The following is a 57,671-nucleotide window of genomic DNA, read 5'->3' as shown; positions in this document are numbered from 1 at the left end:
AGATAACGGGCCAGTTCAAGCAGCTCATCGAGAACAACAACCTTTCACATCTTCTGTGGGACGGGAGCAAGCCTCGGTCCGAGAAGTCGGCGCAGCTGGTTTATTTCGGCGTTGCTGATTCTTACTGCAAGGCGAACAACCTGGATATCTCGCCTGAGGTGCATTCCGGAGGTGGTCCCGTCGATTTCAAATTCTCGACCGGATACGCCTTCCGTGTTCTGGTCGAAATCAAGCTCTCCACTGGAACCGTCGTCCACGGCTATGAGACGCAGCTTGAGATCTACAAGGCGGCCTCTCAAACGGACGAGGGCTTGTTTCTGATCATCAACGTCGGCGGCATGGGCAGTAAGTTGTCTCGCGTGCAAATGATTCAGCAAGATCGGATTAAGGCTGGCAAGAAGGCAAGCCCCATTGTAGTCGTGGACGCGACCAGGAAGGCGTCCGCAAGCAAGCGGTAAGGGGCGTTAGTCTATGGCGCTCCCATCATTGTCGATGTGGGAGTTGGAGCTGAAGAAGCTCGACGCACCCGGGTTGACCTGTCCTTGATGGAATGCACCGGTCAGGGCGCCCACGACAATTACGGCGCCTGCAATGAATGCTACCATTTCTCTATCTTCTCGTTGGTTTATGTCCGATCTTTCGACGTGCGCGCATGATGACGCAATTGTGGATTGCTGTGAAGCCGGTCGAAGTAACTGAAGTAAACCAGAACTGCTTGTCATGATGAGGCGAATATGGATGAGTTTGGTGATTTCCCGGAATCGGATGAGGAGTGGAATGAGGAGATGTTTAGAGCCATCGGCTCATTCATCTACTCGTTCTCTCAGCTGGAGATAACCATCCGCCTCAGGCTGTCCGATGCGCTGCAACTTCGCGAAGGGCTCTTTGAAGTTGTCGTCGGCCCTTATGACTTCGCTACTCTTTGCAACGTGACCCGCGAGGTGTTGGCGCGGACGAGGTCGGACCTGGACGCTGGTGTCATCAAGACATTGTTCAATCGCTGCCTGGCTTTGAACCAGAAAGCGCGCATCGTCGTCGCTCATGGGACCTGGTATCCGGAGGGTGGAGGGGCCAGTCATCTCAGCAAGAACACGTTCCAGAGCACGAATCACTTCAAGGACTTATCTGAGCTTCACAAGTTCGTCGCTGAGGCGAAGCACCTGATGTTGCACGTCATCGCCTCGACGGGCTGGAAGCATAAGCTCCCGGAAGGGATGCCGGTTCGGCCGCTGTAGGTGTTGCCAACAGAATCGCAGCTGTGTGCGCATAATGGGGCGTGGCCAGCCAACTGTCGTGCAGGTAGTTTGGCGGGAACAGCCTGGCATTGCTTCGGCTGGCGCGTGGCCTGCAATGCGCAGGTGATCAAGGACATGGCGTGCAGACTGATCGCGGATCGTCCCATCTCAAATCGCCGGTCGACAGGGTCTCACTAGCTCCTCAGAAACGACCTGCTCGGCCCAAGTATCCAAGGACGCGTCCGCCTTGCGCATAGGCGACGATTTGCCGAGCGCGAACCGTTGCTCGAACGAAAAGTGCACGTATATGGTGCGGTTTCTGGTGCGGCGATGGCGCCGCACGCTACGAGAACGAGGTAAGCTATTGATCACGTTGGTGGGCCCGGCAGGACTCGAACCTGCAACCAGACGGTTATGAGCGCGCGGCTCGAAGGTACGATAGCCGCCACGAGCAATATAGCTTGTTCGGCGCGCCTTTGCATTTCTCGGTGCGATCACTACGACCGAATGGGTCGCTGCAAACGGACGGGCGATTAACTGATAAGAGTCGGTCGCAAAGCTTATCAGTCTGCAAGATTCCATAACGTCTCATATACGACGGACGGAGGGAGCGACGCTTTGGCCAAACCTCGGCGTCGTGTAGCCGAAAATGTCTTCAAGGCTCCCGATGGAAAGCGGCGACTGCCCACCCGGGAATGCGGAGGAATCGGCCACTGCAACAACGGTTTCTTGACAGAAATCCATCCCTGCTGCCGGGGCCTGGCAGATTTAGACTAAAATAGTGTGCCTGGGCGCAATGGAGCTGTGGACTAAGTGCCCTCAGAAGTTGTAGTAGTGCATATTGATTAGGCAAAATTTGAGGGGGGTCGATATGGCTGAGAAATCAAAAATTGTGCTTTCGCTTGGCGCAGCGCTCGCATCTCTAACCGGAATGTCGGTTCAGGGGGCCGAGGCCAAAGCAGTAGCCAACGACGCGAGCGCGGCTGCGGCCGAAAACACCGCCATCAAGCCTGAGCCGAACGCTCACTATCAGGTTGGCAAAGACCTTCTTGGGTTCGTAATGACGAAGCAGGCCGACGGCACCATTGTCGCCCAGCATTCCTCCCACGCGTCGCATGCTTCACATGCGTCCCATGCCTCAAGCCGCTAAACTTCCTCTGGCGTCTCCCGTCGAGGTAGCTGTCGATTTTGATTCAAGCGTCCAAAGCCTCAGTGCTTTGGACGCGGCAGCCTATCGTCTGATCGGAACGGCGACCTGTCGGATTGACCGGGCTGGAGACCGTTACGTCTGCCGCCTAACTCCTTCCGTCAGCCCACAAAGGCGCGCTGTGCTGAGTTCGGACGATCTGAAGGAACGATTCCTGAATGTGGTCGCCGATGAAAATCTGCGGGCTCGTGTCGCTGAGAAAACGGATGGCGTTCGGAACGTCATTCTTGCTCTTGCTTTTGGAAGTCTGGCCGCCACCCAGAATGATGCTGAATAAAGTCCGGCCGGAGTATCATGGCGCGCTTTTTACCTCCTGAAGCCTTCAGTGCGGCAACAGAAACTATTTCGTTGCTGCCGTTCAATCTTGAGCGCACCGGAACAAGCCAGTATCTCGTCGCTAACATGGTGGGTGATTTCATTCGCCTATCGGAAGATGAGCTAAATAGGCTGGTCGACCTTCGGCTACGGCCCGGCGACGGCCTTTACGAAAAGGCCTATGCCGCTCATCTGGTCACCGGGATCGACCAGAAAGGTCAACGGCAACTTTTGGCGGCTCGGCTGAGAAGCCGGATGTCGTTCTTGCAGCAGACAACGCCACTCCATATTTTTGTCGTAACGTTGCGGTGCGAGCACTCTTGCCCCTATTGCCAGGTCTCGCGTCAGAGTACCGACCGCTCGCGCTTCGACATGAGCGAAGCAACGGCGATGCATGCGCTGGACATAGCCTTCGCTAGCCCGGCGGCACGAATCAAGATTGAATTTCAGGGCGGTGAGCCCCTTCTTAATTTTCCGATGATCCAGACGATTGTCGCCGCCGCGAAGGCGCGGTCCAGCAAGAAGGTCGATTTCGTCATCGCGTCAAATCTGGCGCTTTTGGACGATGCCGTTCTCGCATTTTGCAAGGCGAACAACATCTTGCTTTCGACCTCCCTCGATGGTCCTGCGGATCTACACAATAAGAACCGCCCGAGATCCGGTGCAAATAGCCACGAACTAGCCGTGGCGGGAATCAAGCGGGCGAAGGAAATCTTAGGCCAAGACAGGGTTGGAGCCTTGATGACCACCACCGAGGCGAGCCTCGACCGCGTCGACGATATCATCGGGGAATATCTGCAGTTGGGGCTGGACGGGATTTTCCTGCGGCCGCTGTCGCCGTTTGGTTTTGCCATTAAGACAAAGCAGTTCGCCAAGTACGACGCGCAAAAGTGGCTTGCCTTCTACGAGCGCGGGTTACGCCGAGTTCTAGAGATCAACCGACAGGGCACCCCGTTCCGGGAGTTCTATGCGGCGCTCCTCCTCACACGAATGCTCTCGGACCGCCCCATTGGCTACGTTGACCTGCGCAGCCCGGCGGGCGCCGGGCTTGGTGCACTGGTCTACAATTACGACGGCAGCGTTTTCGCGTCGGATGAAGGCAGGATGCTCGCCGAAACGGGAGACGACGCGTTCCGACTCGGTCACGTCGATCACGACAGCTACAAGTCTCTCATCATGTCGGACAAACTGATTGCCGCAATATCGTCATCGCTCACGCAGTGCGCACCAGAATGCTCGACCTGTGTGTATGAGAGCCACTGTGGGGCGGATCCCGTTTACCACCATGCCACACAGGGAGACGCCCTGGGTATCAAGCCCCTGTCGGCCTTTTGCGCTCGGCAGAAAGGTATCATGGGCCTGCTGCTCGAAATTCTGGAAAACTCTCCGGAAGATGCGGCCATCTTGCGACGGTGGGCCACCGCATGACCCTTCCTCTCTATGGCACAGCTTCGCTGAGCGCTGGGTTTTGCTCAGATAGAGCCGCTCGCTCGGTCATTAGGCTTCGATCAATCGATAGCACCGCCGAACGCTGCGTGGCTGATTTCGCACTCGCCAGAACGCGAGACGAAATTTGTCACGCGATAGAAGCGGACTGGGCGTCAATTGTTGTCATTTCCGATGGCTCGATCGATTTCTCCGACACGTTTAAAGGACGACTAGTCGCAGTGTCGTCAAAATACGATTATCTCGCGGACGGCGACGTCATCGGGTTCGATCATGTGTCGAAGAAATTTCGTACGATGTACCGGCGTAATTCGGCGCACAATTCGTTTTTGGTCACGGAGCGATGCAACAACTACTGCTTAATGTGCTCGCAACCGCCGAAAGACGTCGATGACCGGTGGATCCTCAAAGAAATCAAAGAAAGCCTGCCTCTCATCGACCCAGAAACTCGCGCCCTGACTTTCACTGGCGGAGAGACGCTGTCGGACTGGAAGGATTTCATCGCTATCCTGAAGGAGTGTCGCGACCGGCTTCCGGCGACCGCTATCCAGGTATTGACGAATGGCCGGGCGTTCGCCAACTCAGAGATTGTAGACGCCTGGAAAGACGTCGGGCACCCTAATCTGATGGCCGCCATCCCAGTCTATGCCTCGGTCGATCGTATCCACGATCACGTTGTGCAGGCCACGGGCGCTTTCGACGAAACCGTGCTAGGAATTCTCAAGCTCAAAGACCGGGGCCAGCGCGTCGAAATACGTGTCGTGCTGCATGCGCTGACCGCGCCGATCATCGAGGACACGGGCCGGTGGATTGCCCGCAATCTGCCGTTTGTCGATCACGTCGCATTGATGGGCCTCGAAAACACAGGCTTTGCCGTTGCAAACGATGCGATGCTTTGGATGGATCCTATGGACTACGGCGACGGCCTCGCCCTGGCCGTTGATCACCTGAGTGCCGCTGGCGTCAACGTGTCGGTTTATAACCTGCCGAAATGCGTCCTTCCGAAGTCAGTATGGCCCCATGCACTCCAGTCGATCTCGGACTGGAAGAACGGCTTTGTCGACGAATGCGATCGGTGTGACGAGAAAAGTACGTGCAGCGGATTCTTTACGACCGGACGTCCGCGGTTCAGCCGCGGCGTACGCGCAATTATTTCACGAAGGCATAAATTGAGCCCCGCAGCGGATTAGCAGGCACGGAATCAGGAGAATTGACATGAAGATTCGCAATGGTCTGCTTATCGCCGTTGCTGCTGCATGCAGCATCTCCGTAACGCCGGCCCTCGCCAAGACCGCAAAAGAGTGTACTGCCGAATGGCGTGCCGATAAGGCCGGGATGCAAGCCCGCGGCGTAACGGAAAAAGCGTACGTTGAACAATGCAAGGGCGGGGCGGAGCCAGCCGCGCCAGCGGCCAAACCGGCGGAGACCGCGCCGCCACTGGTACCCAGACAAACGACGGCCGGCTCGAAAACTGCGAAAGACTGCACGGCCGAATGGCGCGCTGATAAAGGCAGCATGCAGGCCCGCGGCGTGACCGAAAAGGCGTACGTTGAACAATGCAAGGCAGGTGCGGCGCCAGCGGCTTCCGCCCCTCCGCCAAAGCCTACCGCTGCAACCCCTCCGACCCCGGCGGCGTCGCCACCGTCGACCAGCACCTCGTCTTCCTCAAAAATTGCCAAGGAGTGCATCGCCGAATGGCGGGCCGACAAGGCGGGCATGCAAGCCCGTGGCGTCACCGAAAAGGCCTATGTCGAGCAGTGCAGGGCTGGCGGCGCTATGCCGGGCGCGACCGCTCCCGAACCAAAGCCAACCGCCGCTGCGCCCTCGCCGCCGGCGAGCCGCCCCGCACCAACCGCGACGCAGGCTGCGCCAGCCCAAGCGCCGCAAAAGCCGGCGCCCACGACGACTGCAGCACCGGTTCCGTCTCCGGCACAGCAACCATCTCCATCCAGAGACAACGCAACGCTGGAGGCGGGACAGTTTGCCGACGAGGCGTCTGCCAAGGCCCGCTGCCCGGCCGACACAGTCGTGTGGGTCAATCTGCCGTCAAAGGTCTATCACTTCGCCGGAACCAAGAGCTACGGCGCCACCAAGCGCGGCGCCTATATGTGCGAAAAGGAAGCGATCGCCGCTGAAGATCGGGCCTCGAAGACCGAGAAACATCCCTGAGGTGAAATCCAAAAGGGGTTGCACAGGGAGACATCCTGCATGTTTCGGTTTGCTGTTCTCGTTAGCGCATGTCTCGCTAGCGCAAGCTGGGCCGCTGCGGAGACGATCGACGTAAAATATTATGGCAAGCTGGATCTAGCGCCCTTCGCCTGCGCCGATATCTCGCGGAGCAGCTTCATCAACCGAGCATGCTACGACAAAACCCAGCAGTTTATGGTCGTGCAACCAAGATCGATCTATTACCCCTATTGCGAGATGCGCGCAGCGACCTTTGAGGCCTTTCTGACGGCCCCATCGATGGGGCAATACTACAATGCCAACGTCAAAGGCTCTGGCTCAGACGGTCCTTTTGATTGTCGGACGCATCGCGTTCCAAAATATTAGATGCTCTCTGGAGGTCCAGAGGCCGACTCTTTCCATACCAACGCATACGCGAATGCTGCTCGTCAAAAATGCTTGGCAGCAAGAAGCCCGAGCAGAACCAGTAGGGGGCCTTCCTTGCCAAGGAATAAACCAAAGGTTTAATCGGGCATCTTTAGTACTTGACGTGCCGCACAAGTGCTGCAATTTGCTTTAGTTTTCTTCTTTGATGAGTTTGGGTGAACGAAATGCGCAGAAGTCTCCGCGCCTTCGGGTTTTGTCTTGTTTCCTGTCTTGGGTATGCGGCTGCAATTTCGTCGTGTCACGCCCAAGGGGCTCGAGACATGATCAATGTTTTCGGTGCGATCATGCAGTCTGCGATTGTCGAGGCTACGCAAGCAGAGTGGCGTAAGATTGGATCAGCGAGCCAAGCGTGCGTGGATGGTACTCTTCGACAACGAGGCCTCAACCTTCAGACACTCGTTAGCAACGGCGTAACGCCTTCGGATAGCCGGATCGCGAACATTGTCACGAATTGCCGATCTCAGGCAGACGCGCAGCAATTTGCCAACGCTAGACTTCAGCCGCCCAACGATGCCGTTCGGACTGATGCGCCACGATCCATGCAGCCTTCCAAATACCGCGTCGACAAAGTTGCCCTGGGTAGCATTGTAGAATTCGAGTCGGCAAACTATCGAGAGTATCAGTGTAAGCCGAGTGACCAATTTTCGGGATTTACGTGGTGTCAGAAGCAACGAAACGAACGAGCACCGCGAGGGGATTACTTGTCGTCCTACAGCCTCTTGCATAGCCAAGATGGGCGCCTTTCATATCTAAATCGATATCTTGAGCCGGCTTTCTTCGACCCTGGCGAGGTCAGTGGGGACATTGAGCGGTTGACGCGCGCGTTCGGAGAGCAACCACGAACCATCGAGATGCCGCGAAACATCCCCAATGTATCGGGCGTCATCGCGTATTGGGGCGCAGCCTCGCTTGAACCGTTGGATGCGAGTGCTATCGCTGCGTTGGCAGGCGGCCGCAGCCCGGGTGGAATTCTGATAGACTTCGTCGGCGACTTCCAGCAATCAATCCGTCAGAAGCTTCCGATCTATCGCGTGTCCGGCGGCGCGGGCTTTGTTTGGGCCGAAAGCCACGATTCCGACGGGCGCGGCCGGCTGCGATTCTTTGCGATAGACGCGTCAAGCCTTTCGAATAGCCCAACTTCAGAGGCCACGCAGGAGGCATCAACAGCGACGCCAACCGATCCGTGGAAGGATTGTCAGTCTTCAAGACCTGAAATGCGGCTTACAGGCTGTACTAAGGTAATTGGGGCGAAAGGCCTTGACCGCGTCCGACTAGCTGATGCTTTCGACGGCCGCTGTTCCGCCTACAATCAGACACAGCAGTATCAGTCTGCGCTAGCGGACTGCAAAGCCGCGATTGATTCGAATCCGAGGTATTCGTACGCGTATGCCAACCTCGGCGCCAGCTATCTAGGTCTCAATGACACGGCGAATGCCCTGACGTCGCTGGACAAGGCCATCGCCCTCAAGAGCAACTTTGTGTGGTCTCGTCTTAGCCGTGCTAAAGCTCGCGCTGCCGCGGGTTCAACTCAAGAGGCACTCCAAGACTACCAATACGCCCTGCTAATAGAACCATCTAACCAAGCCGCTAAAGACGGCCTGCTGAGCTTAGTGGCGCCGGATACTGCGACACAGACGGCCGAACCGTGCCTTTCGGCACCAATAGACGGCAACTTGGCCGCCACGGGATCTGATGTCTCGCCACTTCGAAAGTTCGACGTGACGATCAGAGAAATATCATCGGTCGTCCAAAATTATCGAGAGCAATTGACTCGCTCGCAGGCCAAGGTCGATCGGTTGTCGCGGGACAAGGACGCCGGCGAACGAAAGCAGCAAGCTCTCGCGGGTTCGGCAGAAGATCGCAAGAAGTTGCTCAACGATGTCCAGCGAATGACGGAGGCCGTAGCAGAGAGCCAATCGAGATTCGACGATGTTGCACAGCGGTTTTCCGAACAGGAAGACAAGTTGCATCGGCTCGAGGCAACCGGGGGCAATAGGCCGCTATTGAAGGAACTTCAGCAATCATTCGCAAAGTTGCGCGCGGCCCGCGCAGATGCCGAGCGAGAGCTCCACCGGAAAATCGGCGACCGCGATGAAGCGGTTTCGAACGCTCAGCGACGAGCAGCGGAGATGGCGGCGCCGTTGGCCGACATCAGGAAGATCGACGTCGCCAAGGACGATGCTGAAAGCTGCATAAGACAAATCAAAGCCGGTATTGACGCCCTCGATCAGAAGGCCGACGACCTTCGGCAGAAGGAGCGGGGTCAGGCCGCTGCAGCATTGCGGCTGAACGGGGAACATCTAGTCACCGACCTGACTGAATTCGCGCAGAAAAATTCGAGCCTTGTTCCGCTGGAGATCGGTCCGCTTGTTGCCACGTTGAAAGGGGCGTTGTCCGGTCAGGACAACGACAAAATATCGAGTGCGTTTGACAATCTCCAAAAGCGCCTCGATGAAGTTCCAGAGTTCAAGCGGTACCGCACGTCCAGGGAGGAGGCTAGACAGCAGGCCGCCAAATCCGAGCTGGACCAACTTCAAGACGCCGCTCGGACCATATCGGAGTTCATCGCGAGCTACGTGCGAGCAAATATAACGTCGGATGCCGCACAGGATTTGCTCAAAGTCCGTTCGCGAATGCTTGATGCGCTCGCTGAACCTGACGCTGAGTCGTTGAAGGCCGCCATTGCACAAGCCGAAAAGGATCTCGAGAGGCTTCACGTCGAAGTAGCATATCGCGAATATCGCGGAAAACATCCAATACAAAGCCGCAAGGAGTTGCCTGCCGCGACGGACCGAAATCGCTATCTTGTGCTGGGCCCGCTCGATGAAACGCTCGTCCTGGTCAACGAGAGTGGACGCGCAGGGGTCGTTCGCAACCTGCGGGGTGACCTTGTGTTTGACAACGGTAAGGCAGCGATGTGCTTTGCACACGACGACAATCTTGACGCTTTCGCCACTTTAGAGCTGAAAAAGAAGATTACTGACCAGGGTGCGCGAACACTTAACGTACTCGCCGGAGTTTGCCAGCCGGCTGATCTCGACAAGTATGATCTGATTGGGGTTAACCGGGGCCTCCTCGCTACGGCCTCTCCCGAAATCGCTGCTTCGATCCTCGCCGCATCCGATAAGGGCGACTTTACCTTGCTCACGAGTATTAGCGAACGAGAGCTTCAAGTCGCCCGAAACGGCGATAGCATTAGAAGCTTGCAGTTAGAAAATGACTTGTTGAACAAGGCTATTGACGGCTTCGGCGTGGTCGTCGTGAAGAACAGCAACTCCGTGGTCTGCCAAACGGTTGCAAGTCAGCAAAAGGCTCATGAATCATTACTGTCACGCAACGCGGACCGCTTTCAATTGGAGTTTGGTGCGCCAGCGTCGACGATTTCGACCTCGATCGACAGTGCATTCGTGGCTGCGAAGAGAGGTCAGTGCGGTGCGATCTATGGAGCAGCTAAAGACCTACGAGAGCTAATTACGAGTTTGCAACGAGACAAACTCAGCTATCATGTCGTGCCGATTTGGTTTTCAGCCGGAGACGTTGACACCGAGCAGACTAAGATTGCGGATCGCGTGGCCGGCGAGATGCGCGCGCAGGCGGCGCTAGAGCAAAAGAAGCGCGATGATCAGGTGCGCCGCGAGGCCGAAAGGAAGCAAACTGACTCTGAGAAAACTGAGCGCGAGGCGCAGCTGAGGCAACAAAATGGGTCTCTCGCTCGCGGCATGACCGACTCAATCCTCTCAAGGATAAAGACGTTTTCGTCAGGTACCGGCGATGGAACGCGGGTCGCGCAAGAGTGGCCTACCTTGGCAAGGTGGTTTGGTGATCAGAGACGCCAAGAGTGGGAGCTTGAATCCGTTAGTGGAGATCTCCTGGACTTTGGCGTCGTTGAATGGAAGAATCGGGTGCTGGAGGCAGGATTTGTTGCTGTGCGCTTCAAGATGAAGCAGCGAGGGCTGGGAGAGTACCAGGAGAAGTGCTTTTCCGTTGGCTATACAGCCGACCATGAGTTTGATGTTGAGCGCGACCCGATAGCAGTCCCTTGCGAGGACGAGAGCTCTGTGAACAGGTATAAGGTAGCACACAGTTTCACGAGCAAATGGTTTGCGCACTAAGACGGTTGGCAACCGGCAAGCAATTGATCGGGGAGTCAGTTGGGGCTGACAAAGTTTGCCCGCGAATGGCATCAGTTCGCGGACTGATAAGGAAACTAACAAAAGCTTATCAGTGCTGCGCTGGTCCAAGCGGAGTGTCGGCGAATACGTCTCTCGACTGACTGGAGGATCACCGCTCCTCCATACAACGTTGCTAAGAAGCTAGACTTATTGCAAAATTCCATGATTCGCCCAAAGCTCGCGTGAAAAGCTACAGTGATCTGCTACAAGTGTCCGCGCAACTCAACGTCACGTGGAGTGGGCGGGCAGGGACGTCGTCCCGACCGCCCCCAGACTTGCCGTGATGGGCCCGCGATCATTGCCTGCCGTGCCGCAGGGCGAAGATGTTTCGTCCAAAAACCGATAAGAGTCGCCCGGCCAATGTTTCTGTGCTCAGACCAGTGGTAAAGAGACAGAACGAGGCTGAACGGAAGGTCGTTTTTAACAAGATGGCAGCGTCAGGAACGTCCCTTGAGCGTCTCCCAACTCACGAAGCGCGTTCGGCGCGAACTGACTTACTTGGACTATCCGGCTCGGGAGTGGACCGTCCCGCGTCTTATAGACGGCGTACCGGTTCTAGACGTGCTGATTGTCGGGGCTGGACAGAGCGGATTAGGAGTCGGATTCGGTTTGCGGCTTGAGCGTATAGCAAACGTCAGGATCATCGATCGTCGCCAACGGGGCTTTGAGGGGCCTTGGCGTGGTTTCGCTAGGATGAAACATTTGCGCACGCCGAAAGAGGTGACTGGCATCGATTTTGGCATTCCGAGTCTAACGGTGCGGGCGTGGTACGAGGAAAAATTTGGCCGGTCAGCATGGGATCGCATAGATACCCTCCCGCAGGAGGTATGGCGATCGTATCTGGATTGGTACCGAGACGTTTTGGATCTCCCGGTCGAAAACGATGTCGAGCTGATGTTGATTGAGCCAGCGGATAATAATTTTCTGGTCCATCTCCGTCGTTCCGGGGGCATTGAGCGGGTACATACACGAAAGATCGTCCTCGCAACGGGCTTTGAGGGAAGCGGGAGCTGGCGGACTCCTAAATCGCTGGTCGGTTGCTTGTCTGCAGATCTTTACGCGCATTCGGCAGATGACATCGATTTTCGCAAGCTTAAGGCAAAACGTATTGGGATCCTTGGTACCGGAGCATCGGCCTTTGACAACGCAGCTCGCGCTCTTGAGGCCGGCGCCGCGCGAGTAGACCTTTGCTTCCGTCGTTCAGAGATGCCTCGGGTCAACCCACTCACCTGGATGAATTTCGTTGGCATGTTGGGCCACTTTGGCGAACTGACGGACTTGGACCGCTGGAGATTCATGCGCCACATTCTTGAGGAGCTTCCGGTCCCGCCCACACAGGACGCTTATTGGAGATGCCGCAAGTTTGAGAATTTCGACTGGCACCCTAACTGCAATTGGAGCGTGGTAGACGAAGCGTGCGGCGTCGTGAATGTCCGAAGCAGCGATTGCAGTTTCGAATTTGACTTTATCATCTTCGCGACCGGAGTCGAAACGGACCTCTCGGCGCGTCCGGAGCTCGTCCTATTTTTCGAACAAATTGCCCTTTGGCGCGACCGCTTCACGCCTCCGCCCTGCGAGGAAAGCGAGTTACTCGCGCGCTATCCCTATCTAGGTCAAGCATTTGAATTCACAGAGCGGCGCCCGGGCACCGCTCCGTTCTTGCGAGGGATACACAACTTCACGTTCGGGGCATTCCTCAGCCATGGCATATCGGGGGCGGCGATCACGGGTATAAAGTATGGAGTGCGGAGGCTGGTAAACGGAATCGCGCGTGATTTGTTTCTCGAGGACTCGGCCAATTACTACCGCGATCTGCTGTCATATCAGACGCCCGAGCTGCAAACCTTAGACAGTGCATTTGTTTGGCTGAGCCAGCTTGGCAGTGACGCTGCTAATTTCGACAGCTTCGCCAATCAGCTGGATCAGCACCAATCTGCTGCGCTGCGTGGCTTGTTGCTGCGATCAACGCCAAGGCATGACTCTCCGGCTGCAAAGTCCGCCCGAGCCGCCCGAACGAAGCGCACACTGCGAACGACACAGCTCAAGAAGAAGGGGAGGTGATATAACGACTTATGCTAACGAAATGTGCGGCGCGACAATTTACTCTACGCTCGAACTAGGCTCCGCGGAGAGGAAGGGTGATTGAGTATTATGGAAATGCCGTTTGACTAAAGCTCGTATTGGAGAATATTGTAGTTTGTTGCCTTCCACGTACTGATCTCCGCCTGACGACCACCACCATCGTGAGGTTAGCAATGGCCTTCATCGCATTTACGAAAGTGATCGATTTTACGACTTTGACCGCCGAGCAGCGGAGAAAACTCAAAAGCATTCTCGGAAAGCGTGAGAAGCAGCTCAAGAAGGCGATTGAGGATGTCGAGCGCGCCCTTGGCAACCTTGAAAGAACCGGTAGGAAATCTCGAAAGAAGTCGAAGGGCAGGCGTTGATCGGGCGCTAATCAATTTACGTCCCGGCCTGATGTTCAGCGGTGTTGGCTAGGAATTGCCTCCACCTGACTTCTCTGTCAGTTTGCTGAAGCTGAGCTTAGTTCGTCCACTAGTTTCCTGGCTTCTTCCAGGTCGGGTGTAGCACGCCCCTCGGTGAACCAACTGAATATTGGGTTTACGAGGGACCTCGCCTCGAAATATCTGCCTTCGTTACTCCAATGTCGCGCGAGACAGATCGAGGCACGCAGCTCCCACCAGCGGGCTTGCTGTTTCCGTGCAATCGTCAGGGCACGCTGCAGTTCGACCTCGGCCTGCTCACAGTTGCCGAGTTTTAGGTTGATGCTGCCTCGAAGACGGTACAACTCGGCTTCAAAAAACGTTTCGCCCGTTGCTTCGGCCAGTTGAATCCCTTCGTCGAGCAGACGTAGTCCAACTTCCGGCTCGCCAAGCTGAGTATGGGCAAAGGCGAGATGGCCCAAGTAGAGAGTGCGGCGGCACCGTTCAGAGTTTCGGTAAGTTGCCGCCAAGGCGTTGCGCATCAGCTCGATCCCTTCTTGAAGCTCTCCTGCTTGGGCCAACAGTGCTCCACGAAAAAAACGTGCTCTTCGTTCAATTGCCGCAAATTCATGCTCGATGCTGAGCGATAGTGCCTCGTCGGCGTGAGCAAAGGCGCGCTTTGCGTCGCCGCCGATTGTGCCCAAGACAACTATGTTCCCGAGAGCCAAGGCAGTCGTAAAGCTTTGTTGTCTCGTTCGCGCAAGAGTTTCAGCGCGCTCAACGAGTGTTGCAGATTGGTCAGGATAACCCAGTACAAATAAGGTCGACGAGAGCCACGCCAGGCTGTTCACCGCGTCATCGACTCCGAAGTGACGATAGGTCGAGATCGCGGCTGGATTGGTTGCGCACAGCGCGAGGGCGCGCTCTAAGTGTTCGCGTGCGTCGGCGAAGGCACCAGTGAAGTGCAATGACTGCCCAATGAAGCGTGTGGCGAGGACAGACAGGCCCGTATGTTCATATTCTGCGGCCAACGCGAGGCAGTGCCGGGCATCCTCCAGAGCTGCGCTATACTCTGCGCGCATGAAGTGAGCGAGGTAGTTGCCCCACAGGATCGTCATCCGTTCTTCTAGGCTGGCGCTTCCGCCGAGGAGCGCGCGAGCTCTTGAGAAGACCCGGGACGTTTCTGGAGCAGCATCGCCCTCAGTGGCGGCGAGTGCAGGCCCAAGGGCCAAATAGAAGTCAAGCTCCTTGCGATCGCGATGCGGAGAGCTTGGTAGCTGCTCGGAGAGCTCCATTCCTCGCGCGAGATGTTTTACTGCCTCGGCATTGGATGAGCGGCTCAGCGCGCGCTTTCCAGCCTTTAGCCAGTAGTCCGTGGCCCGCTCCAGCATACCGGCCTCGGTGAAATGGTGCGCAACGATTTCTGGATCGTTCACGACGGCATCTTTGAACTCTTCCTCTAGAACGCGCCCTATTTGAGCGTGAAGTTGCCGCCGCCGTCTCTTCAGCAAGCTTTGATAAGCCGCATCCCGTATCAATGCATGCTTGAAGCTGTAAATGGCATCCGGAAGGTCACCTTGACGGAAAATCAGTCCGGTTTCCTCGAGTTCAGCGAGGGAATGCTGCAACCGTGTTTCGTCTTGAGCGACAACAGCTCGCATCAGTGAATAGGAGAAGTCGCGACCGATTGTGGCGCCGATCTGGGCGATCTCTTTTACTGAGTGCAGACGGTCGAGCCGCGCCATAAGAGAGTCATGGAGGGTCTCCGGGATAGCGAAAGGTGGTAACTGTCCCTCCAGCTGATAGCTATCCGGATGTTTAATCAGAATGCCTGCTTCCAGGACTGCCTTTGTGAGCTCCTCCACGAAGAGCGGATTTCCGTCCGTCTTTGTTACGATCTGGTTCATCACGTCGGCCGGAAGCGCGCGGCCATTGGCCACCTGGGTGGCTACACCTTTTACATTATCTGGGTTAAGCCGTCCCAGAGTCAGGCTTCCGACATTCGCAAGACCGGTCCAGGGAGGCTCGAACTCTGGTCGAAAGGTAACCAGCGCAAGGATAGGCAACTGTCGGGCTCGCTCTACGATCAGATTGAGCAATTCGATCGTAGTGTCGTCGGCCCACTGAACATCCTCGATGATCAAGAGGATCGGCTGTTTGCGGGAACCGCTCTCAAATTGATCGAGCAGGGCAGCAAGCGTGCGGCGTCGCTGCTGAGCGGGACTCAGCTGCATTTTCGGATAACGGTCCCCCGATGGAATCGATAGCAGCGCAGCAAAGAGTGGTGCAACCCTCTGAACTTGCGGCGCGTTCAGAGCGAGCAGAGCTTCCAGCTTTTCAAGACGCATCTCGGCTGTATCGTCCGCTTTAAAGCCGGCGCTCCTTTCTAATTGCTCGACGACGGGATGAAGGGCGCTGTTGGCGTGATAAGGCGAGCACTGATAACGGAACTGTGTGTGTGGTTGTTGCTGAGTTGCACGTTCAGCCAGAGCGGCTGCTAGCCGCGACTTCCCAATACCCGGTTCGCCGGAGATGAGAACGATCTGGCCTTCGCCCATACGAGCTAAACGTTGACGTTCCAGCAGAAACTCCAACTCGGAATCGCGGCCGATGAGATGGGCGAAATCTGCCGGACGCACCGCCTCGAAGCGGCTCCCAGAGGCCGAAAGGCCCTGAACGACCCAGGCTCTAACGGGCTCGCTGATGCCCTTGAGTTGGTGGGCGCCAAGGTCGCGAAGATTAAAGAGCCCCCCAAGTAGCCGACGGGTCGAGTCGGCAACAACCACCGTATTCGGCTCGACCAAGGCTTGCACGCGAGCCGCGATGTTAGGAGCGCCCCCAACGACGGAATGTTCCCGAAGCTTTCCCTCTCCGCCTAAATCGCCGACTACGACAATCCCGGTAGCGATGCCGATACGCACGGCAAGAGGTTCCCCTGCGCGGGTTTCAAGCCGCGTTACCGCAGTAGTGATGTCTAGTGCAGCTCTCACCGTTCGTTCGGGATCGTCCTCGTGCGCAATGGGATAACCGAAATACGCAAGGATGCCGTCTCCGCGAAAGTCGGCCAGAAAGCCGTCAAATGAGCGCGTGATACGAGCGCAAGCAGCGTGATAGGCGTCGATGACGGCACCCATGTCTTCCGGATCAAGCCGTGCCGCCAACGCGGTCGAATCGACTAAGTCACAGATCATCACCGTAAGGTGGCGGCGTTCCGCTGACTGCGGGACCGCAGCCTTCCCGGCAGCCGACTGAGAGCTTGAGGAAAGCGCACTAATCGCGTTCAAAAGGCGCTTCCGGTCGCCGAGTGGTATGCCGATCTTTTCGAAATCGACCTCTGTTAATTGCGGCAACACATCGCAATCTATGGCGTTCGCGATGAAAACGGACTCATGTTGTCCCAGTCCTAGACTTCTCAGCCAAGTCCTGATTTCCATAGCAGGATCCTGGTGTGTACGTGGAGCTTCTCTGAAGGCTAATGTCGTTCGGGCTACTTCATCTTGTTCGAAGATCCCCCAAACAAGCAGTAGCGCCTTAGTGCACCGACCATAGCATGCTGTCGGGTCTCAATATGTGAATAGTCTCGCAATTCGTCACATCTAAATACCTGCGGAACCGTCCGGGACTGGCTCGGCTTCCTTCCCAGCATCGTTCCCGAAAAACTGCTTGCCTTCAGAAGCCAACACGGACGATGTTTCGGCTCAAAGCGCGACGGGCACAATTTCTGATATCAAATCCCAATCACCTCGACCACTTAGAGGATATCCACTCCTCCTGAACATCGGTCGCAAGATACTGTGAAGGCAACACTGTCAATCGGCGTTCAAATTTGGCTCTGACGCAATTTTGGTGCAGCACTGGTCATGTGGCACCGATTAGTCGAGCCTGCAGCAAGTCGAGCTTGGCGCGTCCGTACATTTGGCGCTTCACCAGTTTAAGCTTGGTGATCTGGCCCTCGGTCTGTCCGTTGGACCAGGACGTTGTGATCGCTGCGCTGACGGCGGCCTTGTCCTTGATGACGCCGTTGGCGAAAGACATGACGAGGCTTGCGCGTGCCCGTTCCAACCATGGTTCAAGCTCCATGTGAGCCTTCTTGCGGATCATCGCATGGAAAGCGGCTATGATCTCTCGAGCTTCCACCAGAAGAGGAACGCCTTGCTCGATCGCCGCAATGGTGACGGTCTCTGACCTTGATAGTGTATCGCGGCCATTGGTCATCAGGCGGGCGATAGTTCTCGCGGACGGTACGCGCTGCAGGCTCTGAGCATCGGGCATTTCGGCACGCCGACGGCGTGTCGCCCATTCGGTAACGACTCGCACCGAGCCTCTAAATCCCTGCGCCTTGAGGCAACGCCACAGGTCGGCGCCATTACAATGACCAGCGGCCCACTGAACATCGAGCCATGGCAGGTAGTGCTCGAGCGAGCTCTCGCGCACCCTGAACACGTCGGATCGCTGACCTCGCAATGCCCTGCGGATGAGGCCCCGGCTATGGCCGGTGAGCCGTACGATCTCCTTTATGGAGACGCCCGTCTCAGCCTGTTTGAGGATTGCCGCGTTGGTGTCTTCTCGCCGAAGATAACCCTCATATTGAATGCGCTCGGCGGCGGTCAATAAGTTGGGATTTATGGTGGCGGAGCCGACCGCGATGCGGACCTGGCGCATGGATTTGCGAACCGCATCCAGGAAGGCGTGGCTGGCGTTCTCCATGAGGTGCCAACGGTCGGCGACCTGGGTGGCGTGCGGGAGTGCCTTGGCCGCAGCAAGGGCGTAACCGCCGCCGCGGTCGCGCGCGACCACAGCGATCTGTGGTTGCCCCGCGAGCCAGGCCTGCGCAGTGGCTGGCTCTCTGTCGGGTAAGAGAGTGATCGGTCGTCGCCGCTCGAGGTCGCAGATGATAGTTCCATACCGCTGATTGCGCCGCCAGGCCCAATCGTCGATGCCGATAACGCTCGGCGCAGCAAAGGGTGGACACCCGCGCCTTCTAACCACCCGAAGCAACGTGTCGTTGCTCACGGGCAGCATAAGTCGACGGGCAAAACTCGCCGCTGGGCGGCCACCCAAGGCGAGGCCAAGGTGATGGACGATCAGATCGAGCCGGGTCGTTCGCCGCGCCCACGGTGCTAGAGCGCCGTCATCGAAGCGCTCGGTGAAAATACGCCGACCGCAGAGAGCAGTAACGCAGCGGAAGCGGCGCGCCACGACCACCAAGCGAACCTGCCGCCCCGCAAGCGGCAGATCGGTTAGGCGCCGCTGATATCGGCTATGGATCCGCCCAGAACTGGTCCCGCAGCCGGGACAGAGACTGGTCCCGCTCGTGGGACGCACGGTGATCAGGGTCGTAGCGCCATCACAAAAGGCGCTCTTCACGTCAAACCCGTGAGGGACCAGAGCCGACGGACGTAGGGCTCGCTGCATCATATTGATTCCTTTGTGAAACCAACACGAGCCGGCGCTTGAACTTCATCAAAAGTGAGTCAGAGCCAATTTTGGACGCCGATCCCCCGGCTTAGGGGGTCAATATTGCAGGCCGAATGACAGAAATGGCGAAGTCGCCCAACGCGCGTGTGATGTTGTGAACGGCATCGCGTCGCCCGATCGGTGCGGAGAACATCGTCTCTATCAGCGCGGCCAGGCTCATGCCGCCGACCAGCATGGCTCGTGCAGCTTCGTCGCCGTGAGAAAGCCGGAGGGCGGTCACGATGACGGCAATAGCGTCCGGGTTCTTCAGAGCCAAGGCAGGTTCGCTTCGCCAGCAAAAACATGATGCCGGATGCTACCCCTTTCATGCAAGCGACATCGAGCCGACCCAACATATCTCAAGCGACAAATGCCGGAATGCAGGCGGCGCCTTCAGGGTCTAGCCGAGAGGGTCGTTCCCTTTCGGCTCTTGCAAGAATTTTGGCATGTGTCCACGCGCTTCGCGGTCACGCGGGGCGGGGCGTTCGGACGGGTCGCGGCCGAGCTTGGACTGCAGCTCGACGAGGTCGGTGAAGACGTCGGCCTGCCGGCGCAGCTCGTCGGCGATCATCGGCGGCTGGCTCGCGATCGTGGAAATCACGGTGACCCGCACGCCGCGGCGCTGAACGGCCTCGACCAGGGAGCGGAAGTCGCCGTCACCCGAGAACAGCACCATCTGGTCGATGTGCTCGGCGAGCTCCATCGCGTTCACGGCGAGCTCGATGTCCATGTTGCCCTTGACCTTGCGGCGGCCGGAGGCGTCGATGAACTCCTTGGTCGCCTTGGTGACGACCGTGTAGCCGTTGTAGTCGAGCCAATCGATCAGGGGGCGGATCGAGGAGTACTCCTGATCCTCAATGATCGCGGTGTAGTAGAACGCCCGCGTCAGTGTCCCGCGGCTCTGAAACTCCTTCAGCAGGCCCTTGTAATCATTGTCGAAGCCGAGAGTTTTCGCCGTCGCATAGAGATTGGCTCCGTCGATGAAGAGCGCGATCTTGTCGGTAGAGGAAGGTGACATTCAAGTTCACGCTTTCGGTGAAGCAGCGCGGATTAAGTTGAAAGCATCGCGGGCGCGCGACGCGGCGGCGGTCGAAATGTATATAGATCGCTACCGAAGATCGTCGAGGACGAGGATGCTTTAAGCCTCAACTATTTCCAAATGGTATTACGCCTTGGAAATCTGACATTAGCCGAAAGTTGGTCTGTCAGATTTGTAATGTGTCCTGTCTATTTCCAGGTGCTTGTTGCAGGGTGCTCGCGCGGTGACCGTTGGCGATTTTGCTCTGTTTGATCTCTTGATCCACCGGCGCGGTCGCGGCTGGCGGTGGTCTGTCTCAGCTTCAGGCAGAGCCGTTCTCCTGGTCGGAACCGAGAGAAGCCGACCCGCAGCTCAATACATGTGGCTGCTCGAGCCGTGTTCCGGTTGCCACTGACGGCTCCTTACCGCAATCAAATGAGATCCTCGGCACGTGGCCTCGACCTGAATCTGAGGAGGCTTTCGGCGGCGGATCGCTTAGACCCACAAGTAGGTCGGGGCCATTAGAGGCGGGTCGGCAGTCCGGAGCGGGGCGCCACCCGATGTGTTCGAAGGACTGGTGCACCGAGCAGACCGGCGCCCGTGGACGGCCCCCATCTCCACGATTTGAGCCGCTGTTCACTTGGCCCTTCGTACCTGCGCCGCAGTGCTAGAGGGAACGTGGCCCCATGTGCTAAATTGGAACCTCTTCCACAATTGGCGTGTTCATCGACAAACGACCCACAGGAGTTTGCCTTGAACAGAATGCTTTTGTCGCTCGGGACAGCAACCTTGATGGCGCTCTCAATTGCCAACGCATCTGCGAAAGATAAGCAAAGCGAGACGTTCCTCAAGAAAGCAATCGAGGGCAATTTCGCTGAAGTGAGCATGGGAGAGCTGGCCCAGCAGAACGGTCAAAGCGATGCCGTCAAGTCATTTGGCAGAATGCTTTCCACGGACCACGCTGCCGCCAACCAGAAGGCTTTAGATGCCGCCCAAGGACTTGGAATGAACTCACCAAGCGGACCGAATCCGAAGCAAAAAGCCGACCATGACAAGATGTCGAAACTGTCCGGCGCGGGCTTCGATAAGATGTTCGCGACTCACATGGTCGCAGACCACCAAAAGGATATCGCCGAGTACAAGAAGGCATCAAAAAGTAAGGATGCTGCCGGAGAATATGCTTCCGGCCAGATAGACACGTTGCAAAAGCATCTGGATGCTGCAAAATCGTTGAAAAGCGGTCATTAATCCGACGCCGGAACTGGATCGGCAAGATCGCGGCAAGACAAGTTCACGATTGCGGGCCTTCATGGAGCAGCGCGACGACTATTTGCTCCGGCTGGCGAGAGTTTTGGATGATATCGGGGCGGACCAGCAGGTGCTAATTCGGGAGCGGTATATCGAACACGCGTTCGGCGGGAATGGTGCCCTCGCACTTGCAGAGGCCGAAGTCTTCGCCCGTGCTCATGGCTGCACCTTTCGTTACGATCGGATTGAGCAACGAGGCGCGTTCACCCGGTCGTATCCCGCCGGTGGACGGGCTTAACCTGCCTTTGGGTTCGGTCTTCTGATGGAAGTTGGGCACTCGCCGCCCGCTCGACGGCCAGTTGATCAGTTTCGGGTGCCGCGGATTCTCGCACTTCGGCCGCTTGTCGGTTTCTTTGAAACGCCCATCCGAGCAATCCCGCCAGCACGAGGACAGCTCCTGCGAGCATCAGCCAGTGTGGGTATTCGATCTTGGAGAGCATCGCTGTTCCCGCTAGTGCCCGGCGTTGACCTTCGTACCGCAGCGGCTAGGTACGCAACCATTCTTCGGGGCAATGGTTTCGGCGACAGTTTGGTTGTTGGGCCGAAAGTGCGTTGCCGTCAACCATAAGACTCCAACGATGCAGAGAGTCGTCAAAGCGGCGCCTCCCACGCTCACCGAACCTCGCAACTGCCCTAACGCGCGCGACATGGTATCCGCTAGCCGGAAATGCTTAACGAAAATGCTGTGCGCGATGCCGCGGTGATTAGCCTGCGCCGCATCGCGCGACATCCCTATCAGATCACGGTTCTGTGGAAGCGAGGGGTGTCGGACGACGTAGCAGGTGCCCGCTATTGTGTGCTTAGCGACAAGCCAAGAACAAATGCCTTAGCCGCCGTCGCGCCCGGCGTTCGCTTCAATTTCTTTGCGATCTTCGTGACACCAGTCTTTTGCTTCGCAAGCAACTTCAGCGTCTTCAGGTCGTCTTTCGTCCACTCGCGACGAACACTTTTTTTCTTCTTGGCCAACTTGGGCTCCTTCGTTGATAGGAGCGCGCTCTAACACGTGTCGCGCAGTTCGCAAATGCCTCGTGAATGGCGCTGTTTGACGGACCCTGTCCTTTTCGACAGGTGCGCGCCGTCGCGAGCGTGGGCATGATCGCGGCTAAAGGACGGAGGCATTGCTATGCTGCGCTACTATTTTCCGATCATCCACAATGATCAAATACAGGCGGACGATGTGGGGGAGCTGTTCGGCTCTGCTGAACTAGCGGTCGAATACGGCGCCTTTATCGCTCGGGATATCGCCAGCGATCCCGATTGCGACCGTGATGCGGGCACGGTGGTAATCGTGGTTGACACCTCTGGTGCTGAGATCGCGCGGCATGTGGTGGGGGCGGCGCGAGCGGTGGAGGTGAGGGGCCGGCAAGGCGTGCCCCCAACCCGGCAAGCGCAACCGGCACCGATTGATTCGGCCGCATGGGGCGGCGACGCGGCTGGCAAGTGAGTGCGCTTTTCGCACCGCTTCCCTGTTCTGCGGGAGGCGTTTTCGACAGCAAGCTGGCCGCATTCGCTTGCGCTCCCTGCACTATCTCTTGGGAGATAGAGGAGTAGTTCCAACAGATCTCACTCAGCTCCATCTGATTGAACTCAACAAATTCGTTCAGACGAAACACTTTTGTTCGCTCGACAAGCCTGACCGAGACATCCGTCTCTGTGGGACGGGGCACGTTGAAGTCGGAATCATTGGCGACGCTTCCATTGAAGAGCATGTCTACCGCACGCCACGCGATCTTCAGTTCGCCATTCCGCAAATGTCGCTCACCGACTCGTCCTAAATTGTGCGTGAGGGCATTTCGTGCAATGCTAAAACCGGCCATGTACTTCGATCCTTCGGCCGAAACGCCGAAGTCACTAGATATGATCGATAGTTTTTTTGCCACATTGGTTTCGCTCTCAAAACTCGCCACTCTCTTTCGCGCCTCGCTCGTTAACGGTGGACGGTGAAAACGCGCAAGAGTAAGGGCTTTGACTATTTGATCGCAGAAGACTGAACAGTGTTGATCAAGCTCTTTGAGGGCGCAACCGATGATCCAGTGACCGAAGTCGAGCCTCGTCTGACGAACAACTTCGGGGGGCGTTGGCACAGGAAAAAAAATGCCAAGTAAGTGGGCCGGCAGATAGCAACGTTATATCAGATATGCTTTCGTCCCCGGCAGTTCGCAATCCTAGTTTCATGAATGCGGATGCGCGACGAACGCCCATTTGCATAACTTGGTCGAGTTGATTGAAGTCGATAAGTTCGCTGCTGCTCCACGGGTACAGTCATGGGGCGTGATCACCGGCACTGCTAAACTGCGCCCGCACTGCAGTTAGCGACCGCCGTATTCGTCGCTTCTGATCTGAGGTAAGGTGAACGTTTGGACGTTCCTGGGTTTCTGTCAGATGCTCGAACACATCTGCAGCCACCGGCATGATGTTTAACAGGTACTGCGCTTCGATGCCCCATCCTGTCGGATTATAATGAGAAAATTGTCGTCGCAACTCGTTAAGTCGCTCGAGGTTTCGACAGTCTTCTGCGGATAATAGCAGGACAGGCCCCCGCAAAAGTTCGGCTCGCCGAATCCAAGCGAGTAACGTGTTATAATCGGCCATGGCCCGGCGCGGCCGCTCTGGCGTCGGGTTCCGCAACCATTCACGGTTCTGCTTTTGTGACTTCGGGTAAAGCGCACCGCACCCATCTGTCCCAGTGAGAGCAAGTACCATCGCGCCCTGCACCGCGTTTTGCATAGCGATTATCACCCATTTCCACATCGTGGGACTAGTTTGAACCTCAGAGAATTTTTCGGCCGCCAATTCGATAGACAGCACCGCATCTTCGAACTCATCGAAATGGCAAAATGTCATTTTCCTTCAACCCTCATCCTCAGCCGGCGAATCGCCTGCGAGTGGTGGCGGCTTTCCATGCGATACAAACAGCTCAGAGGGAATCGGCTAACCACAGCGGATAGCTGGCAGCGCGTCTCCCTTCGTCAGATCGAAGTCATAGAAGGCTTGCCCGAGCGTGACCCGCAGGCGCTTGGCTTTGCGCAGAGACGCCACGGCTTCCCCAGCGGCGCCGCTCCACAGGTACAGCGTCGTCCCGTCCTGACTGAATAGCGCCCCGGTGGTCATTTGCATCAGCCCGTTGTCGTAGCGCCAGGACACGCCGATTCTAGACCCCCAGCCCTTTCGTTCACTCCACACCAACCGGCCTGCACCGAGCCGTTCAGACAGCCCACAAGCAGCGTTGAGTCGCCACTCTGCGACGACGCCCATGTGAGCGCCTTATCGGTCATGCGATCCTTTTCGGTGGTGAGGCCCGCAGCTGTTGCGCTATAATCGCGCGAGACAACACTGAATCGCCGGCCGCTCATTGCAAGGCGTCCCCTTGCCCGCCTCAGCAATGGGGCGGGCTTTTGTCCTTTCCCGTAGGAGGGACACGAATGGACCTGGCCGCCAATCGCAGGGTGGTCGGTGCTGGGGTTTTGGGGTAAAAACCTATCGGCGGCGTGATGTTGCCCCCAAGTTTCACTGCGCCGCTGAGGCCCGCTCTAGCGCAAGTTGGGGCGGGCTTTTACTTCGAGTTGGCGTTTCCCAATCGTGCTATGCGCCGTCACGGCCTTGCTCCGGTCACCCACGGTCGTTAACGCTGAGCCCTAAGACCGCGTAGGGGAATACGGTGAGCAAGGTTCGCGAGTTCATGGACTTCTGGACCGAGAACAGCATCCACGCTGCCGAGCAGTACCGGACTGCCGGCGCGTCGCAGGATGTAGCGGAACTCACGCGGCGGCTAATCGAGGCTGCCAAGGGGCAGGGCATTTCGGAAGCCGCCCTGCAGGCGGAGATCGGCGAAATCTCCGAGTACATTAGGGACCGGCTCAAGGCAGCGAATAGGGCTGAAAGCGAACGGCGGAAACGCACTTAAGCGGTCCAAAGCTCAGGGCGTGTCTCGCCACCCGCAAGAAGATCTCCAGCATCTGGCAGCAAAAAGGCCCGCCGGTTCACACTGGCGGGCCTGTGGCACTCCTGGCGCTCTAATCCGCAATTGGATCGGTTGCCGGGAGCATTGGGGGCTGGAAGCCGAGCCGTGCCATGTTCGTGCTTAAACGACAATGGGCAGAACGGCGTACGCCGGTAGTTGTACCGACTCCATTTTCGCGACGGGGTGTTCTACTGTGAGAACACCGGCGCGATTTAAGTACTCATCAATTTGCAGTTGTCCCGGATGGCCGCAGTGGGGGCTGGAACCACCCTGCGGCCTTTCCCATAGGCTGACCTTCATTTCGAGGCTCTTTTTGGCAGCCTTCTTATCCAAACTCGCTGAGGTAGTGGCTGGAAATGCGCCGATTCTGAGCGCATGGTAGGCAGATGCAGGTGCAATGCCCAAAATGCAAAGTGATCGTCGCCATTGGCAAAGCCAAGTGGTTCTTCGATGGCGGCGAGTGCAGGGAGCTTCGCGGTACTGTTGCGGGCGATGCTAAGGAATATGAAGAGTGCCCGGTCCTCATCGAAGCTGTTTCGACCGTCATGAAGAATGTCGCCACCTAGGCGAGCGCCTCGCTTCCCGGGGTGCCCGTGAGCGAGAGCGAACCTTGCAAAAACCAGCTAAAGCGGACGCTCCCAGCTGCGTGGTCGCCAACCGAGATACGGCCCCGGCTTGGGGGCCTGAGGGTTGATGCCGGGGCCGCTCCGCCAGCTCGAAGAAGAAGCCGGGCAGTGAATCTAGGTTCCACGGCTGTCAGCAGATCTCGCCGAGTGTTAGCAGCCGGACGTAGGTACCGCTCTCGTGCAGATCGAGCCAGCCGCGCTCGACTGCATACCAAATCAGGCGGCGGACTGAACAGGAGTCTTCTTTTCATTCATTCTAGCAGCGCGTAAAACGGTCCGCCGACTGAGACGGGATTTTTGGCTACATTTCGTCATTGAGCTACTTAACTTTCTAATCGACTAACACTTACTTATTTCCAAATCATAGGAGCGCGAATGTCCTCTCAAGAAGAAGACGATCGACGCAAATTTTTAGAATCCTGCGGCAGGTTCGCCGCCGTAACACCTCCGACCATTATAGCGTTGCTTTCGACCTCACTGTGCAGCAACGCAATTGCCAGCTCCGATGGCCGGGGTCGTGTATGCCTGATAACTATCGCTGAGCGTGGAAGGTCGAACGACGGGCGGCCTTAGACTGTCGCCCGTGCTTGGCCTGACTTGCCCGCGATTGTCATGCCAGTTCGGGACGATATGCACAGATCCTGCGGCGCCGCATGCCGAGCAGACGAGGCGCAAGCCGACGCGCGACCGTGGCTGATCCTGCGGGAGTGCGTCGAGCCGCACGTCGATCCTGCGATCACAGAGGCCGTTCAGGCACTGGATGCTGCAGGTCACATGGCCGTCAGCCAGCCATTTACCAGGAGAGCGGGGCGGATAATGGCCGGCCCATTTGTGTACGTTGCGCTTTCCATGCTGATGTGGTCTGCCTGTTGCGCAATTGAGATACATGGATACTTGTAAGTGACCAAATGCCCAAATATTCGACTGCCGCAGCGCTTGTTTTTCTAGTTTACCTTGCGCCGTGCTTTGCTCAATCTCCTCAGAAGGAAGAATCCTTGAGCTCCTCGTTCGGTGCCGGACCGAACGCTTTTATCGATCTGTTGGCGCTGATGTCCGGGCACTGCAAGACGCTGAAGGTCGACGGGCGCAGCTTCGGATGCAAGACGGTGGCTTACGCCCATGGCGACAAAGGGCGGGTGAATTTTGCGGTGGCCGTCGACGATCCCGACGATGAGAGCCACGTGGTGTCGTTCTCCGGCGAGAACGGCAAACGGGCCGACGACAATTCCTACCAGCTGCCGATTGATCGCATGCTGCTCAATTCCAAGGATCGGCCTAGGGTCGACGGACTGCCGGTGCCGGCCGAGCAGCCATCAACCGGTACCTGCCGCCAGACTGGCAATTTCGCTGCGAGGAAGGTGACTGATATCACCTGCTCGGCCACCGACAGTGAAGGCCGCCGATACGAGCTGCTGTTCGTCTCCGACGGCTCGCCGGTGAGCGTGCGCCGCATTAGGCAGTCGGCGCCATCGATCCAGGATCCGTTCAACTGAGACGAGGGACGCAGCGCCAAGGGCTCAGGAGTAAACCTGCCGTCATGTTATCGCAACACGATTAGCCATGCGGATTGGTGACGAGTACCGAGACACACACGACATAGAGAACCCGCTGGCCGACAAAGTCGGCGGGGCTTTTTCGAGAACGCGTGGCTACAGCGCTGTATCCCGACTCCGGCAGCAGCCAGGCGAACAACGGCTCATTGTGAGAACGCCAACGTGCATAAAGTTCCCAATTACTTAACTGTTATAAAGAGTTCCGGCCTGCCTTCGATCGCGAGTGTGGCAGGCCAGCTACAGCAAAACACCCACGAGCGAGTACTGTTGAAACGCAGGTGGGCGAACTAGCGACTCTTAAAACTGATTATCTCTGGGGAGACTCGAATGAAGAAACTTATTGCGGTTGCGGCCGGAACACTGGCTCTCGGTCTATCGGCTCCGGCAAGCGCGGCGGATATGGCAGCGCGACCCTACACCAAGGCGCCTCCGATGGTCGCCGCGATTTATGACTGGAGTGGCTTCTACATCGGCGCCAACGGCGGTTGGGGCTCAAGCCGCAATAGCTGGGACTCGGTTGCCCCGTTCCTGGTGGGCCCCGAAGGCTCGCACGATGCGACTGGCGGAGTTGCGGGCGGTCAGGTTGGTTATCGCTGGCAGACTGGGACCTGGGTGTTCGGCCTCGAAGCGCAGGGCGACTGGGCCGACTTGCGAGGCAGCAACCTGAGCACCCTGTTTGGTCCGGGCTTCCGCAACGATTCACGGATCAATGCGTTCGGTCTGTTCACGGGTCAGCTCGGCTGGGCCACCAACAACGTCCTGTTCTACGTCAAGGGCGGTGCTGCCGTGACCGATAATCGCAACCGGATCTATTCGACTGCAACTGGCGCTGTGCTTGCCACCACCGGCGATGACACCCGTTGGGGCGGTACCGTCGGGGTAGGCCTGGAATACGGCTTTGCTCCCGGCTGGTCGGCTGGTGTCGAATACGATCATCTGTTTATGCAGGATCGTACGCTCGCATTCACGGGTCCCGCGGGCGTAGCATTCGGTGCGGATCGCATCCGTCAGGACGTCGATCTCGTCACGGTTCGCGTGAACTACAAGTTCGGCGGCCCGAGCATCGGCCGGTACTGAGCAGCATCACTGAAAAAAATAGGGGCCGGCTCTTTGAGCCGGCCTTTCTTTTTTGGGGAGATTGGAATGACGAAAACTTACCGACCGGTCACCCCTTCGAAATTAGCCGACGAGCTAAACAGCGCATTTGCTTCAGCTGAACCCAAGATAATTTGTAAGGCTATCGGCGAGGCACTTGGCGCTTTTTGATATCGCCGAGATGGCAAGACAGACGGGTTTAGGCCGGCAGAGTATTTATCGAGCTTTCAAAACCAACACACAGCTTCCGAATTTTTCCACGGTTCTTGCAGTCCTCTCGGCCATGGGTTTGCAGCTACAAGTAACGCCCAAGCGCGAGCGTTCCGCAGCTGCCGCGGCTCGCCTAACGAAGAAGTAGTCAACACTCAGGGGGGCGAGAGCTACCGCGCGTCGTAGGCGGGAAAAGTCCCTTGAAGCTCCGCCGGTTCACGCCGTCAGGTGCTCGCGAGAGCCGACAGTATGTGATCGCCTGCATGCACGGAGGCAGAGCTGAGGGGCGATCTCGGACGGGCCCCGGTTCCCGCTGGCGCGCCATTCTTCTTACAGAGACAAGCGACGGCAACGAGGCACCTGGTGTACTTGTGGTCGCCTCCCGCATGGCATAGGTCGGATCCGAACCCTAATGGGTCGGAGTGTGACGTGGGCACTTTGCTACTCTTGATCGCATCGTGCGTTGTTGTTCTTCTACTCGCATTCCGCCGATAGGACCGAACCCGGACGCAAGAGTTGCCTTGAATCCTCAGCCCAGCGCCGAGGTTAAGCTTTTCCGCCGGTTGCTTTTGACTGTGCGCGATTGCGCGCGTTCACTCCATGGCGTGGATGGAGACGAACGTGATCACTTGGCTGCTAGTCATCATCATCGCGGTCAGCGTCGCGATCCTGATCGCCCACGCGATTGACGCCATACGTTCCTAAGGCCCAGCCAAGCGGGAAACAGCGCCGCGCGTAGTCAAGTGCTAGGTGCATGTAGCGTGGCGAAGATGTCTTCGCCTCGGAGCTCTCCCTGAGGCCGCCTAAATGCCAAGACGGATTTTCGGCGGTTAATCGCTCAGATTGATGAGGAGATCGCGACCATGGAGGCCGGGCTGCTGACACTTCCGAGTGCCTGAGCGGTAAGTTGACTCGAATCAGGAAGCAAGTGGCCCCGCTGAACGGCTCAACAAACCAGACACGTGGCGGGTCGCCTCTGACTTGAACTCAGATTTTCTGCTCAAATCGTTCACAACTCCCACAATTTGACAGACAGCCATCACCCGTGGCGGGCTTCCTCAGTCACGAGGTGCCGCCATGGCAGATCCGCCGCTCTATCAAGAATACGAGGTGCTGAAGCGCCTAAAGCTGAGGCCGTCGGAGCTCGAAGCCGTTCTCAACGTCGCATCATTGCGCCGGTTGCCCGCCGGTGGAGCGCGCCGATGTATTGCGCGGCGACGATCGAGGCTCTCGCGACCAACTATCATCAATTGCGAATGGGCTGCGCGATCTGGTGGGACTTCGATGTGCGCCGGCCAAGCTTCCTTCCTGCGCATGCCGAGTGGTCGCCGCCAGACGTTCCCTTCTACCCTTTCGAGAACGAGGAGCAGCAAGCCTGGGCCCGTCGGGTCTGTAGGCTCAAGAAGGCCTGCGCGCCGGGACCGTATCCCTATCCCGACCGCCTGGCGCGCTACCGCTCACGCATGGAGTACAAGGCAACCAAAGCCTTCCAGCGAAAGCACGGTATTAGGCCCCCCGGAAGAGCAGAAAACTATCGGTCGGCAGAGGTCTCCTCCGTAGGAACATGAGCCGCGCCGAGCTACGTGACCTCGTCTGGAGCAAGACGATGATCCGGCCAGGTGCCGACCTAGGGATCTCAGAGTTCGGCCTTCGGCAGCTGTGCAAGCGTCTCCTGATTCCGCTGCCGACCCGCGGGCACTTCAACCACCAGGATCCGAAGGAGCGGCCGTGTACTGGAAGCCCCCGGCCGCGATTGAGCGCTATCACTGCGGGATCTTTTGAAGGCGAAACTCGCTTTTTCTTCATGTGCGCTCCTCCACGACGCAATGAGTCTATCTAAGTTGCTGACGTTGCTCAAATGTTGGAGTCGCAAAAATGCCTGCGGCACAGCGCTTTCTTGTATGGAGATGCGAGATTTAAAAACCCGACAAAAGCGTGCAAATCGAGCGAACCGACGAGCGGTGGTATGAGGCGGAGCTATCTCGGCTCATGGCCGAGGCGCTGATCACCAAGTCGGATGGACGCGATGCCGAAGGCTGGCTGCGCCGCGCATTTGAAACAGCGCAGAAACAGGGCGCGAGGCTTTGGGAATTGCGCGCCGCCAGTAGCCTGGCCCGTCTCTGGCGCAATCAAGGCAAGCGCACCGACGCCCGCGACCTGCTCGCGCCGATCTACCGCTGCTTCACTGAAGGCTTCGATACGCCCGACCTCAAAGAATCCGCCGCGCTACTTGCTGAGTTGGCCTAATAAAGCAATGTCAATCGACGGATCGACGTTTATTGGTGCGGTGTCCGCAAGGCAGGCTGGTGTCCGTCCAGAGGTCCCGACCGTGTTCCTCTGCGACTTCTGTTCCGGGTCAAAAGCAGCGGTGGACACCAAGTTGGAACCGCGTCCGGATTGCCCCTGACAGCCGACATTACACGCGCTCAACCGACCTTCGGCTTCGGGCCATAAGGGTCCTCATACCTAAGGCACGCACGACGCCGGCAGCTTCTGTTCTGCAACTACCCGCACGGGTGGGAAAACGACGCAGTCCGCAACGTCAAACAACACCCAGATACTTCGGTTGAACGAGGGCATAGGACCCATCGATGGAGAGGAGTAGATCCACGTTCCTGCGAGCGAGTTCGCGGCCGATCTCAGTCTTAGAGGGAACGACGTCGGAAACCAGGGCGAGAGATGAGCGCATGATGTTTTGCCTTTAGAGCAAGACGGCAGTCCAGGGGCGAAATGACCGACATCAGACGGCCCCGCGCACCTTTGGCGTGCGCCTTGGACATACGCGCGCGGCCCCTGGACAAAATTTGTGATCGCCGCTGACCGGATTGGCTATCGGCTGATGTTTGGGCTTTCGACCCGCGATCAGGATGCGCTCTGTTGAAAATTCAGCAACAAATATTTTGTCTGGAAACGTCTAACACGTAAAACCCGACACCTTTGACGTTGATGTTTTTGCGTGTTTGTCGGAAGACCGGGAGCATTCCGACGTTCTCGAAGGTCAAGGCGCTCGGCATCGATATCCCTGCCACGCCGCTCGGCCGCGCCAACGAGTTGATTGAATAACGATCCTTCTGCGCTGCACGAGTCTGCAGTTCGCCCATCAGCGAAGTAACGCGGCGCCTCATTGAGGTCTGCTTATTGAGGCATGGCGGTCAAGATTTGCTCAAGTCGAGTTCTTCGCATTGCCCCGGAACGGAAGGTCGCAGACCAAGACCGTCCGAACCTCTGGCACGGACACCACCCGACGAATCCGGCGGTGGCGCAAATGCGAAGTGCGGCGGCGTCTCCTAGGGCGACCTTCGCATAGACCAGAGGATAGCGTTCGTGAGGATTCGCTGGTAGCGGGCGTCCTGCCAAACTGACGGCTCGTGGCCTAGCGCCGAATAGAATACTCGTCCCTCGCCATAGAATCGGGTCCAGGTGAGAGGCCAGCCATAGAATCGTTGATGCACGCCGGTCTTGCCAAGGTCCACCGAGCTTGGGTCGAGCCGCAGGAGCACGCGTGAACCACGATAGTCGAAGTCGCTGATTTGGTAGATCTCGTCCTCGACTTGCAACGAATTCCCGAGAAAAGCCACCAGGGGATCGCCAGGATCAACCACCTCGATCTTCACGGCCTGATGCCAAGGATGACCATTGAAGTAGCCGCCGACCAGATCGAGATAGTCCGGCCAAGTGTAGAATGTGTCCGTCGCCGAATGAACGCCGAGGAATCCGCGGCCCGCGCGCACAAAGTTGAGAAGAGCTCTCTTTTGCGCGGCGCTCATCGGAAGTTCTCCGGTTGTGTAGAACATCACCGCCGCGTAGCGCTCGAGGTTTTCGGTAGAAAAGTCGGACGTGTCTTCCGTTGCAATGACTTCAAAGACACCCGAATTGCTTCCGAGCTGGGTCAGGATTACCTTGGAAAGCGGTATGACATCATGCCGGTAGCCGGCGGAGTATGTGAAATAGAGGATGCGCTCTGGCGGACGCTCCGCATGCGCGCCGAGTGGTCGGATTGCCGCCGCGCCGCCCAGGAGCGCGATGAACTCACGTCGCCTCACAATCGCCTCCGCCAAAGCCAACCAACCATGTTTTGAAGAAGCCTAGCACAGATCAGCCCAGCACCGGCCTTGGGGCATCGCCCCCTGGCGTCCTATGCAACGCTGCTGGCCTATCAGCGAAGTGGCGAATCGTCTCATTGAGGTCAGCTTCGTGGGTGGAAGCGGACTGGTTTTGCTCAGGCCGGGTTCTTCGCACTTTGACCCAACCCGGACATTATGTTGCACGGGGGACAAGTAGCCCTTCTGGGTGTCCGATGCGGACATCGCGGATCCTGCAAGTGCTGCTCCTGTCGCCTTCCGAGTATGACCTTGGATTATGGTGCCTGGGAGCGGACATGAAGTAGCGCGCGTTCATGGCTCTTGATGGCCGTGCAGCTGATGGCGGTGCGGGTCCGTGAATGTGATCGGCGCAACCATGGGAGCGCCTCTGGAAAACGCCAATCCGCCGGGACGCGACGAAGGCGTCGGCGGCTCTCAGAGGATCAGATCGTGTTGGAAGGGTAGGTGTCCGCCCTGGCCAGCAGCCTCCTGGTCGAAACGCCAACCCTCCGGCGCCGCATCGGCCGGATGGGGCCATGCGGCCGCGGCGGAATCGTGCTCCGGATTGAGCGCGGCGACGGGGACCGAGGAAGCGACTGCCGGGGCCGTCGAGCTGGCATGCTGCTGTTCCGCACCCGCCTCGAAATGGAACGCGGGCTCGGCCCGGTTGTGAAAGCCTTGGTCGTCGGCGCCCTGAATGACCACGGTCACGATCTGCGGCGTGCCGTCGATCGTGGTCACGGTGAAGGTGTCGCTCAGCGCGTCGCAAGGCCTCAAGGCCTGGACCTCCGGGTCGTCGGGGTCGAGCACGTATGTCCACGTGCCGCAGGTCGTCATCGTGAAACTGCCGTAGCCGTGGTCGCTCGCCTGCGGACATGTCGTCGCCGTGAATGTGTCGTCGGGATTATCGACGTCCTTGTCGGACAAGGTGCCGCTCGCGCGTGGGGGGGCGTCGCAGGGATTGCTTGGCTCGGTCACGCGTCCGCAAATATCGCCGCAGACGACCGCGGCGTCGTTGCTGCCCTCGATGGTGACGGTCACCGTCTGTGCCGTACCGTCCGCGGCCCTCACCGTGAAATCGTCAGTCAGCGATTGACCTGCGTTCAGCGCCTGCACCGCGCAGTTGCCGTTGTCGAGCGCGAAGGTCCAGTGCCCATCCGCGGTCATGGTGAAGCTGCCGTAACCGTGGTCGCTCGGCTCCGGACATTTGACGGGATCGAACGCGTTCGAGGGGCCGTCGACGTCAGTGGCGGTCAGAAGGCCGCACGCCGTTGGGATGCCCTGCAACGAATTGTGGACCCCGCCCGCTTCGACCACGCGACCATGCGTGTCCCCAGAGATGACGGCCGGATCGTCGGCGCCCTGGATGGTCACCGTGACGACCTGCGGCGTGCCGCCGATGGTGGTCACGGTGAAGGTGTCTGTCAGGTTCTGGCACGTCGTAAGCGCCAGCACCGCGGCGCTGGCGGGATCCAGTGCGTAAGTCCAGTGCCCGTCGGACGTTATCGTGAAGCTGCCGTAGCCTTTGTCGCTGGTATGCGGAGAGCTCACCGCCGTGAACGTGTTGGCCGGATCGTCGACATCGGTGTCGGCGAGCTTGCCGGTCGCGGTTGGGACGTCGTCCGCCATGGACGCCGCCGCAATCGCGGCGGCGTCCATGGCAATCGCGGCGACGGATCCACCGGTCCCGCCGCTTATCGCCGCCGCGTCGTCGGTGCCGGCGATGTCGATCGTGAAGGTTTGGCTCGCCGAGGCGAAGCCGTCGGACGCCGTGATGGTGAAGCTGTCGGCGCTCGGCGCCTTCAGCGCGTTGATGGCATCGTTGTTCGGTACGTAGGCGTAGGCGCCGGTCGCGCTGTTCAAGTAAAGGATTCCGAAGGAACCGACCTTCTCGACGTCGTAGCTTGCGCCCGCGACGGTGAAAGGGCCGATCGCGCCGCCCGCGATGCCAAAGGTCGGGGTCGTGCCGGAGCCGAAGCTCGTGGCCGAGAAGCTGCCGCTGCTCGCCGAGAACTCATCGAAAGCGACTGTGTCGATCTCGACGGGGCCCGACCCGAGCGTCAGTGTCGGTGGCGAATGGATCAACGGCCCATCCGGCACGAAGCTGGCCGGCACCACCACCCCGGGGAGGGCATGTTGTGGATTGGGCCCGTCCGGCGCCTGGAAATCGATCGGCTGCAGCGTCTGATCGACCGCTTCGCCCGGAGGCGTGCCGGATCCGGACGGCCCATGATCCTTCGAGTAGTTGTCGAGCACGTCCTGCTGCCGACTCTGCAGGTCCTCCATCCGCGAAGCGTTGTTGGCGACCTGCGCGAAGCTGACGGATGATCCGGTCTTGCTGAGGATGACCGTCTGCCCGGGATCGTCCACGATGATGTGGCGCGGCACCGCCTCCTTCGTGATGAGTTCGAAGGTGCCATGCTCGAAGCCCTTGTAGGTGATGGAGGCCTCGTCGAACAACGCGAGATCGGGATCGGCGGCCCACGCTTCTTTCAGAGCCGAAAGGATCAACGCGACGAAGGACAGCCCTCCGGCCCATCCGAGTCTCGCGACAACCGCCGACTCTACAGCGCGCCCGCCGCTAACGGACGGCGGACTGCGTTGGTTCTGCGCCGGCCAAAGACCGGTGAAGACACGTGCGAGCGACATCTTGAACGCCTCGCATGCTGCCCGCTTCCGCCGAAGCGGCCGGACCGATCAATCGCGTGTGTGTCCACCCGCCGAGGTCCGGTTCTGCGCACCAGACTACGCTTTGTCGTCCCGAGACCCCTTCACGAAATGTTGACTGGGTGCGCGCAAATGCGCTCTTTTGTTGGCGCTGAGCGGTCGGGACCATCGTCCGTTGCCACTAAAGAGTGGCGGTCGCAACGTGCGGTATGATGCGCCGGGCGCGCTCTGCCATCATTCCGCCGAAGCGGGCTCTTCACGGACGGGAGCGGACGCATGCACGGACTAAGGACGGTCGCAGGGCTTCTCTGCCTTTTGCTCATTGCAGTGGCGTATCCGCCTGCGCCGCTTCGGGCGCAGGACGTCAAGCCAATCGGCAAGGTCGTGACCGTCGCTGGCACGGCAGTGATCGAGCATATCGATGCCGCGGTTGTGCAGGCGAGACTGTCCGAGGACGCGGCCAGCGCGAAGGTCGGCGATCCAGTCTATCGGGGCGACGTCGTCAGGACGGGCGCCGACGGGCGCCTCGGTATCAATTTCGCCGACGGCAGCTCCTTCAGCCTGTCGAGTAACGCCAGCATGGAAATGAGCGAGTTCGTCTACGATCCGGACGGCAAGGACAATTCAACCCTGATCAGCCTGACCAGAGGCACGTTCACCTTCGTCGCCGGCAGCGTCGCCAAGACCGGGAGCATGAAGGTGGACACGCCGGTGGCGACGTTGGGGATCCGGGGCACCACGCCCCACATCGAGATTTCGGACGACGGCACGGTCGAGTTCGCCACCCTGATCGAGGAGGGCAAGGATGCCGTCATGAAGCGGAAGGCCGGTCCGACCGTTGCGCCTCCCCGGCAGCGGAGGGCCGACCGCGCTCTCGGCATCTGCCGGGGATGCTGAAGGTCTTCGGGACGGCGCCAGTTATGATCCTGCTGCTGGCCGCCCCCGCGTCGGCGCAGAAGCCGGAAGGTCAATTCCGGAACGTCGAGCTCTGCAACGCCGCCTCGTCCCCCGACCGGAGGATCGAGGCCTGCTCTGCCTTCATCGCAGCCGGCCGTGGCGGGCCACAGGCCCTGGCCATGGCCCACAACAACCGCGGCATCGCCTACGCGGCGAAGGTCGACTACGACCGCGCTGTCGCCGACTTCGACGCGGCCATAGGCATCGATCCGACCTTCGCCAAGCCCGTCAACAACCGCGGCGCGGCGAGACTGAGGACGGGCGACTTCGACGCCGCGATGGAGGATTTCGACCGAGCCATCGCCCTCCAGCCGGCATACCCCGGCGCCTTCGTCAACCGCGCCGAGGCCTGGCTGAAGAAGGGCGATCTCGTACGCGCCGAAAGCGACTACACCGCCGCGACTCGTCTGAACGCCGACATGGAAGTGGCTTGGAGCGGCCTTTGCTGGATCCGGGCGAGCACGGGCGACCCGCAAGGCGCGGTGGAAGCCTGCGACAAGGCGATCGGGTCGGGCGCGCATACGGCTGCGACCTACGATTCCCGCGCGCTCGCCCACCTCAAGGCTGGACGGACCGATGCGGCCATCGCCGACTACGACGCCGCGCTGCGCATCGACCCCACGCTCGCCGCCGCGCTGTACGGTCGCGGCCGGGCAAAGATCCGCCGCGGCGAGACGGCTTCGGGAGAAGCCGATGTCGCGGCCGCGAAAGCTGTCCGGGGCGACATCGCCGAGGAATTCGCGCGCTACGGCGTACCGTAGTCCGTCCTCAACGCGTGCCCGTCGGAGAATGCCATCTCTCCCCTACCGAGAGAACCTGAGCTGCAGCGTTCGAGCAAGTTTTTTTATAGATTCTTTCCCTCCAGCGAGCGATACCCGAAAAATGCTAAACGGTTCTGCTTCCTACAAAACTGATAAGCAGACGTACGAAACAGAGCCAGATGGCGAACTCATCAGCTTTCGAGTCAAAACGGGGTCAGTTGATCGACTGATAAGCTTTCATACAAAGCGGAGCCAGTTGGCCAACTGATAAGGTAATACGCAAAAGCTTATCAGTTCGGCGCTGGACAGAAGGTGGATGCCTGATTGGCCCGAATAGCAGACCGCAGCTAAAACCGCTGGGATGTCAACTATGGGACCAGAAGCGAAAACCAGAGAGTGCCCGATGGTGCCAATCAGTTGAGAGCTTAATCAAGCGCTATGCGATGCGCGTGCTACGGCTCACCTTCTTGATGTGACGATGCAAACAGCAAAGAGTCCAGCGGGCACAGGAGATTGCGGCCTGCAACGCCCGCCCGCAGAAGGCGATCTAACCTGTTGCGCGCGGGAGCATGCCCGTTGCCGCAATCTCTGCCGAAAGCTCTTCGATCGTCTTGCGTTGCTCCATGGCGGCTTTTCGGATCAGCGCAAAGGCGGCAGGTTCGGCAAGCGCATGCGAATGCATCACGTGGAGAACGGCGGCAAATACGACACGTCGTGACCGCAGGCGCTGCTCGAGTTTGACGATCTGTTGCTTCAATTCGCTTGTGCGTTCGTTTCGCTCGAACGCCATGACGAGCGCTGCATAGATGCCGGCCGATCGCAGCGGCTTGATGAGGAACGAAGCTGGGTCGAGCTCGAACACCAACTTCAGGCGGCTTGGGGTCTCGGTGCCGACCAGTGCGATGACAGGTGACCGCGCCAGGTACGCGCGTTGCGCCGGCTGCAGCAAGGGTAGGAACTCGTCATCGATCAGCGACAGGTCCGGTGCGAAGCCGACGGGCTCACCCGGCGTCCATGCGACACCCGCGATCCCGAGACGCTCGAACTGGCGTCGCACGATGGTTGCATCGCGTTCGTCCTTGATGGCAACGAGCGCCTTGCGTCCGCGCAGCGAAAACGAAGACGGTCTGCTCATTTCACAACCCGCAAATGCGGCGCGTTCGGCAATGCGCCGCCCACCGAGATCTCCCTCGAAGGGCTGACCGCAACGTCGAGCTGCGTCAGGTAAGGATCAGGCTTAACAGGCGCGTCGGCTTCCCAGAGGATATCAAATTGTCCGTGCGGATTGGATACGGCCAACCGCGGTGTAAGGACGCAATGATTGTTGCCGCCGTCGATCCAGACCGGCCCTTGCGGCGAATTGTAGCGATAGCCTGCCGCGGCGCGCCGCACCTCGGCGATGTCGGATGTGCCCGCGCGCTGCAGCGCGCGCGCCAGCAAATAGACCGCAACATAGGCGGATTGCCCGTCGACGGAGGGGCTGCTGTCGTCACCATAGCGCGCCTTCCAGCGCGCGACGAACGCGCGGTTCTCCGGCAGGCGGATGCTCTCGAAATAGGCCGACGACGTGATGCAGCCGGCCGATGCCGGTCCGATGATCGCGAGTTCCGGCTCGCAGAGGCTGCAGCTCAACATGGGAATCTCCAGACCCGCGGCCTTGGTGCCGGCGTGAAAGGCGCGGATGAAGTCGTAGCTCGAGCTTCCGACCAACGTATTGAACACGACTGGCGGTTTGCGACGAACGATCTCGTCGACAATGTGATCGACGGCACTTTCGCCGAGTTCGAGCAGCCGTTCGGCGAGGATTTGGCCATCTGCCGCGCTGACCAGTTCACGGGTGACGCGATTTGTCTCCCAAGTCCAAACGTAGTTGGAGCCGACGCAGAAGATCTCCCGTGACAGATTGTCGAGCACGTATTGGACGAGCGGCAAGACGTTGTGATTTGGAGAAGCGCCGACATAAATCACGTTGTCGGAGCACTCGAAGCCTTCATAGCGCGCGGGATACCAGAGTAGGCGATCGGTGCGCTCCACGATGGGCAGCACTTGTTTGCGCGATGCTGACGTGTAGCAGCCGATGATGTGCTCGACGCGGACATTGCGGATGAGGTCGTCGCAGACCGTATGATACTCCGAGATGACGCCGTGGGGATCGCGTATGTGGGGAGCGATGGAGAAATCAAACTCCGCCTGGTTGTTGATCTCGTCGACCGCCATTATGGCGCTCTTGAGGATCTCGCGGCCCATGGCCTGATAGGGCCCGGACTGCGAGCAGATGATGCCAACGGGAACAGACGGTTTTGTCATTGCCGACTTTCGGTGGTGCAACGTGACGATGAAATCATCATCGGGGATAGCAGTGCAAGTAGCCTGCCGTTTTGCTGCGCAGCACTATCGAAATTTAGGCAGAGAGCATCGTTGACAATGCGATGGGCAGTTACTTAGACTTTTCTCCTAGGGGTTACCTGCCGAACCTTGCGTGCGCCGATCTGGCCGATGACGTCCAGCTCTTTGCATTAAGTGCTTCGTTCGATTGTGGACCCCAAGCGATAGATCATAGCCGCGGCATTTGAGCCATTCGTCGCCTCATTCGGGAGGGACGGGTGGCTTTTTTCGTTTGCCGCCGGGGAAGCTGGCGATGCGTCCGCGTCGCCAGTGAGGATAGCGCATGCGTGACGACGACCGTGTGTCACATCGAGTGGGAGGATGATAGGCGATGGCGACAACAGATCTCCACTATCTAGGACTCGTTGACGTCGGGCGGAAGATCCAGGCGAAGGAGCTATCGCCGGTCGAAGCGACCAAAGCGATGCTCGGGCGGATCGAGCAGCTCGACGGCAAGCTCAAGAGCTTTGCTTATGTAATGGCCGACTCGGCGCTCGCCGAAGCGGCGGCGGCCGAGAAGGAAGTCGCTTCCGGCAAGATCAGGGGGCCGCTGCACGGCGTGCCGGTGGCGGTGAAGGACCTCTGCTGGGCAAAGGGCGCGCCCGCCGCGCACGGCATGACCATCCATCGCGACTTTCGTCCAACCGAGGACGCAACTGTCGTGGCGCGGTTGAAGGGAGCCGGCGCAATCATTCTCGGGAAACTGCAGCAGACCGAAGGCGCTTACGCCGATCATCACCCGAAGATCGACCCGCCGAAAAATCCGTGGAACGCGGATCTCTGGCCCGGCGCGTCCTCGAGCGGCTCCGGCGTCGCCACCGCGGCAGGGCTCTGCTTCGGCTCGCTCGGTACCGATACCGGCGGATCGATCCGTTTTCCGTCCGCGGCCAACGGCATCACCGGGCTCAAGCCGACCTGGGGACGAGTCAGTCGCTACGGCGCGTTCGAGCTTGCGGCGACGCTGGATCATATCGGCCCGATGGCAAGGAGCGCGGTCGACTGCGGCGCGATCCTCGGCGTGATCGCGGGTCAGGACCCCAAGGACACGACGTCGGTCCCGCTGCCCGTGCCCGACTATCTCGCTGGTCTCTCCGGCGACCTGCGTGGCGTGACGATCGGCGTCGACCGGCGCTGGACCAGCGAAGGCGCCGACGGCGATGCGGCCATGGTGTTGGCTGAGGGGTTGCGTGTGGCGGCCGACCTCGGCGCGAAGATCAAGGAGGTCACGTTTCCCGATCCGAAGGCGGTGATCGACGACTGGTTCCCGCTCTGCGGCATCGAGGTGGCCGTCGCGCACGAGGACACTTATCCTGCGCGCAAGGACGAGTACGGCTCGGCGCTCGCGGGTCTGCTCGATCTCGGCCGGCAGCAGTCCGGCATGGACTATCAGAAGATCGTGCTTCGCCGCGAGGCGTTTCGTGGGGCCGTCCGCCTTCTGTTCGAGTCGGTCGATCTCCTCGCGGTGCCGGCGCAGGCATTCGCGGCGCCAACCCTCGCCAAGATGGCGGCCCTCGGCGAGGACGCCTCCCTCATCTCTGGATTGCTCCGCTTTACGTGTCCGTTCGACATGACGGGAAGCCCGACCGTGACGCTGCCCGGGGGCTTCACCGCAAATGGCGGTCCGGTCGGCTTCCAGTTCGTCGGCCGTCACTTCGATGAGGCCGGCCTCGTTCGCGCAGGCGATGCGTTCCAGCGCGGTACCGACTGGCACAAGCGTCATCCCCCGATCTGAGCTGAGGAGCCGATCACATGTCCGAAGACTGGTTGAAGACATCCATCATGGCTGAACGCGCAGTCGCCAAGGGTGCGATCGGCGCGACGCATAGTCTGACCATCGAGCAACAAGGTAGCTTCCACTACGTCTACGGTCCCTATGCCAAGCCGACCTTGTCCATCGATCCGGGCGGAGTGGTCGTCGTCGAGACGGAAGACGCCTTCGGCGGCGTGCTCACCAAGGAGAGCGACAGCCCCACGGCCAAACTGAACTTCCCCTATCTCAACCCGCAATGCGGACCGATCGCCGTCAAAGGCGCCAAGAAGGGCGATTGCCTTGCAATCTATATCCGCGATGTCGAGACGCGGGGTGAACAGCCGGCCGGAACGACCTGCATTATTCCGGAGTTCGGGGGGTTGGTTGGAACAAGCTCGACGGCGCTGCTCAATCCGCCGCTGCCGGAGCGTGTGAAGAAGCTGCATGTCGACAGGAACGGCGTGCGCTGGAACGATAAGATCACGCTGCCCTACGAGCCGTTCATCGGCACAATCGGCGTCTCTCCGGAGATCGAGGCGATCTCGTCGCTGCAACCCGACTACCACGGCGGCAACATGGATCTGCCCGATGTCGCTCCCGGAGCGATCATCTATTTCCCGGTGCATACCGAGGGCGGGATGCTTTACGTCGGCGACTGCCATGCGACGCAGGGCGACGGTGAGCTCTCGGGCGTGGCGCTGGAGCAGCGCGCAACCGTCACGTTGCAGGTCGACCTGATCAAGAACTGGAGCTTCGCCTGGCCGCGGCTCGAGACGAAGGACTTCATCATGACGATCGGCAGCGCGCGTCCGCTTGAGGACGCGGCGCGTATCGCCTATCGCGAACTCGTGCGGTGGATGGCGGCCGATTACGGCTTCGACGAGATCGACGCCTACATGCTGCTCAGCCAAGCCGGCCGCATGCGGCTCGGCAACATGGTCGATCCAAAATACACGATGGGGGCATCGATCCTGAAGAATTACCTCAAGCCATGACGTCCAGACGCTTTCAGAACAGGAGATATCACGATGAATTCGGGACGTAAGCTCAGAATGGTCTTGCTTGGCGCCATGCTCGGTACAGTGGCAGGCGCGTGTGTTGGTCGGGCGGCGGAACCGCCGTTGAAGGTAGGTCTGCTCGAGGATGTGTCCGGGGACCTCGCCTTCATGGGAATGCCAAAGCTGCATGGATCGCAGCTGGCAGTCGAGGAGATCAACAAAAGCGGTGGCATCCTGGGGCGACAGATCGAGCTGATTCACCTTGATCCGCAGGGCGACAACGCGCGCTATCAGGAGTTCGGCCGTCGACTGCTCAACCGCGACAAGGTCGACGTTCTGATCGGGGGCATCACCTCGGCTTCTCGCGAGGCGCTACGTCCCATCGTCGATCGCACCTCGACACCGTACTTCTACACCAATCAGTATGAAGGCGGCGTCTGTGACGCCAACATGATTAGCATGGGCGCAGTGCCGGAGCAGCAATTCTCAACGTTGATTCCATGGATGGTCGAGAAATTCGGAAAGAAGGTCTATGTCATCGCCGCTGATTACAATTTCGGTCAAATCTCGGCCGAGTGGAACCGCAAGATCATGAAGGATCTCGGCGGCGAGGTCGTAGGCGAGGAGTTCATTCCGCTCGGCGTGTCGCAGTTCGCGCAGACCATCCAGAACATCCAGAAAGCGAAGCCGGATTGGCTACTCACGATCAATGTCGGCGCTGCGCAGGATTCATTCTTCGAGCAGGCGGCTGCGGCCAACCTCAATCTGCCGATGGGATCGTCGATCAAGGTCATGCTCGGCTTCGAGCACAAGCGGTTCAAGCCGCCTGCGCTTAACAACATGCATGCGACTGCGAATTGGTTTGAGGAGATCGACACGCCGGAAGCGACCGAGTTCAAGAAGCGCTGGCATGCGAAATTCCCTGACGAACTCTACATCAACGACATGGGCTACAATGCCTATAATGCGCTCTATATGTACAAGGCGCTGGTCGAGAAAGCGAAGTCGATCAAGCTCGACGACATGCGCAAGGTGATCGCGACCGGCGATGCATGCATCGACGCTCCCGAAGGCAAGGTGTGCATCGATCCGAAGAGCCAGCACACATCGCACCGCATGCGTCTGATCTCGGTCGGGCCGAAGCATGAGGTGAAGGTCGAGAAGGACTATGGGACGATCCAGCCGTACTGGCTTAGCGAAATCGGTTGCGATCTCACCAAGAAGAACGACAAGGACCAATACACGCCAAGCCATCTCCCGAAGAAATCGTGATACCTGACGGGCACGGATTTTGCTCGTATTGAGAGTCGCTTTCTGTACAAGGCCGGCGCCGCAACGATGCGGCGCCGGGATCGACAGAGGGACCAAGATGTCGGCTGAAGTATTCTCAGTATTCTATCAGTTCGCCGACGTGTTCGCGTTCCTCATTCTCTCGGCTGCAGGTCTTGCCATCGTGTTCGGTATGATGGGCGTCATCAACATGGCGCATGGCGAGTTCATCATGTGCGGCGCTTATGTCACCGTCGGCCTTGTGAATCTGGGCGTTCCGCTCGCAATTGCGCAGATCCTGGCAGCGCTCACGGCGGGGCTCATCGGTGTCCTCGTCGAGTTCCTGGTCGTGCGGCGCTTCTACAAGCGGCCGCTGGACTCTCTGCTCGCGACCTGGGGACTTAGTCTGATCGTAACGCAATCGATGCTTCTGATCGTAGGCTCCGCGGTGCGGGGCATCGGAACGCCCGAGGGAAGTTTTGCGATCGGTGGCTATACGTTTTCGACCTATCGTCTGGTGCTGTTCGCGTGCGCGGTAGCGGTGCTGGCCGGTCTTTACATCATCTTCATGAAGACGCGATTCGGCGTGATCTCGCGCGCCACGATGCAGAATGCGGCCATGGCGAAGGCGCTGGGCGCGCGCACTGGCCGCATCTATGCGATCAGTTTCGGAATCGGCACGGGTCTCGCCGGGCTTTGCGGGGCCCTCTACGCACCAACCATGACGCTGATCCCGACCATGGGAGCGACCTTCGTGGTCGAAAGCTTTGTCACAGTCGTGATCGGAGGGGCGAACGTGCTGCTCGGAACAGCGCCAGCGGCCGTGTTGCTGGCCATGATCCGGATGGCGCTGAACGCGAGCTACGGCCAGATCATCGGGCAGATTGGCATGCTGGTCGCTGTTATTTTGATCATTCGGGTTCTGCCCGAGGGACTCTCCAGTGTTCTAGTTCGTCGTGGGCGCTAAAGGGAATCGTGATGTTGAAGCTGCTGGAAGGTCCGCAGACCCTCGGACGTGGCAAGGTCTTCTGGTCCAGCTTCCTTGTCGTGCTCGCGGGCGCGCTGACATATCCGCTGTTCGCTGATTCCTACGACGTTGGCAATTTCGCCTACTTTCTGATCTGGATCTTCATGGCGCTCGGCCTATGCTTGATGTGGGGTTATGGCGGCATGCTATCGTTCGGCCAGACCTTGTTCTTCGGCATCGCCGGCTACGGGTACGGCGTGCTCGCGATCAACATGGGCGGCGGCACAGCAACGATCGTCGCGCTGATGCTCGCCGTTGTCCTAGCGATGGTGGCGGCGGGCATCCTCGGCTATTTCATGATTTGGGGCGGTATCAGCGGCATCTTCTTCGGTATCGTGACGTTGTCCGCGACCCTCGTGCTCGCCTTCTTCCTTGGCCAAACTGCAGGGCCGGAGTGGCACATAGGCTCGGCTCGGCTCAACGGCTTCAACGGCATGAAGGGCATGGACCCGCTGACCGTGGGCGACTTGTTTATCGAAGGATCGACGCTGTACTACGTCATGATCGCGTTGATCGTGATCGTCTACCTCGCGCTGCGCATGCTGGTGAATTCGGGCATAGGCAACGTCATCGTGGCAACGCGGGAAAACCCGCAGCGTGCCGAGATGCTAGGTTACGATGTCCGAAAATATCAGCTGCTGACTTTTGTGATTGGCAGCGGCCTGGCGGGCCTCAGCGGCGCGTTGTACACGTCATGGGGGCAGTTCATCACGCCGTCCAGCATCGGTCTGCCTGCTGCGGCGATGCCTATCATATGGGTGGCTTTCTCCGGACGGAGCGATCTGACCGCGACGCTGGTCGGATCGTTCCTGCTGCTGTTCGGCTTTCAGACCATCACGGTCTACAGCCAGCAGGCAGCACTCGTGTTGATGGGGGCGCTGCTGCTCGCCACGGTGATGCTGGCGCCGCAGGGTTTTGTGCTCGGCATCGGCAAGCTTGCTGCTGACTGGTGGAGCGGGCGTCGGCGGCGCAAAGGGAACCCCGTCATGGCGGAGGCTGGTCGCTTGCAATCGGAAGAGACCTGATCATGGCGCTGGTTGAAGTCAAAGGCGTATCCAAGCGTTTTGGCGGATTGACCGCAGTCTCCGACGTCGACCTCACGGTCAACGCCGGCGAGGTCCACTGCCTGATCGGACCCAATGGCGCCGGTAAGAGCACATTGTTCAAGCTGATCGTGGGTCTTTACCCGCCGAGCCAAGGCAGCATCCTGTTCGATACCGTCGACATCACGGCTGAACGTCCATATGCGCGCGTGCAGCGGGGCATGAGCATCAAGATGCAGGCTCCAAGCGTGTTCAAGGAGCTGCCGGTCCAGCAAAACATCCGGATTGCGCTCCAGGAGCGATTATCCGGTGCGGAGCGCATCGCCGAGGAGGATCGCCTGCTGACTCTGCTCAACCTCGGGCCGGACAGCGAGAAGCTCGCGGGTGCGCTGTCGCATGGCCAGCAGCAATGGCTCGAGATCGGGATGGCGCTGGCGCTGAAGCCTCAGCTCCTGCTGCTGGACGAGCCGACCGCCGGCATGTCTCCGGATGAAACGTTCAAGACCGGCGAGTTGATCAAGTCGTTCAATGCCGAAGGCATGACGGTGCTTGTCGTCGAGCATGACATGGCCTTCGTGCGTCAGGTTGCCCAGCGCGTCACGGTGTTGCATCTCGGCAAGATTTTCGCGCGCGGTGATCTCAAAGGCATTTTGCAGGACGAAAAGGTCGCGCAGATCTATCTCGGTAAGACCCATGCTCACTAAACCCAATCCCACTGACCAGATTCTCGACGTATCGGAATTGTGGGCGGGATACGGTGCGACGCCGATCCTGCAGGGCGTCACCATGTCGGTCTCGCGCCGCGAGATCGTCGGCGTGATCGGCCGTAACGGTGTAGGCAAATCGACTCTGATGCGGTGCCTGATCGGTTTGCTGCAGACCTGGCGTGGCACGATCAGTTTCATGGGGCAGGACATCACAAAGCTCGAAGCCGACGCGCGGGCGAGGGCAGGCTTTGGCTACATCCCGCAGGGACGCGATGTCTTTCCGCAGATGACTGTCGAGGAAAACCTGCAGGTAGGAGAGTTGATTGGCGGTCCCGGTGGCAAGAAGCTGCCTGAACTCGTCTATGAGTATTTTCCGCGACTGAAAGAACGCCGGCGGCAGGCCGCAGGCACCATGTCGGGCGGCGAGCAGCAACAGCTCGCCATAGGCCGTGCGCTGATCGGCAATCCGTCCTTGATGATCCTGGACGAGCCGTCCGAGGGAATCCAGCCCTCGATCGTCCAGCACATCTGCGAGGCGCTAAGGTCGTTTCGGAACGAGCTCGGCACCACGATTATCTTCGTGGAGCAAAATCTCGACACGATCCTGGCGATCGCCGAGCGTTGTTACATCATGGAGAAGGGCAAGATCACGCAATCGCTGGCAGGTGGCGAGGTCAACGAGGACAATGTTCGCGAGCAGCTCCTACTCTGATCGCCACATGGCATGTTTTCAAGTCGTCAATAGGGAGGGAATGGACATGGATCTGGGACTCAAGGGAGCGAAGGTTCTCGTCACCGGCAGCACCAAGGGGATCGGCAGGGCGATCGCTGATACATTCGCGGCGGAGGGCGCGGATGTCGGAATCTGCGCGCGCAACCAGGCAGACGTCGATACCGCAGTCACCGCGATCAAGGCCAAGGGCATCGCCGCGTATGGTAGCTCGGTCGATGTCTCGAACGGTCCGGCGCTCAAGGCCTGGGTCGAGGACATGGCCTCCAAGCTCGGCGGCATTGACATCGTCGTTGCCAACGTTAGTGCGCTGTCGATCGGACAGGACGAGGAGAGCTGGGAGAAGGAATTTTCGACCGACATGATGGGTACGGTGCGGCTGGTCAATGCAGCGATGCCGTATCTGGAGAAGAGCAAGGCCGGCGCGATCGTCACCATCTCCAGCGTGTCAGGCCGCGAGGTCGATTTCGCCAGCGGTCCCTACGGCACGTTCAAGGCCGCAATCATTCACTACACGCAAGGACTTGCCTTCCAGCTTGCCGGCAAAGGCATCCGCGCCAATTCGGTGTCGCCGGGCAACACCTATTTCGAGGGCGGTGTCTGGAATCAGATTAAGGACGGCAATCCCGAGCTGTACAAGAGCGCATTGGCGCTGAACCCTACCGGCCGCATGGGCACGCCACAGGAGATGGCGAACGGCGCGGTGTTCCTCGCCAGCAAGGCGGCGAGCTTCATCACGGGAACCAACCTCGTGGTCGATGGGGCCCTCACGCGCGGCGTGCAGTTCTAAGCATCGAGAGCCGCATGGTCACCGCACCGGGTCGGTTGCGGGAGTAGGTGGCCGAAGCCGCTTTCGACAACAAGAAGGCTGTCAAATGTCAGCAGAGCCAATTCACTACAAATCGATTATCGAACTCTCCGATCTGTTCCGCCGGGGCAAGCTGCTGCCCTCGAAGGTAACCGAGGCCATAGTGAGCCGGATCGACAAGCTCGATGGAAAGTTCCACAGCTACGCACTCGTTCTCGCTGAGCGCGCCATGGCGCAAGCGAAGCTATGTGACGCCGAGCTAGCGAAAGGCATCTGGCGCGGACCGCTGCACGGCGTGCCGATCGGATTGAAGGATCTCTGCTACACGACCTTTGCGCCGACTGCGGGCGGCACGACGATGCACGCCAAATTTATCCCGCCCTTCAACGCGACCATCGTGGACCGGCTCGAGCATGCCGGCGCCATCATGCTCGGCAAGCTGAAGATGACTGAGGGCGCCTACACCAGTCATCATCCGAGCGACGAGGCACCTCTCAATCCCTGGGGCGTCGACTACTGGGTCGGCTCTTCCTCAAGCGGATCGGGCGCGGCAACCTCGGCGGGCCTATGCTTCGGTTCGATTGGCACTGATACTGGCGGCTCGATCCGGTTTCCGTCCGCAACCTGCGGACTGACAGGAATCAAGCCTACCTGGGGACGCGTCAGCCGTCACGGCGTGTTTCCGCTAGCGGACTCGCTCGACCATGTCGGGCCGATGTGCCGGAGCGCGGCCGATGCCGCCGCTATACTTAGCGTCATCGCGGGCGCCGATGTGAATGATCGCACGGCCCTGCAGGCGCCGGTGCCGAACTATCTGGCCGGTATCGGTGACGGCATCCGAGGCGTACGGATCGGCGTGGACCGCAGCTACATTCAGGACGGGGTCGATCCCCAGGTGGTCGCTGCGTTGCTGGAAGCCGAACGCACGCTGGCAGCGCTCGGTGCCGATATCCGCGAGGTCAAGTTCCCGGCCTACCAGAAGCTTGTCAGCATGTGGATCCCGATGTGCTCGATCGAAACGGCGGAGGCGCACCTGGAGACCTATCCGTCGCGAAAATCGGAATACGGCCCCGATATGGCGCAGCTGATCGAGCAGGGCAGGTCGATGAGCGGTGTCGAAATCGCGCAGATCCATCATGAGCGACTGAAGTTTTGCGGCAGTCTCGCCGCCTTGTTCGGCGATATCGACCTGCTGCTGATCCCGACAATGCCTGTGCCGATCCCAGCGCTAACCAAGATGGGCGAATACGGTGCTGATCCGAACGTGCTGCTCAGTATCCTGCGCTTCACCGCAGTGTTCGACTTCTCGGGCAGCCCCACTATCACGCTGCCGAACGGGATGGCGTCGGACGGCCTGCCGCTCAGCATGCAGTTGGTGGGTCCGCATTTGTCCGAGGATGTGCTTGCCCGCGCTGGTCATGCCTTCCAGTCGGTGACGGACTGGCACACCCGGCGCGCGCCCATCGAATGAACGGTGTCACGGACTATCAAGACGCGCGCGCAATCTCCTAGCCTGCGAAGGCGCCTGGAAGATAGGCTCATTTAGCGAGTCCGAGACGAAGTGGGGTTGGTGAGCGCAGCGGTCAGTCGGCAACCGATATGACTTGGTCGCAAATGGAGCAGTTTCGCGAACTGATAAGGAAATTGTACAAAGCTTATCAGTCTAGCGCGAAGCTCGCATCCGCCTGTCGACCGCAAGCCATTAACCGAACGACGGTCCTGGCGAGAGCCTAGCCCATCCGTCCTACATGGCTGGGAGGCGGAATGGCCTCGTATCTCAGGAAATCGGTTTACTGTCTCCCGACCGATCGTCGCTCACTGTGTCTACGGCCCGGGCGTGGTCCGTCCATGCTGCCCGTGGGCGGTACGACCTCTATTCGAGATACACTGGCTCGTTATCGCTCGTCAGGTCGACGATTCGCAGTGCTTCTGAGGCCCGGTTTAGACTGCTGGAGTCTTGAATTGCGTACGCTGAACCCTCCATTCAACGGCTCGACTAGTCGTTCCGATCCACTTCCTGTTGCGCCTCCTATAGCCCATTCGGCAAATCAAGTCTCATCTGCGCCACATCCGACACTGGATCGAAGCGCTCGCAATGATGTTTCAGGCAATGGTTCGTCCATTCGGGTGGATAGGTCGAGATCAGTTCTGCGGAGCCGATTGTTCGTTCACGTCTTCTGTCCAAGGACTGCGACAGTCGGTTCAACCCGCACATCCGGACACGGCCTTCGTTCTGCGCGGGCCGGTTCTGAGCGAAGCCGCAGCTGTCCATCAAATCCAGCATCAATGTGCTGCCCCTTTCGACTCAGGTAAGGCGCGCGGAACATCGCCGACATCGTCAAGGTCCGGCGCCTGACCGTATCCCATGCGTTTCATCTGCTCATGTACCTGCGCCATGTCAGCGTCACTGAGGCGCGGCGGCTCGCCGATAGCCAACGCATGAACATACATTTTCGCCAGCGTCTCCACTTCCACTGCAAGCCAAAGAGCCTTTTCAAACGTCTCGGCCGCCACGAGCAAGCCGTGATGGCCAAGCAGGCAAGCGTTGCGATCTTCGAGTGCCCTGAAGGCGTAGTCTGATAGTGCCTGCGTGCCGAAACAAGCATAGGGCGCACAACGGACATCGTTGCCACCCGCAACTGCGACCATATAGTGGAAGCAGGGGATGCCACGCTCGTGAACGGCGAGAGTTGTGCTGAAGGTCGAATGCGTATGGAGCACGACGTTGACGTCTTCGCGCGCTCGCAGAATATCGCGGTGAAAGCGCCATTCGGATGAAGGCCGATGGTTGCCCTGGTAATTCGCGGCAAAATCCATCGCAACAATATCTTCTGGCTGCATCCGATCATAGGGCAGACTGGTAGGCGTGATCAGCATGCCGCTTGGGATCCGGTGCGAAAGATTGCCGGATGTGCCCTGATTCAGTCCGTTTCGATTCATCTGCCTGCAGGTATCGACAATGCCTTGCCGGAGATCAGCATGAGTGTGGTCTGTCATAAGGCGGGCTCCGAGAAAGCGATCCAGGACTGATAGGCGGTGGAAAGGCCGCGCGGGTCGAACCCGTCGTTGCTAAGCGATGTGACAGCTTCAAGTACTACGCTCGAAACCGGCTGCGTACGCGAGAATCGCCGCCACAGCAGCGCAGCGCCAAGCGCCGTTCCGTGCGGTGATTGACTCACCCTGACGCTCTGCGAGGGTCGTAAGGTCGCAAGGCAACGGGCGAAGGGCAAATTCGCCGCAAAGCCACCATCGATGACTATGCATTTTGAGCTCTCGAGTGCATCAAGGCAGCGGTTTGCGCTGAACACTGCGTAGAGAAGTGCCAATGCCTGCCATTCGGCAGGCGTCTCGGGAGACGGTCCGATGACCCGTCCGCGGCGAGCCGCGCCCGGAAATAATCCGTCGTCGCCAATGAAGGAGGGGAGCGCCAGGGTCCCCTTCGACAGCAGGGCCGACAATGCGGCAAGGACGGCTGCATCAGAAGCACGATGTTCCCCGCGGATCAGGTCGTATTCGCGGCCGGTCGCGATCAATGTCGAAGGTGCATTCTCGCCATCGACATCGATATTGAGCACCATCGCGCGCGCGCGATCGAGTTTGTCCAGGGAGAGGTCGCGCTGAAATCCGATCATCCAGGTTCCGGTCGATAGGATCGAGGCATCGGCCATGCCGGCAGCCTTGTACCGAAACAGGTTGGCGTTGGAATCATGCACGCCACAGAGGATCTCGGTCGATTGCGTCAGGCCAGTGCGCCTGGCTACGGATTCCGAAACCGTCCCTAGCACCGCGCCGGCAGCGACGCGTTCGGGCAGCAGATGGCTCCAACCGCGCTTGCGCATAAGAGAAGAAGGCTGATGGTGGATGAGGTCCCAGATATGGCTCTGAGCCGCAAGCTGCGAGATTTCACTGGCCGCACGTCCGCCAAGCCGCAAGGCGAAAAATTGCGCGGTGGTCAGATAGGCTTTTGCGCGGGCGAATTCCACGGGATATGCGCTTTCCTGCCACAGCAGCTGCTTTCCGAGCCGCATCGCGCCTCCGATTCCGCAGAACACCTCATCGTAACCGGGCGCGATCCGGGCATATGCTTCATCAATTGCCGGCGGAGAGACAGCATCATAGTCCATCATCGGCAGCACCGGCGTATCACCGTCGACAAGAACTGCGCCGCATCCATGCGCAGCCACGATCACGGCGCCAATGGCATGGCCTCGAGACACCACGGCAAGGGTATCGAGAAGCCAATCTTCTAGCCCGGCAAGATCATAGGCGAGGTACGAGCCCTGAGTCATCGACACATTCGGAATCTCATGTGTTTCGAGCGGCCAGCCGTCATCGCTCGCCACTAGCAGCTTGATATTGGTCTTGCCAATGTCGAGAACCGCGATGGGGGGCGAGCCGATCGAACTCATCATCGCTGGCTACCGCGGCGCCTTGCCGGCGAAATGAGGAACCGCCGCGACGGCAATCAAGATTCCACCCCAGATCGCCAGCGTGAGGAATTGGCTTAGGTTCAAAAGGTTGAATGCCGAGGAGATCACTTGAAGGATGATCAGCGCAAGCAATAGCCCGCCGACTTTTCCGAAGCCACCAAACGGATCGATGCCGCCGAGGACGGCCGCGAGAATGGTGACCAGCAGATAGCTCTCGCCGTATGCCGCGTTGGCCGAATTGAAACGTGCCAACATGACCACCGCTGCTGCGCCCGCGAGCAGGCTGGAAAGCACATAGAGTTTGAGGAGAACGGCGCGGGTATCGACCCCGGAGTAGCGGGTTGCTTTCTCGTTCGAGCCGATCATGTAAACCTTTGCTCCGAACGGCGTCGCGTTCAGCATCAGCGCGACGGGCAAGGCGCAGAGCGCAAGTACGATCAGAGCAAAGGGCACCCCAAAAACCGTTCCATTGCCGATAAACACAATGGGTTCCGGAAATCCGGAGATGACGTTACCGCGCGACAGGCCGATCGCGACGCCCTTGCATAGTGTCATCGTGCCGAGCGTGGCGAGGATCGGCGAAACGCCGAGATAGGCGATGACGAAACCGTTGAGGAGGCCTACCAATGCGGCCACTGCAAACCCTGCAGCGATCGCCAGCACTTGAATGCCGACCCAGGCAAAGCCCTGACTCCCTGGGATGTAGTGCGTCAGCAGGAAGGCGATGGTCAGTCCGGACAGATTGGCGGTCGCGATGATGGAGAGGTTGAGCCCACCGGATAGCAAGGCCAGCATCATTGCAAGCGAGAGGATGCCGAGTTCTGGCATCTGGAAAGCCATCGATTGCAGCGTGTTGACCGAGAAGAACCGGTCGCCGATCATGATCGCGAACGCCACCCAGAGCGCGACCAACAGCAGGGTGAGGGTGGCGACAGTGCCGCTGCCAGCGAGGCCTACCATGCGCCGGCGAAGTGAGAGGGCGGGCGCATTGCTCATCGGCGCGCGCTCCGGGTTCGCCGCTCTCGCTGCGACCAGGCGGTTGCTGAGACCGAAATTAGGATAACCAAACCGACGAAGAACGGCGACCAGTAGGACGAAACGCCCAGCAAAATGATTCCATTTTGGAGCACCGCGAGCAGTGTCAGGCCCAAAAACGTGCCGAGGACGGTGCCGACGCCCCCCATCAGGCTGGCGCCGCCCAGCACGACGGCGGCGACCACATCGAGTTCCTTGCCCACCAGCACAGTCGGAGCCACGGACTGCGCGAGTTGTGCCTGGATCAGGGAAGCGATTCCAGCCATGACACCCATGTAGCAATACACCAGTATGTTAAGGCCGAAAATGTGGAAGCCGAGTCGCTGCGCGGCATCGGCATTGCCTCCCATGGCATAGATTTGCCGGCCGATATTGGTTCGGTTAAGCAGGAGCCAGGTGACGAGAAATGCCAGCGCGACCGCTAGGATCTGCAGGTTGACACCGTACGAGCTATCCTTGCCCCATTCGAATTCGAACCAGAAGATGCCGGTCGCAAACCAGTCAGGCAGCGAATAGATGTATTTGCCGCCAGTGAAGAAGATCAGAAGCCCATAAAAAATGTTCAGCGTTGCGACCGAAACGATGATCGATGGTATTCGAAGCTTCTGGATGAAGATTGCGTTGAGGGCACCGAGCGCACCGCCAATCCCAATTGCGATGGCGAAGACGCTGATCCAGTTCGCGCCGTAAGCATTGGCAAGCGAGAGTGTGACATATTGTGCCACCGACGCGGTCGCGGTGAATGAGATGTCGATTCCGCCGGCGATCAGCACGACCAGTAGTCCGAGCGCAAGGATGCCGACGAATGCGTAGGAGGTCAGCAGGTCGAACAGATTCTGCATGGTCAAGAATTGGGCATTCGCGAAGCCCAAGCTGGCGCAGAGCCCCAAGATTACCATCAGCAGCCAGAACTCATGGCTGCGACGAAACCTGCCGAATGATGCAATGGCCGATTCAGGCATTGACGGCCTGCCGAAGCGCGTCTTCTGAGGTGGCTGCGGCAGCCACGTCGGTTGTCAAACGGCCTTCCCGCATCACCAGCACGCGATGACTGTGATAAAGGACCTCGGGGATTTCGTCCGATATCATTAGCACCGCGACGCCGTCGCGGGCCAACCGCCGGATGATTTCATAAATTCCATCCTTGGCGCTGATGTCGACGCCCACCGTGGGACTATCGAGGATAAGCACCCGCGGGTTGGTCGCCATCCATTTGGCGAGCACGATCCGCTGCTGATTGCCCCCGGAGAGGGTCTTCACCGCGTTGGCGGGGTTGGAGACCTTGATCCCGAGTTCAGCAACCCACCGAGCAACATGGCTCTGTCGCGCGCGTGCGGCAATCAGGCCGAATGCGCCAGCCAGCCGTTCCAGCACCGTGAGCGTGACGTTCGCGGTGACAGACTGATGCAGGATGAGACCAAGCGTAAGCCTATCTTCGGATACATAGGCGATCCCTCGATCGATCGCCTCTGCATTTGTACGAAGGGCGATGGGCCGCCCGTCAAGTGCGATGGTGCCGCGATCGGGCGGCTTCATGCCGAACAGCGATAGCGCGAGTTCGGTTCGCCCCGAGCCGAGCAGACCGGTGAGACCCACTACTTCGCCCGCGCGCAACTGCAAACTTACATCCTCGTACTCACCCTCGCGGCCCAGGCCCTTAACTTCCAGCACAACCGGCCCAGCGGCAAGCTCAGGCGCCTGTATCTGATACTCGAAGGACTTGCCGGTCATCAGCTGGCTGAGCTTCCGCCCGTCGATTGTGTCTGCAGCAAAAGTACCGACTTTGGCGCCATCCCGCAGTACCGTTACGCGTTCGGCGATTTCAAGCACCTCGTCGAGGCGGTGGCTGACGAAAACGACGCAGATGCCAGTACGCTTCAGCTCGCTCACGAGCTCGATCAGGGCGTTCACCTCGTGGCGGGTCAACGATGCCGTAGGCTCATCCATGATCAGGAGCTTAGCATCCGCAGCCAAGGCCCGGCAGATCGCGACCAGCTGGCGTCCGGCAATGCTGAGCTCTGAGACTTTTGCGTCCGGGTCGAACTCAACGCCGATTTTCGCCATTGTGGCCTTCGCGGTGGCGCGCATTGAGGCCCAGTTCACCGAATGAATGCCGCCAAGATGGTGCGCCATCGCGATATTCTCGGCGACGGTGAGGTTGGGAAATAGCGAAAGATCCTGGTAGATGACCTGAATGCCGCAATGCGTGGAGTAGACCGGGTTTAGTTTGGGATATTCCTTGCCGGAAATTACGATCCGGCCGCCGGGCTCCGCTGCCTCTACGCCCGAAATGATCTTGATCAGGGTCGACTTGCCGGAGCCGTTTTCACCCACCAGGCAGTGCACCTCGCCGACTTCCAGAGCGAGATCGACGCCGCGGAGCGCGTGCACGCCGCCGAAGCGCTTCGATATGCCGGACATCTCCAGGAAAGTCGCCAAAGGTTCGCCTGCAATGGACCGTTGGATCGTGCGATCACTCGAGTGGTACCGCATTCCCGACCGGAAGGCCGGGAATGCACCGCGATGAGGCGGCTGAACCGGCTTCGGGCTAGAGCCCTCCGGCGATCAGTCCGTCGATGGTTTCCTTGTTGATGCGCATGATCTTGTCCACTTTGATCTGCTTTCCTGCAACGTCGACGGCCGCCTTGCCAAGGCCGGGTACATCGACGCCATCCGTGATGGGCTTGCCATCGAGCACGAGTTTGGCCACCGCGACCATCGCGTAACCCGCATCGGTGGGATTCCACAGAAATCCTTCGCGGATCGTATCATCCGCGATAAGCGACTTCGCCTGGCTTGGCAGCACGGTGCCGACAACGGCGATCTTCTTGCCAAGACGTTGCTGACGCACAGCATTTCCAGCCCCGATTGGTCCATTCGAACCGAAGCCGAGAATACCACGCAGGTTGGGATAGGCCTTGATCACGTCGAGCGTCGTGCGCTGGCTGGTGTCGATCTCGTCGGCCCCTGGGAAGCGGTCAGCGACGAGCTTCATTTTCGGAAAATTCTTCTGCTGGTAGGCAATCGCGGCATCGGCCCATTTGTTGTGAAGCGGCGTCGTAAGAGTCCCGACATAGACTACATAATCACCTTCGCCGCCCATGTCCTTGGCGAGACGTTCCATCTGCACCTCGCCGAAGCGAACGGAGTCGATCAATTCCACATTCCAGTCACGGCCTTCCTGTTCCGGACCCTCATGCGTAATGACCTTGATTCCGGCGGCTTGGGCACGCTTCAGCACGGGCTCGCAGACTTTTACATCAAGCGGCACCAAGCCGATCACGTTGACCTTCTTGGCAATCAGATCCTCAAGGAGCTTTACTTGCTGTGCCGGATCGACGTTCGCCGGGCCCACCATAGTGGCATTAATGCTGAAATCCTTCGCACCCTTCTGGATTCCCTTTTCAAGTGCGTTGAACCACGGAATTCCCGCGATCTTCACGACCGTGACCATTTCCTTTTGGGCTTGCGCAAAGGCAAAGCCCGGAATACCGGCACTGGCCAACGCGGCCGTGCCGCCGATCAGCTTGAGCGTCTGGCGTCTGTCCATTGTTCCCTCCCAGGAAATTATCTTGGATTCCGCACCCCTGACCTGGCAGTCGCCGGGTGGGGCCGTCGACCCTGTTCTTGCTGGAGGCAGAAAGTTATTGCCTGTCCAACCGCAGGACCTTGAAGCAGATTAGAGACTGGCGCTCCAGAACGTGTCAAGCAAGTGACATGCTCGCCAGCCACCATCGCAGTGCGATACCTAGTCTGGTCTTCAAGCTGCTGAGTGAGCTGCAGCGATCGATCAGCATCCCTACAGCCATCACGTCAGCGAAGGAACGCCCACGCCATCCCGCCGGACGAAAGCAAACAGTCCCGGCCCTGGCTTCAGAACCCACCAGGTCGGCTGCGCACAGCGATTCACACTTTTCTCTGATCTCTGAGTGTCATTTTTTCGTCACCGTGTGGGTGCGCGCGCGAAGGGCCGGCATGGCGAGCTTCGCCGTTGCACAATCCCTTGCCGGCCACGACTATCTGACTGTCATCGTTACGTTTTTAGCTTCCCGTAATCGTCATCGTCCGACCGTTCGTTCACATCATTTTTCGCGCTCGGGCGCCTGCCCTCCGCTTGTCAGCATCGCGGGTCGCATGCCATCCTAACCCCGCGCGCGCAGCGGAAGGGCAATTCCCGCCATTGGCTATGCGCCGCGTTAGGGCGACGTCCATGAGGCTTGATCAGATAAGGTCAAGAAAGCACTGCCGCGAAGAAGACTTCGACATGACGCAGCATTTCGAATCCGCTGCTTGGCGGATACTCCGATCGAGTTCTGCTGAGAACATCGCGGCTCGCATTGGGGAAGCCCTCGCACCTTTGCG

46 protein-coding genes (1 of these 46 only partly in view) are annotated in these 57,671 nt (G+C 59.1%); 29 read left to right on the top strand and 17 right to left on the bottom strand.

Annotation, left to right across the window (positions count from 1 at the left end; all coding sequences use genetic code 11):
- The 10 genes from IVA75_RS30735 to IVA75_RS30690 all read left to right on the top strand — a co-directional run.
- Positions 1-458 carry the 3' end of a chromosomal replication initiator DnaA gene (locus IVA75_RS30735; protein ID WP_247288177.1) on the top strand. Its footprint begins 973 nt before the window's first position, so the window shows 458 of its 1,431 coding nt (coding positions 974-1,431); its start codon lies beyond the left edge, outside the window; its stop codon occupies positions 456-458.
- 276 nt (positions 459-734) lie between these two features.
- Positions 735-1,235 carry a hypothetical protein gene (locus IVA75_RS30730; RefSeq protein WP_247288178.1) on the top strand — a complete coding sequence of 167 codons (501 nt, stop codon included), beginning with the start codon at positions 735-737 and terminating at the stop codon, positions 1,233-1,235.
- 871 nt (positions 1,236-2,106) lie between these two features.
- On the top strand, positions 2,107-2,385 hold the full coding sequence (gene hxsA2, locus IVA75_RS30725; RefSeq protein WP_247288179.1) for a His-Xaa-Ser repeat protein HxsA2: 279 nt from the start codon (positions 2,107-2,109) through the stop codon (positions 2,383-2,385).
- A gap of 351 nt (positions 2,386-2,736) precedes the next feature.
- The gene (gene hxsB, locus IVA75_RS30720) at positions 2,737-4,185 is read left to right on the top strand and encodes a His-Xaa-Ser system radical SAM maturase HxsB (RefSeq protein WP_247288180.1); all 1,449 of its coding nucleotides are present in this window, start codon (positions 2,737-2,739) and stop codon (positions 4,183-4,185) included.
- A 107-nt stretch (positions 4,186-4,292) separates the two neighbouring features.
- Entirely contained in the window at positions 4,293-5,393 is a 1,101-nt protein-coding gene (hxsC, locus tag IVA75_RS30715) for a His-Xaa-Ser system radical SAM maturase HxsC (RefSeq protein ID WP_247288181.1), read from the top strand.
- A 25-nt stretch (positions 5,394-5,418) separates the two neighbouring features.
- Positions 5,419-6,372, top strand: coding sequence for a hypothetical protein (locus tag IVA75_RS30710; protein ID WP_247288182.1), 954 nt, complete (start codon positions 5,419-5,421; stop codon positions 6,370-6,372).
- A 39-nt stretch (positions 6,373-6,411) separates the two neighbouring features.
- Positions 6,412-6,756: a KTSC domain-containing protein gene (locus IVA75_RS30705; RefSeq protein ID WP_247288183.1), complete on the top strand. Its 345-nt coding sequence runs from the start codon at positions 6,412-6,414 to the stop codon at positions 6,754-6,756.
- Positions 6,757-7,517: 761 nt separating this feature from the next.
- Complete coding sequence (locus IVA75_RS30700) at positions 7,518-10,928, top strand: hypothetical protein (RefSeq protein ID WP_247288185.1); 3,411 nt, start codon at positions 7,518-7,520, stop codon at positions 10,926-10,928.
- A gap of 621 nt (positions 10,929-11,549) precedes the next feature.
- Positions 11,550-13,049 (top strand): NAD(P)/FAD-dependent oxidoreductase, encoded by a 1,500-nt coding sequence (locus tag IVA75_RS30695; RefSeq protein WP_247288303.1) that lies wholly within the window; start codon positions 11,550-11,552, stop codon positions 13,047-13,049.
- Between the two features lie 194 nt (positions 13,050-13,243).
- Positions 13,244-13,435, top strand: a complete 192-nt coding sequence (locus IVA75_RS30690; RefSeq protein WP_247288187.1) for a hypothetical protein — start codon at positions 13,244-13,246, stop codon at positions 13,433-13,435.
- 77 nt (positions 13,436-13,512) lie between these two features.
- Here IVA75_RS30690 and IVA75_RS30685 read toward each other — a convergent pair whose 3' ends face one another.
- From IVA75_RS30685 to IVA75_RS30670, 4 genes are all read right to left on the bottom strand, one after another.
- Positions 13,513-16,866, bottom strand: coding sequence for an AAA family ATPase (locus IVA75_RS30685; RefSeq protein WP_247288189.1), 3,354 nt, complete (start codon positions 16,864-16,866; stop codon positions 13,513-13,515).
- A gap of 424 nt (positions 16,867-17,290) precedes the next feature.
- Positions 17,291-18,847 carry an ISL3 family transposase gene (locus tag IVA75_RS30680; protein WP_247288304.1) on the bottom strand — a complete coding sequence of 519 codons (1,557 nt, stop codon included), beginning with the start codon at positions 18,845-18,847 and terminating at the stop codon, positions 17,291-17,293.
- Between the two features lie 91 nt (positions 18,848-18,938).
- Positions 18,939-19,166 (bottom strand): hypothetical protein, encoded by a 228-nt coding sequence (locus IVA75_RS30675; protein WP_247288191.1) that lies wholly within the window; start codon positions 19,164-19,166, stop codon positions 18,939-18,941.
- 123 nt (positions 19,167-19,289) lie between these two features.
- The gene (locus tag IVA75_RS30670; RefSeq protein WP_247288193.1) at positions 19,290-19,907 is read right to left on the bottom strand and encodes an NYN domain-containing protein; all 618 of its coding nucleotides are present in this window, start codon (positions 19,905-19,907) and stop codon (positions 19,290-19,292) included.
- A gap of 762 nt (positions 19,908-20,669) precedes the next feature.
- Here IVA75_RS30670 and IVA75_RS30665 point away from each other — a divergent pair.
- A complete protein-coding gene (locus tag IVA75_RS30665; RefSeq protein WP_247288305.1) occupies positions 20,670-21,155 on the top strand; it encodes a DUF4142 domain-containing protein in 486 nt (161 codons plus the stop codon).
- An 849-nt stretch (positions 21,156-22,004) separates the two neighbouring features.
- Here the strand turns inward: IVA75_RS30665 and IVA75_RS30660 are convergent.
- The gene (locus IVA75_RS30660; RefSeq protein WP_198293370.1) at positions 22,005-22,181 is read right to left on the bottom strand and encodes a hypothetical protein; all 177 of its coding nucleotides are present in this window, start codon (positions 22,179-22,181) and stop codon (positions 22,005-22,007) included.
- 157 nt (positions 22,182-22,338) lie between these two features.
- Between IVA75_RS30660 and IVA75_RS30655 the strand changes: the two genes are divergently transcribed.
- Entirely contained in the window at positions 22,339-22,659 is a 321-nt protein-coding gene (locus IVA75_RS30655) for a hypothetical protein (protein ID WP_247288195.1), read from the top strand.
- 818 nt (positions 22,660-23,477) lie between these two features.
- On the opposite strand, the gene IVA75_RS30650 is transcribed toward IVA75_RS30655, so the two are convergent.
- Together IVA75_RS30650 and IVA75_RS30645 are read right to left on the bottom strand one after the other, a co-directional pair.
- Positions 23,478-24,059 (bottom strand): hypothetical protein, encoded by a 582-nt coding sequence (locus IVA75_RS30650; RefSeq protein WP_247288197.1) that lies wholly within the window; start codon positions 24,057-24,059, stop codon positions 23,478-23,480.
- Positions 24,060-24,146: 87 nt separating this feature from the next.
- The gene (locus IVA75_RS30645) at positions 24,147-24,470 is read right to left on the bottom strand and encodes a hypothetical protein (RefSeq protein ID WP_247288199.1); all 324 of its coding nucleotides are present in this window, start codon (positions 24,468-24,470) and stop codon (positions 24,147-24,149) included.
- A gap of 403 nt (positions 24,471-24,873) precedes the next feature.
- Here IVA75_RS30645 and IVA75_RS30640 point away from each other — a divergent pair, with 403 nt between their 5' ends.
- The 6 genes from IVA75_RS30640 to IVA75_RS30620 all read left to right on the top strand — a co-directional run bounded on the left by IVA75_RS30640 (position 24,874) and on the right by IVA75_RS30620 (position 30,907).
- A complete protein-coding gene (locus IVA75_RS30640) occupies positions 24,874-25,119 on the top strand; it encodes a hypothetical protein (RefSeq protein ID WP_247288201.1) in 246 nt (81 codons plus the stop codon).
- A 470-nt stretch (positions 25,120-25,589) separates the two neighbouring features.
- Positions 25,590-25,742 carry a hypothetical protein gene (locus tag IVA75_RS30635; RefSeq protein ID WP_247288202.1) on the top strand — a complete coding sequence of 51 codons (153 nt, stop codon included), beginning with the start codon at positions 25,590-25,592 and terminating at the stop codon, positions 25,740-25,742.
- A 968-nt stretch (positions 25,743-26,710) separates the two neighbouring features.
- Complete coding sequence (locus tag IVA75_RS30630; RefSeq protein WP_247288203.1) at positions 26,711-27,295, top strand: hypothetical protein; 585 nt, start codon at positions 26,711-26,713, stop codon at positions 27,293-27,295.
- A gap of 387 nt (positions 27,296-27,682) precedes the next feature.
- Positions 27,683-28,432 carry an outer membrane beta-barrel protein gene (locus IVA75_RS30625; RefSeq protein ID WP_247288204.1) on the top strand — a complete coding sequence of 250 codons (750 nt, stop codon included), beginning with the start codon at positions 27,683-27,685 and terminating at the stop codon, positions 28,430-28,432.
- A 199-nt stretch (positions 28,433-28,631) separates the two neighbouring features.
- A complete protein-coding gene (locus IVA75_RS40385; RefSeq protein WP_346658454.1) occupies positions 28,632-28,808 on the top strand; it encodes a putative addiction module antidote protein in 177 nt (58 codons plus the stop codon).
- Positions 28,809-30,649: 1,841 nt separating this feature from the next.
- Positions 30,650-30,907, top strand: a complete 258-nt coding sequence (locus tag IVA75_RS30620; RefSeq protein ID WP_247288205.1) for a hypothetical protein — start codon at positions 30,650-30,652, stop codon at positions 30,905-30,907.
- A 1,040-nt stretch (positions 30,908-31,947) separates the two neighbouring features.
- Here IVA75_RS30620 and IVA75_RS30615 read toward each other — a convergent pair.
- Together IVA75_RS30615 and IVA75_RS30610 are read right to left on the bottom strand one after the other, a co-directional pair.
- On the bottom strand, positions 31,948-32,703 hold the full coding sequence (locus IVA75_RS30615; RefSeq protein ID WP_247288206.1) for a ThuA domain-containing protein: 756 nt from the start codon (positions 32,701-32,703) through the stop codon (positions 31,948-31,950).
- Positions 32,704-33,177: 474 nt separating this feature from the next.
- The gene (locus IVA75_RS30610; RefSeq protein ID WP_247288207.1) at positions 33,178-35,391 is read right to left on the bottom strand and encodes a VCBS domain-containing protein; all 2,214 of its coding nucleotides are present in this window, start codon (positions 35,389-35,391) and stop codon (positions 33,178-33,180) included.
- 294 nt (positions 35,392-35,685) lie between these two features.
- Between IVA75_RS30610 and IVA75_RS30605 the strand changes: the two genes are divergently transcribed.
- Both IVA75_RS30605 and IVA75_RS30600 read left to right on the top strand, forming a co-directional pair.
- Positions 35,686-36,306 carry a FecR family protein gene (locus tag IVA75_RS30605; RefSeq protein ID WP_247288208.1) on the top strand — a complete coding sequence of 207 codons (621 nt, stop codon included), beginning with the start codon at positions 35,686-35,688 and terminating at the stop codon, positions 36,304-36,306.
- Between the two features lie 23 nt (positions 36,307-36,329).
- Positions 36,330-37,127, top strand: coding sequence for a tetratricopeptide repeat protein (locus IVA75_RS30600; protein WP_247288209.1), 798 nt, complete (start codon positions 36,330-36,332; stop codon positions 37,125-37,127).
- A gap of 547 nt (positions 37,128-37,674) precedes the next feature.
- Here the strand turns inward: IVA75_RS30600 and IVA75_RS30595 are convergent.
- Both IVA75_RS30595 and IVA75_RS30590 read right to left on the bottom strand, forming a co-directional pair.
- Positions 37,675-38,262, bottom strand: coding sequence for an ANTAR domain-containing protein (locus tag IVA75_RS30595; protein ID WP_247288211.1), 588 nt, complete (start codon positions 38,260-38,262; stop codon positions 37,675-37,677).
- A complete protein-coding gene (locus IVA75_RS30590; RefSeq protein ID WP_247288213.1) occupies positions 38,259-39,434 on the bottom strand; it encodes a transporter substrate-binding domain-containing protein in 1,176 nt (391 codons plus the stop codon). Before IVA75_RS30590 ends, IVA75_RS30595 begins: the two co-directional genes overlap by 4 nt.
- Positions 39,435-39,843: 409 nt before the next feature.
- Here IVA75_RS30590 and IVA75_RS30585 point away from each other — a divergent pair, with 409 nt between their 5' ends.
- The 9 genes from IVA75_RS30585 to IVA75_RS30545 all read left to right on the top strand — a co-directional run bounded on the left by IVA75_RS30585 (position 39,844) and on the right by IVA75_RS30545 (position 49,315).
- On the top strand, positions 39,844-41,244 hold the full coding sequence (locus tag IVA75_RS30585; protein ID WP_247288214.1) for an amidase: 1,401 nt from the start codon (positions 39,844-39,846) through the stop codon (positions 41,242-41,244).
- Between the two features lie 17 nt (positions 41,245-41,261).
- Entirely contained in the window at positions 41,262-42,257 is a 996-nt protein-coding gene (locus tag IVA75_RS30580; RefSeq protein ID WP_247288215.1) for an acetamidase/formamidase family protein, read from the top strand.
- 75 nt (positions 42,258-42,332) lie between these two features.
- Positions 42,333-43,532 carry an urea ABC transporter substrate-binding protein gene (locus tag IVA75_RS30575; RefSeq protein ID WP_247288306.1) on the top strand — a complete coding sequence of 400 codons (1,200 nt, stop codon included), beginning with the start codon at positions 42,333-42,335 and terminating at the stop codon, positions 43,530-43,532.
- Positions 43,533-43,629: 97 nt separating this feature from the next.
- Complete coding sequence (locus tag IVA75_RS30570) at positions 43,630-44,496, top strand: branched-chain amino acid ABC transporter permease (protein ID WP_247288216.1); 867 nt, start codon at positions 43,630-43,632, stop codon at positions 44,494-44,496.
- A gap of 11 nt (positions 44,497-44,507) precedes the next feature.
- Positions 44,508-45,581, top strand: coding sequence for a branched-chain amino acid ABC transporter permease (locus IVA75_RS30565; protein ID WP_247288217.1), 1,074 nt, complete (start codon positions 44,508-44,510; stop codon positions 45,579-45,581).
- Between the two features lie 2 nt (positions 45,582-45,583).
- Complete coding sequence (locus tag IVA75_RS30560; protein WP_247288218.1) at positions 45,584-46,303, top strand: ABC transporter ATP-binding protein; 720 nt, start codon at positions 45,584-45,586, stop codon at positions 46,301-46,303.
- Positions 46,293-47,018, top strand: a complete 726-nt coding sequence (locus IVA75_RS30555; protein ID WP_247288219.1) for an ABC transporter ATP-binding protein — start codon at positions 46,293-46,295, stop codon at positions 47,016-47,018. Before IVA75_RS30560 ends, IVA75_RS30555 begins: the two co-directional genes overlap by 11 nt.
- Positions 47,019-47,064: 46 nt before the next feature.
- Complete coding sequence (locus IVA75_RS30550) at positions 47,065-47,826, top strand: SDR family NAD(P)-dependent oxidoreductase (RefSeq protein WP_247288220.1); 762 nt, start codon at positions 47,065-47,067, stop codon at positions 47,824-47,826.
- Between the two features lie 85 nt (positions 47,827-47,911).
- On the top strand, positions 47,912-49,315 hold the full coding sequence (locus IVA75_RS30545; protein WP_247288221.1) for an amidase: 1,404 nt from the start codon (positions 47,912-47,914) through the stop codon (positions 49,313-49,315).
- Between the two features lie 812 nt (positions 49,316-50,127).
- Here IVA75_RS30545 and IVA75_RS30540 read toward each other — a convergent pair.
- The 6 genes from IVA75_RS30540 to IVA75_RS30515 all read right to left on the bottom strand — a co-directional run bounded on the left by IVA75_RS30540 (position 50,128) and on the right by IVA75_RS30515 (position 56,859).
- Complete coding sequence (locus IVA75_RS30540) at positions 50,128-50,841, bottom strand: class II aldolase/adducin family protein (RefSeq protein WP_247288223.1); 714 nt, start codon at positions 50,839-50,841, stop codon at positions 50,128-50,130.
- Positions 50,838-52,256, bottom strand: coding sequence for an FGGY-family carbohydrate kinase (locus tag IVA75_RS30535; protein ID WP_247288224.1), 1,419 nt, complete (start codon positions 52,254-52,256; stop codon positions 50,838-50,840). Before IVA75_RS30535 ends, IVA75_RS30540 begins: the two co-directional genes overlap by 4 nt.
- A 6-nt stretch (positions 52,257-52,262) precedes the next feature.
- The gene (locus tag IVA75_RS30530) at positions 52,263-53,270 is read right to left on the bottom strand and encodes an ABC transporter permease (RefSeq protein ID WP_247288226.1); all 1,008 of its coding nucleotides are present in this window, start codon (positions 53,268-53,270) and stop codon (positions 52,263-52,265) included.
- Positions 53,267-54,271, bottom strand: a complete 1,005-nt coding sequence (locus IVA75_RS30525) for an ABC transporter permease (RefSeq protein ID WP_247288228.1) — start codon at positions 54,269-54,271, stop codon at positions 53,267-53,269. The genes IVA75_RS30530 and IVA75_RS30525 overlap by 4 nt, the downstream gene beginning before the upstream one ends.
- On the bottom strand, positions 54,264-55,748 hold the full coding sequence (locus IVA75_RS30520; RefSeq protein ID WP_247288230.1) for a sugar ABC transporter ATP-binding protein: 1,485 nt from the start codon (positions 55,746-55,748) through the stop codon (positions 54,264-54,266). The genes IVA75_RS30525 and IVA75_RS30520 overlap by 8 nt, the downstream gene beginning before the upstream one ends.
- 109 nt (positions 55,749-55,857) lie before the next feature.
- A complete protein-coding gene (locus IVA75_RS30515) occupies positions 55,858-56,859 on the bottom strand; it encodes an autoinducer 2 ABC transporter substrate-binding protein (RefSeq protein WP_247288231.1) in 1,002 nt (333 codons plus the stop codon).
- Between the last annotated feature and the right edge of the window lie 812 nt (positions 56,860-57,671).

The organism is Bradyrhizobium sp. 134, assembly GCF_023074155.1.
In the GTDB taxonomy this organism is placed as follows: domain Bacteria; phylum Pseudomonadota; class Alphaproteobacteria; order Rhizobiales; family Xanthobacteraceae; genus Bradyrhizobium.
Note: the sequence above shows the minus strand (reverse complement) of the source record. Positions and strands in the feature narration are given on the sequence as shown.

What these genes read in the sequence shown, in the direction of transcription:
- IVA75_RS30730 (WP_247288178.1), top strand. Translation starts at nt 735, where the DNA reads ATGGATGAGTTTGGTGATTTCCCGGAATCGGATGAGGAGTGGAATGAG.
- hxsA2 (WP_247288179.1), top strand. Translation starts at nt 2,107, where the DNA reads ATGGCTGAGAAATCAAAAATTGTGCTTTCGCTTGGCGCAGCGCTCGCA.
- hxsB (WP_247288180.1), top strand. Translation starts at nt 2,737, where the DNA reads ATGGCGCGCTTTTTACCTCCTGAAGCCTTCAGTGCGGCAACAGAAACT.
- IVA75_RS30710 (WP_247288182.1), top strand. Translation starts at nt 5,419, where the DNA reads ATGAAGATTCGCAATGGTCTGCTTATCGCCGTTGCTGCTGCATGCAGC.
- IVA75_RS30705 (WP_247288183.1), top strand. Translation starts at nt 6,412, where the DNA reads ATGTTTCGGTTTGCTGTTCTCGTTAGCGCATGTCTCGCTAGCGCAAGC.
- IVA75_RS30690 (WP_247288187.1), top strand. Translation starts at nt 13,244, where the DNA reads ATGGCCTTCATCGCATTTACGAAAGTGATCGATTTTACGACTTTGACC.
- IVA75_RS30685 (WP_247288189.1), bottom strand. Translation starts at nt 16,866, where the DNA reads ATGGAAATCAGGACTTGGCTGAGAAGTCTAGGACTGGGACAACATGAG.
- IVA75_RS30680 (WP_247288304.1), bottom strand. Translation starts at nt 18,847, where the DNA reads ATGCAGCGAGCCCTACGTCCGTCGGCTCTGGTCCCTCACGGGTTTGAC.
- IVA75_RS30670 (WP_247288193.1), bottom strand. Translation starts at nt 19,907, where the DNA reads ATGTCACCTTCCTCTACCGACAAGATCGCGCTCTTCATCGACGGAGCC.
- IVA75_RS30665 (WP_247288305.1), top strand. Translation starts at nt 20,670, where the DNA reads ATGCTTTTGTCGCTCGGGACAGCAACCTTGATGGCGCTCTCAATTGCC.
- IVA75_RS30655 (WP_247288195.1), top strand. Translation starts at nt 22,339, where the DNA reads ATGCTGCGCTACTATTTTCCGATCATCCACAATGATCAAATACAGGCG.
- IVA75_RS30650 (WP_247288197.1), bottom strand. Translation starts at nt 24,059, where the DNA reads ATGACATTTTGCCATTTCGATGAGTTCGAAGATGCGGTGCTGTCTATC.
- IVA75_RS30645 (WP_247288199.1), bottom strand. Translation starts at nt 24,470, where the DNA reads ATGGGCGTCGTCGCAGAGTGGCGACTCAACGCTGCTTGTGGGCTGTCT.
- IVA75_RS30630 (WP_247288203.1), top strand. Translation starts at nt 26,711, where the DNA reads ATGCCCAAATATTCGACTGCCGCAGCGCTTGTTTTTCTAGTTTACCTT.
- IVA75_RS30625 (WP_247288204.1), top strand. Translation starts at nt 27,683, where the DNA reads ATGAAGAAACTTATTGCGGTTGCGGCCGGAACACTGGCTCTCGGTCTA.
- IVA75_RS40385 (WP_346658454.1), top strand. Translation starts at nt 28,632, where the DNA reads ATGGCAAGACAGACGGGTTTAGGCCGGCAGAGTATTTATCGAGCTTTC.
- IVA75_RS30620 (WP_247288205.1), top strand. Translation starts at nt 30,650, where the DNA reads ATGGCCGAGGCGCTGATCACCAAGTCGGATGGACGCGATGCCGAAGGC.
- IVA75_RS30610 (WP_247288207.1), bottom strand. Translation starts at nt 35,391, where the DNA reads ATGTCGCTCGCACGTGTCTTCACCGGTCTTTGGCCGGCGCAGAACCAA.
- IVA75_RS30605 (WP_247288208.1), top strand. Translation starts at nt 35,686, where the DNA reads ATGCACGGACTAAGGACGGTCGCAGGGCTTCTCTGCCTTTTGCTCATT.
- IVA75_RS30600 (WP_247288209.1), top strand. Translation starts at nt 36,330, where the DNA reads ATGATCCTGCTGCTGGCCGCCCCCGCGTCGGCGCAGAAGCCGGAAGGT.
- IVA75_RS30595 (WP_247288211.1), bottom strand. Translation starts at nt 38,262, where the DNA reads ATGAGCAGACCGTCTTCGTTTTCGCTGCGCGGACGCAAGGCGCTCGTT.
- IVA75_RS30590 (WP_247288213.1), bottom strand. Translation starts at nt 39,434, where the DNA reads ATGACAAAACCGTCTGTTCCCGTTGGCATCATCTGCTCGCAGTCCGGG.
- IVA75_RS30585 (WP_247288214.1), top strand. Translation starts at nt 39,844, where the DNA reads ATGGCGACAACAGATCTCCACTATCTAGGACTCGTTGACGTCGGGCGG.
- IVA75_RS30580 (WP_247288215.1), top strand. Translation starts at nt 41,262, where the DNA reads ATGTCCGAAGACTGGTTGAAGACATCCATCATGGCTGAACGCGCAGTC.
- IVA75_RS30575 (WP_247288306.1), top strand. Translation starts at nt 42,333, where the DNA reads ATGCTCGGTACAGTGGCAGGCGCGTGTGTTGGTCGGGCGGCGGAACCG.
- IVA75_RS30570 (WP_247288216.1), top strand. Translation starts at nt 43,630, where the DNA reads ATGTCGGCTGAAGTATTCTCAGTATTCTATCAGTTCGCCGACGTGTTC.
- IVA75_RS30565 (WP_247288217.1), top strand. Translation starts at nt 44,508, where the DNA reads ATGTTGAAGCTGCTGGAAGGTCCGCAGACCCTCGGACGTGGCAAGGTC.
- IVA75_RS30560 (WP_247288218.1), top strand. Translation starts at nt 45,584, where the DNA reads ATGGCGCTGGTTGAAGTCAAAGGCGTATCCAAGCGTTTTGGCGGATTG.
- IVA75_RS30555 (WP_247288219.1), top strand. Translation starts at nt 46,293, where the DNA reads ATGCTCACTAAACCCAATCCCACTGACCAGATTCTCGACGTATCGGAA.
- IVA75_RS30550 (WP_247288220.1), top strand. Translation starts at nt 47,065, where the DNA reads ATGGATCTGGGACTCAAGGGAGCGAAGGTTCTCGTCACCGGCAGCACC.
- IVA75_RS30545 (WP_247288221.1), top strand. Translation starts at nt 47,912, where the DNA reads ATGTCAGCAGAGCCAATTCACTACAAATCGATTATCGAACTCTCCGAT.
- IVA75_RS30540 (WP_247288223.1), bottom strand. Translation starts at nt 50,841, where the DNA reads ATGACAGACCACACTCATGCTGATCTCCGGCAAGGCATTGTCGATACC.
- IVA75_RS30535 (WP_247288224.1), bottom strand. Translation starts at nt 52,256, where the DNA reads ATGATGAGTTCGATCGGCTCGCCCCCCATCGCGGTTCTCGACATTGGC.
- IVA75_RS30530 (WP_247288226.1), bottom strand. Translation starts at nt 53,270, where the DNA reads ATGAGCAATGCGCCCGCCCTCTCACTTCGCCGGCGCATGGTAGGCCTC.
- IVA75_RS30525 (WP_247288228.1), bottom strand. Translation starts at nt 54,271, where the DNA reads ATGCCTGAATCGGCCATTGCATCATTCGGCAGGTTTCGTCGCAGCCAT.
- IVA75_RS30515 (WP_247288231.1), bottom strand. Translation starts at nt 56,859, where the DNA reads ATGGACAGACGCCAGACGCTCAAGCTGATCGGCGGCACGGCCGCGTTG.